The organism is Streptomyces sp. NPDC046831, assembly GCF_040645305.1.
In the GTDB taxonomy this organism is placed as follows: Bacteria; Actinomycetota; Actinomycetes; order Streptomycetales; family Streptomycetaceae; genus Streptomyces.
This window is the reverse complement of record NZ_JBEYXZ010000002.1, coordinates 183,317-226,567: the sequence shown is the minus strand read 5'-3', so window position 1 is coordinate 226,567 and position 43,251 is coordinate 183,317. Positions and strand designations below refer to the sequence as shown.

The 43,251-nt window shown below is 75.5% G+C and carries 35 protein-coding genes and 3 pseudogenes (1 of these 38 running past the window's edge); 18 read left to right on the top strand and 20 right to left on the bottom strand.

Features of this window, described 5'->3' with window-relative positions:
* A partial coding sequence (locus ABZ920_RS02935; protein WP_361498113.1) for a ricin-type beta-trefoil lectin domain protein occupies nt 1–1,129 on the top strand: 1,129 nt, incomplete at its 5' end.
* A gap of 267 nt (nt 1,130–1,396) precedes the next feature.
* Here ABZ920_RS02935 and ABZ920_RS02930 read toward each other — a convergent pair.
* The 4 genes from ABZ920_RS02930 to ABZ920_RS02915 all read right to left on the bottom strand — a co-directional run bounded on the left by ABZ920_RS02930 (nt 1,397) and on the right by ABZ920_RS02915 (nt 4,232).
* Nucleotides 1,397–1,891 carry a universal stress protein gene (locus ABZ920_RS02930; protein WP_361498112.1) on the bottom strand — a complete coding sequence of 165 codons (495 nt, stop codon included), beginning with the start codon at nt 1,889–1,891 and terminating at the stop codon, nt 1,397–1,399.
* 20 nt (nt 1,892–1,911) lie between these two features.
* Nucleotides 1,912–3,162, bottom strand: a complete 1,251-nt coding sequence (locus tag ABZ920_RS02925) for an SLC13 family permease (protein ID WP_361498366.1) — start codon at nt 3,160–3,162, stop codon at nt 1,912–1,914.
* An 81-nt stretch (nt 3,163–3,243) separates the two neighbouring features.
* Nucleotides 3,244–3,939 (bottom strand): DUF4232 domain-containing protein, encoded by a 696-nt coding sequence (locus tag ABZ920_RS02920; RefSeq protein WP_361498110.1) that lies wholly within the window; start codon nt 3,937–3,939, stop codon nt 3,244–3,246.
* Between the two features lie 137 nt (nt 3,940–4,076).
* On the bottom strand, nt 4,077–4,232 hold the full coding sequence (locus ABZ920_RS02915; RefSeq protein WP_361498379.1) for a hypothetical protein: 156 nt from the start codon (nt 4,230–4,232) through the stop codon (nt 4,077–4,079).
* A gap of 490 nt (nt 4,233–4,722) precedes the next feature.
* On the opposite strand from ABZ920_RS02915, the gene ABZ920_RS02910 reads away from it, so the two are divergent.
* The 5 genes from ABZ920_RS02910 (at nt 4,723) to ABZ920_RS02890 (ending at nt 11,932) form a co-directional block, all read left to right on the top strand.
* A complete protein-coding gene (locus ABZ920_RS02910) occupies nt 4,723–7,824 on the top strand; it encodes a glycoside hydrolase family 2 TIM barrel-domain containing protein (protein WP_361498108.1) in 3,102 nt (1,033 codons plus the stop codon).
* 197 nt (nt 7,825–8,021) lie between these two features.
* Nucleotides 8,022–8,822: an aminoglycoside phosphotransferase gene (locus tag ABZ920_RS02905; protein WP_361498106.1), complete on the top strand. Its 801-nt coding sequence runs from the start codon at nt 8,022–8,024 to the stop codon at nt 8,820–8,822.
* 307 nt (nt 8,823–9,129) lie between these two features.
* Complete coding sequence (locus ABZ920_RS02900) at nt 9,130–9,375, top strand: hypothetical protein (protein WP_361498104.1); 246 nt, start codon at nt 9,130–9,132, stop codon at nt 9,373–9,375.
* A 3-nt stretch (nt 9,376–9,378) separates the two neighbouring features.
* Nucleotides 9,379–9,756, top strand: coding sequence for a toxin Doc (locus ABZ920_RS02895; protein WP_361498102.1), 378 nt, complete (start codon nt 9,379–9,381; stop codon nt 9,754–9,756).
* A 529-nt stretch (nt 9,757–10,285) separates the two neighbouring features.
* Nucleotides 10,286–11,932, top strand: coding sequence for an RICIN domain-containing protein (locus ABZ920_RS02890; protein ID WP_361498100.1), 1,647 nt, complete (start codon nt 10,286–10,288; stop codon nt 11,930–11,932).
* A gap of 1,328 nt (nt 11,933–13,260) precedes the next feature.
* Here the strand turns inward: ABZ920_RS02890 and ABZ920_RS02885 are convergent.
* Complete coding sequence (locus tag ABZ920_RS02885) at nt 13,261–14,430, bottom strand: lactate 2-monooxygenase (RefSeq protein WP_361498098.1); 1,170 nt, start codon at nt 14,428–14,430, stop codon at nt 13,261–13,263.
* Between the two features lie 544 nt (nt 14,431–14,974).
* Between ABZ920_RS02885 and ABZ920_RS02880 the strand changes: the two genes are divergently transcribed.
* Nucleotides 14,975–15,409 (top strand): protease inhibitor, encoded by a 435-nt coding sequence (locus tag ABZ920_RS02880; protein WP_361498097.1) that lies wholly within the window; start codon nt 14,975–14,977, stop codon nt 15,407–15,409.
* Nucleotides 15,410–15,560: 151 nt separating this feature from the next.
* On the opposite strand, the gene ABZ920_RS02875 is transcribed toward ABZ920_RS02880, so the two are convergent.
* The 10 genes from ABZ920_RS02875 to ABZ920_RS02830 form a co-directional block, all read right to left on the bottom strand.
* Nucleotides 15,561–15,719, bottom strand: coding sequence for a CDGSH iron-sulfur domain-containing protein (locus ABZ920_RS02875; RefSeq protein WP_361498364.1), 159 nt, complete (start codon nt 15,717–15,719; stop codon nt 15,561–15,563).
* 55 nt (nt 15,720–15,774) lie between these two features.
* Nucleotides 15,775–16,428 carry a HemK2/MTQ2 family protein methyltransferase gene (locus tag ABZ920_RS02870; RefSeq protein WP_361498095.1) on the bottom strand — a complete coding sequence of 218 codons (654 nt, stop codon included), beginning with the start codon at nt 16,426–16,428 and terminating at the stop codon, nt 15,775–15,777.
* A 21-nt stretch (nt 16,429–16,449) separates the two neighbouring features.
* A complete protein-coding gene (locus ABZ920_RS02865) occupies nt 16,450–17,463 on the bottom strand; it encodes an iron-containing redox enzyme family protein (RefSeq protein WP_361498093.1) in 1,014 nt (337 codons plus the stop codon).
* Between the two features lie 97 nt (nt 17,464–17,560).
* Complete coding sequence (locus ABZ920_RS02860; RefSeq protein WP_361498091.1) at nt 17,561–17,740, bottom strand: hypothetical protein; 180 nt, start codon at nt 17,738–17,740, stop codon at nt 17,561–17,563.
* Nucleotides 17,741–17,808: 68 nt separating this feature from the next.
* Nucleotides 17,809–18,843 carry a Ppx/GppA family phosphatase gene (locus ABZ920_RS02855; protein ID WP_361498089.1) on the bottom strand — a complete coding sequence of 345 codons (1,035 nt, stop codon included), beginning with the start codon at nt 18,841–18,843 and terminating at the stop codon, nt 17,809–17,811.
* 408 nt (nt 18,844–19,251) lie between these two features.
* Nucleotides 19,252–22,119 carry an NHLP bacteriocin export ABC transporter permease/ATPase subunit gene (locus ABZ920_RS02850; protein WP_361498087.1) on the bottom strand — a complete coding sequence of 956 codons (2,868 nt, stop codon included), beginning with the start codon at nt 22,117–22,119 and terminating at the stop codon, nt 19,252–19,254.
* A 2-nt stretch (nt 22,120–22,121) separates the two neighbouring features.
* Nucleotides 22,122–24,347 (bottom strand): NHLP family bacteriocin export ABC transporter peptidase/permease/ATPase subunit, encoded by a 2,226-nt coding sequence (locus ABZ920_RS02845; RefSeq protein WP_361498085.1) that lies wholly within the window; start codon nt 24,345–24,347, stop codon nt 22,122–22,124.
* Nucleotides 24,344–25,150, bottom strand: a complete 807-nt coding sequence (locus ABZ920_RS02840) for an HlyD family efflux transporter periplasmic adaptor subunit (protein ID WP_361498083.1) — start codon at nt 25,148–25,150, stop codon at nt 24,344–24,346. The genes ABZ920_RS02845 and ABZ920_RS02840 overlap by 4 nt, the downstream gene beginning before the upstream one ends.
* 104 nt (nt 25,151–25,254) lie before the next feature.
* Nucleotides 25,255–25,470, bottom strand: a complete 216-nt coding sequence (locus tag ABZ920_RS02835; RefSeq protein ID WP_361498081.1) for a type A2 lantipeptide — start codon at nt 25,468–25,470, stop codon at nt 25,255–25,257.
* A 456-nt stretch (nt 25,471–25,926) separates the two neighbouring features.
* On the bottom strand, nt 25,927–26,340 hold the full coding sequence (locus ABZ920_RS02830; RefSeq protein ID WP_361498079.1) for a PaaI family thioesterase: 414 nt from the start codon (nt 26,338–26,340) through the stop codon (nt 25,927–25,929).
* 184 nt (nt 26,341–26,524) lie between these two features.
* Here ABZ920_RS02830 and ABZ920_RS02825 point away from each other — a divergent pair, with 184 nt between their 5' ends.
* Complete coding sequence (locus tag ABZ920_RS02825) at nt 26,525–27,925, top strand: S1 family peptidase (RefSeq protein ID WP_361498077.1); 1,401 nt, start codon at nt 26,525–26,527, stop codon at nt 27,923–27,925.
* A 604-nt stretch (nt 27,926–28,529) separates the two neighbouring features.
* Here ABZ920_RS02825 and ABZ920_RS02820 read toward each other — a convergent pair.
* Nucleotides 28,530–30,661 (bottom strand): annotated as a pseudogene (locus ABZ920_RS02820) (SpoIIE family protein phosphatase).
* Nucleotides 30,662–31,021: 360 nt separating this feature from the next.
* Here ABZ920_RS02820 and ABZ920_RS02815 point away from each other — a divergent pair.
* The 4 genes from ABZ920_RS02815 to ABZ920_RS02800 all read left to right on the top strand — a co-directional run bounded on the left by ABZ920_RS02815 (nt 31,022) and on the right by ABZ920_RS02800 (nt 34,924).
* Nucleotides 31,022–33,472 (top strand): SpoIIE family protein phosphatase, encoded by a 2,451-nt coding sequence (locus tag ABZ920_RS02815; protein ID WP_361498075.1) that lies wholly within the window; start codon nt 31,022–31,024, stop codon nt 33,470–33,472.
* A gap of 109 nt (nt 33,473–33,581) precedes the next feature.
* Nucleotides 33,582–33,875 (top strand): hypothetical protein, encoded by a 294-nt coding sequence (locus tag ABZ920_RS02810; protein WP_361498073.1) that lies wholly within the window; start codon nt 33,582–33,584, stop codon nt 33,873–33,875.
* A 44-nt stretch (nt 33,876–33,919) separates the two neighbouring features.
* On the top strand, nt 33,920–34,273 hold the full coding sequence (locus tag ABZ920_RS02805; protein ID WP_361498071.1) for a DUF6479 family protein: 354 nt from the start codon (nt 33,920–33,922) through the stop codon (nt 34,271–34,273).
* A gap of 150 nt (nt 34,274–34,423) precedes the next feature.
* Nucleotides 34,424–34,924 carry a metallophosphoesterase gene (locus ABZ920_RS02800; RefSeq protein ID WP_361498069.1) on the top strand — a complete coding sequence of 167 codons (501 nt, stop codon included), beginning with the start codon at nt 34,424–34,426 and terminating at the stop codon, nt 34,922–34,924.
* A gap of 383 nt (nt 34,925–35,307) precedes the next feature.
* Here ABZ920_RS02800 and ABZ920_RS02795 read toward each other — a convergent pair whose 3' ends face one another.
* Complete coding sequence (locus tag ABZ920_RS02795; protein ID WP_361498067.1) at nt 35,308–35,460, bottom strand: hypothetical protein; 153 nt, start codon at nt 35,458–35,460, stop codon at nt 35,308–35,310.
* A 565-nt stretch (nt 35,461–36,025) separates the two neighbouring features.
* Nucleotides 36,026–36,191 (bottom strand): annotated as a pseudogene (locus ABZ920_RS02790) (nuclear transport factor 2 family protein); the annotation flags it as partial.
* Nucleotides 36,192–36,494: 303 nt separating this feature from the next.
* Between ABZ920_RS02790 and ABZ920_RS02785 the strand changes: the two are divergent.
* The 6 genes and pseudogenes from ABZ920_RS02785 to ABZ920_RS02760 all read left to right on the top strand — a co-directional run bounded on the left by ABZ920_RS02785 (nt 36,495) and on the right by ABZ920_RS02760 (nt 41,330).
* On the top strand, nt 36,495–37,580 hold the full coding sequence (locus tag ABZ920_RS02785; RefSeq protein ID WP_361498065.1) for an S-(hydroxymethyl)mycothiol dehydrogenase: 1,086 nt from the start codon (nt 36,495–36,497) through the stop codon (nt 37,578–37,580).
* Nucleotides 37,580–38,209 (top strand): MBL fold metallo-hydrolase, encoded by a 630-nt coding sequence (locus ABZ920_RS02780; RefSeq protein WP_361498063.1) that lies wholly within the window; start codon nt 37,580–37,582, stop codon nt 38,207–38,209. Before ABZ920_RS02785 ends, ABZ920_RS02780 begins: the two co-directional genes overlap by 1 nt.
* A gap of 216 nt (nt 38,210–38,425) precedes the next feature.
* A complete protein-coding gene (locus ABZ920_RS02775; RefSeq protein WP_361498061.1) occupies nt 38,426–39,340 on the top strand; it encodes an SDR family oxidoreductase in 915 nt (304 codons plus the stop codon).
* A 361-nt stretch (nt 39,341–39,701) separates the two neighbouring features.
* Nucleotides 39,702–40,011 (top strand): annotated as a pseudogene (locus ABZ920_RS02770) (SDR family oxidoreductase); the annotation flags it as partial.
* A 151-nt stretch (nt 40,012–40,162) separates the two neighbouring features.
* Nucleotides 40,163–40,858, top strand: a complete 696-nt coding sequence (locus ABZ920_RS02765) for a L,D-transpeptidase family protein (protein WP_361498059.1) — start codon at nt 40,163–40,165, stop codon at nt 40,856–40,858.
* Between the two features lie 286 nt (nt 40,859–41,144).
* A complete protein-coding gene (locus tag ABZ920_RS02760; RefSeq protein WP_361498362.1) occupies nt 41,145–41,330 on the top strand; it encodes a hypothetical protein in 186 nt (61 codons plus the stop codon).
* 359 nt (nt 41,331–41,689) lie between these two features.
* On the opposite strand, the gene ABZ920_RS02755 is transcribed toward ABZ920_RS02760, so the two are convergent.
* Complete coding sequence (locus ABZ920_RS02755; RefSeq protein WP_361498057.1) at nt 41,690–43,069, bottom strand: S1 family peptidase; 1,380 nt, start codon at nt 43,067–43,069, stop codon at nt 41,690–41,692.
* A gap of 130 nt (nt 43,070–43,199) precedes the next feature.
* Nucleotides 43,200–43,251, bottom strand: partial view of a hypothetical protein gene (locus ABZ920_RS02750; RefSeq protein WP_361498055.1) — the 3' portion only. Its footprint extends 959 nt past the window's final position; 52 of the gene's 1,011 nt are visible here — the last part of the coding sequence; its start codon lies off the right edge, out of view — the gene reads right to left on this strand; its stop codon occupies nt 43,200–43,202.

Sequence of the window (43,251 nt, the reverse complement as noted above, 5' to 3'; positions counted from 1 at the left end):
CGTGCCGCCGGTGGGTGGCGAAGCCTTCGGGACCCCGCCGGGCGTGCCGCCGGTGGGTGGCGAACCCTTCGCGTCCTCGCCGGCCCGTCCCGCCGGCACGGGGGAGTCCTTCCCGCAGCCGCCGGCCGACCGGCCCGGCCGCCGTGAGCCGGCCGACCGGTCCGCGCCCGTTCCCGCCCGCGGCGGGCGCGGACGCCCCGCGCCCGCCGGGACCGGCGCCCGTACCGCCTCCCGGAGGTCGGCGCACCGGGCCCGCCGCGCCGCGCGCCGCCGCAACATCGCCGTGGCCGTGGCGGTCGTCAGCGGGCTGGTCGTCCTGCCCCTCGTCCTGTGGTACGCCCTCGGTCCGGGCGACGGCACCACCACCGACGCCGACGGGCAGGCGTCCGAGACGCCCGGCTCCACGGCCGGCGCCCCGGCCCCCGGGCCGTCCCGGGCCGGGTCCGGCTCGCCGGCCCAGGACACCCTGCGCGGACGCCTGCGGAACGCGGCGTCCCGGCTGTGCGTCGGCGTCGTAGGCGGAAAGGCCGCCCTCGGCGCGGAGACCGAGCTGACGACCTGCTCGCAGGAGCCGAGCCAGCAGTGGGCGTACGAGACCGACGGGCTGCTGCGCAACGGCGCCGACCCCGCCCTGTGCCTGGACTCCCACCTCGGCTACTCCGTCCGGCTGTCCTCGTGCCCGCACGTGTCCGAGCCGGGCGGCCGGGACGTCCGCTACGACCTCACCGCGCAGGGCGCCTTCGTGCCGCGCTTCGACCAGGACCTCGCGCTCACCCCCGCGGCCACCGACGGCGCGGGCTCGCTCGTCCTCAAGACCCGCGCGAACACCGCCACCCAGCGCTGGGCGATCGACCGCTCCCAGCCCGGCCTGCGGCTGGAACGGGTCGACTGGGGCGGGAACGGCGCCCTTCCGACAGCCCCGCCCACCCCGGCCGCACCCCCGCCGGCGACCCCGAGGACGACACCGTCCGCACCCACCTCACCGTCCCCGCGGCCGACGCCCACGGAGTCGTACCCGCCCGATGCCTGCTCGCCCTACGGCTACCCCTGCCAGGACGGCGGACAGCACCGCCGGGACGGCTGGCCCGGTCGCGGCTCCGGCTACGGGGACGGCTACGGCGGCCGTTAGGAGGCCCGTCCGGAAGCGAGCCCGCCGGGCGGCGCCCGGCACGCCGACCCGGCCCCCGAGGAGAGGGCGCCCCCACTCGCCGCACCGCCCGAAAACCCCAGTACGCCCGGTGCGTAACCCGTCGCAGGGACGCTCCCGCGGTCTCGGCCGGGCGACTCCCCGGGCACGCGCCGGGGAGCCCCGCGGCCGCCGTTCGCCCGACGAGAACGACCCGGCGCAGAGACCCCTTCGGCAACAGCCCCGGCTGCCTCGGCCGACCCCGCGGCCTCAGGGGCTCGGCAGGGGCGGAGGCGGGGGCAGGGTCGACAGGCCGGGGGCCCGCTCCGGCCACACGAGCAGCACCGGGCAGGGCGCGTGGTCGACGGCGAACCGCGCCGCGGGCCCGAGGCTGTGCGGGCCGAGCCGGGCCCGGTCGCCGTCGCGGGCGACCACCAGCAGGTCGGCGCCCTCGGCGGCCGCCACCACCGCCCGCTCGACCCGCCCGGTCCGCTCCAGCCGCTCGCACGGCCGTCCCAGCCGTGCGGCGGCCGCGTCGAGCAGTTCGGCGGCCGAGGTGTCCCCGAGGGCCGCGAGGCGGTCTCCCGGATCGCGCTCGGGACGGCCGCGGCCCAGCAGCCCGGCGAACGCGCCGTGCGCCACGCCGGGCACCTCGGCGCCGCTGACGTGCAGCAGGACCACCTCGCGCGCGTGGGGCGCGTGTGTGCGCACCGCGTCCACGCAGGCGGGCCAGGTCCCCTCGACGAGCCAGGCGATCACACGCATCCGGTCGGCCTCCCTCGGTGTCACAGCACCTTCAGCGACACCCACAGTGCCACCACGGCCGGGACGAGGGCGGACGGCACGGCGAGCAACCCGAGCCGGGTGAACTCCCTGAGATCCACGCCGTGTTCGTGCTGGTGCACGATGCGCCGCCACAGCAGCGTCGCCAGCGACCCGGCGTACGTCAGGTTGGGCCCGATGTTGACCCCGAGCAGCACCGCCAGCAGGGCCCCGGGGCCGGCCGGGGCGGTCAGCGGCAGCAGCACCAGCACCGCGGGCAGGTTGTTGATCAGGTTCGCCAGGACGGCGGCGAGCGCGGCCACGCCGAGCAGCGCGGGCAGTCCCGTGCCGCCGGGCACGAGGTGGCCGAGCGCGCCGGCGAGCCCGTTGTCGACCACCGCGCGGACCACGATGCCGAGGGCGAAAACGAACGCGAGGAACGACGGAGCCGCTGCCCGCACCACCGTCAGCGGGGTGGCCCGCCGCCGCACCAGCGCCCGCCCGGCCAGCACGAGGGCACCGGCCAGCGCCGCCCAGGCCGGTTCGATGCCGAGCGTGGACGCCACCACGAAGCCCGTCAGCGTGCCGGCGACCGTGACCAGGGCGAACACGGGTGTCTCCGGCGGTCCGGCGGCGGGGGAGGCGGGCGCCGCGGCCGCCAGGTCCCGGGCGAAGAAGCGGCGGAACACCAGGTACTCGGCGCCGATCGCGACCAGCCAGGGCAGCGCCATCAGCCCCGCGAAACGGGTGAAGCTCAGCCCGCTCGCCGCGAACGCCAGCAGGTTGGTGAGGTTGGAGACCGGCAGCAGCAGCGACGCCGTGTTCGACAGATGGGTGCAGGCGTACACGTGCGGTCTGGGCCGCACGCCCGTCCGGGCGGCGGTGGCGAAGACGACCGGGGTCAGCAGCACGACGGTGGCGTCCAGGCCGAGGACGGCCGTGATCGCGGACGCCAGCGCGAACACCGCGGTCAGCAGCCGCGCCGGCCGGCTCCGCGACCAGCGCGCCATCCACGCCCCGCACGCCTGGGAGAGCCCTTCGACGTCGCAGAAGTGGGCGAGGACCAGTACGGCGGCCAGGAAAGCGACGACAGGTCCCAGCCGTTCCGCCTCCGCCCGGGCGTGGTCGAGGGAGATCGCGCCGGTGGCGACGGCGATCCCGGCCGCCGGGACCGCCATGACGGCCTCCGGCCAGCCGAACGGGCGGGCGACGGCCCAGGCGAGGACCGCGACGAGCAGGACGGCGGACAGGGCCTCGGCGAGCGGGGTGTTCAGGACTCGGTCCTCCGGGACACATCAGGGGGTGCCCGGCCATGCAAGCAAACCGGGGCGGCAGGCGCGCCGCCGGCCACCGCCTCAGGTGCCGGTGCCCGGCTGGAGCACCGTGAGGCGTACGGAGGACGCGTTGCCGCTCACGGGTACCTCGCCGGCCGTCCATGTCACGGTGAGAGGGTCCCGCTCGTCCGGCGGGGTCAGCAGCAGTGCGGCGGGTGTCGCCGTCCTCGCCCCGCTGACCTCGGGGTTGGCGAACGTCAGGCCCGCCCAGGCGCTGCCGCCCGGCTTCAGGGTGACGGTCGTGGGCGTGCCCGCGGAGCGCCGGGGATCCGGCCCGAGCTGCTTGCCCGAGCCGTCCACGAAGGCCGCGCCGGGGAATCCGCGCACGGTGCAGGTGCGGCCGGAGGCGTTGGTGAGGACGAGCGGGAAGTTCTCCTGACCGGCGCCCGCGTCCTCCCGGCCCACCGACGCCCTCAGCTCGGAGGTGTGGCAGCGCGTGCCGGCGGCGGCGCGGCTGCTCGCGGCGGCCGTGGCGGAGCCCGCGCCCGTGGTGCCCGGCGCGCCGGAGCCGCTCTGCGCGGCGGTTCCGGTGGGCGCCGCGCTGCTCGCCGGACGCGCTGTCGCCGACGCGGCCGTGTCCGGCGGGGTGCCGCCGGACGTGCCCGCCGTGTCGCCGCCGTCGCAGCCGGCGGTCAGACCCAGTACGGCGGCCGCGCCCGCGAGCAGGACCGCCCGGGACGGGCGCGGGGACCGTAAGGACGAGGACGTGTGTGCCATGTTCACCACTCCCGGGATGCACCGCACGCGGTCGGCGTGACGTCACGTACTGCTCTGGTGACCCGGACCGTGCGGAGTATGCGGCCGGCACCGGGCCACCGCGGCGGCGGTGCCACGAGGATGCCGCCGTGCCCGGCTCACTCCTCGTCGAGCAGGCCCAGCTCCGCCCAGACCCTCTTGCCCTCGTGCCTGTGCAGGCTGCCCCGTCGCCGGGTGAGCTGCGCGACCGGCAGCAGACCGCGGCCGCCCTCGTCCCACGTCTTGACGCGCCGCAGGTGCGGTGCCGTGGACACACCACTGCCGCGCGTCGCCTCCGCGGCCCGCCGGGAACGGCAGGCGACGCGTCCGCGGGGGCCGGGCGAAGGGGCGCCCGGCCGGGGACGCGGCGGGCCACCGCGGGCCGACCGGCGGCCACCGCAACGACGCCGCGGCCTCCCCGGCCGGCGTCGGCGGACCGTCCCGTACCGGGGCCGGCGTCCCGCACGCCGCAGGAGCCGTTGGACCCCGGGCCGGGCCGGCCGCGCCGTCCGCGCGCCGCGGCCACGCACTACGCCGAATGCGAGGTGGCGCACCGGTGGGGTGGTGAGCGAATTGGTCACCAACGCGATCCGTTACGGCACCCCGCCCATCCGGCTGCGGCTGATCCACGACGAGTCCCACCTGATCTGCGAGGTCTCCGACACCAGCCACCGGCTCTTGACGATCGGGTGCCTCACACCGTCAGAATCTGTTCGTTCGCGATCAGTTGTGAGTGGTTCTGGGTTGTGGTGAGGGAGAGTCGTCGTGTCGGTCACGCGTAGATCGGTATTGATCGCAGGTACGGCCGCCCCCGCGGCCGGCGCACTGCTGAGCGGCCCGGCCGCCGGAATCGCCGGCGCGGCGGAGGCCGCCCGCGTGCCCGGCCGCCGCACCGTCCCGCTGCGCGACGGCTGGCGCTTCGCGCTGGTCGATCCCGGCGGCCTCGCCGACCCCGCCGGCGTCTACGCCGACGCCGCCGAGCCGGGCCACGACGACTCGGCCTGGCGCCGGGTGGCGGTCCCGCACGACTGGAGCATCGAGCAGACCCCCACCACCGAGCACGGCACCACCAGCGGCACCGGCTTCCTGCCGGGCGGCCTCGGCTGGTACCGCCTCGCCTTCACCCTGCCGCCCGCCAGCGCGGGCAAGCGGATCTCGGTCGAGTTCGACGGCGTCTACATGGACTCCCACGTCTACTGCAACGGCACCGAGGCCGGCCGCCACCCCTACGGCTACACCGGCTTCGCCTTCGACCTCACCGACCTGGTGCACACCGACGGCACCACCGAGAACGTCCTCGCGGTCAAGGTGCAGAACCAGCTCCCCAGCAGCCGCTGGTACTCCGGCAGCGGCATCTACCGCGAGGCCCGCCTGGTGATCACCGAGCCGGTGCACGTGGAGCGCTGGGGCACCCGGGTGACCACGCCCGAGGTCACCGCCGAGCGGGCCCGGGTGCGGGTGCGGACCGCGGTGCTGAACGAGTCGGGGGCCGCCGCCGAGGTCGAGATCAGGTCGGCGGTCGCCGGCCCCGACGGCCGGACGGTGGCCCGGACGACGTCCACGGTCACCGTCGACGGCCGGCGGGAGGAGACGCACGAACTGGCCGTCACCGGTCCCCTCAGGTGGGACTTCGCCGCCCCGCACCGCTACACGCTCACCACCGAACTGCGCGTGGCCGGCCGCACCGTCGACACGTACACCACCCGCTTCGGCATCCGCACCTTCGGTTTCGACCCCGACGAGGGATTCCACCTCAACGGCGTCCGCACCAAGATCAAGGGCGTCGACCTGCACCACGACCAGGGCGCGCTCGGCGCCGCCGTCAGCATCGACGCCGTGCGCCGGCAGATGACCCTGATGAAGTCGATGGGCGTCAACGCCTTCCGCACCTCGCACAACCCGCCCTCCCCGCAGATGATCGAGGTCTGCGAGGAGCTCGGCATCGTGATGATGGTGGAGGCCTTCGACTGCTGGCGCACCGGCAAGAACCGCTACGACTACGGCCGGTTCTTCGACGAGTGGTGCGAGAAGGACGCCACGGAGATGGTGCTCGCCGCCCGCAACTCGCCCGCCGTCGTGCTGTGGTCCATCGGCAACGAGATCCCCGACTCCACCTCCGCCGCCGGCCTCGCCATGGCCGACCGCGTCATCGCCGCCATCAGGGCGGCGGACGACACCCGACCGCTCGTCATCGGCTCGGACAAGTACCGCAGCCTGCCGCAGAAGGGCTCGCCGGCCGACCTGATGCTGGCGAAGCTGGACGGTCTCGGACTCAACTACAACAGCGCCAAGTCGGTGGACGCGCTGCACGCCGCCTACCCGCACCTCTTCCTCTTCGAGTCGGAGTCCTCGTCGGAGACCTCCGCGCGCGGCGCCTACCAGGAACCGGAACACCTCAACACGGGCGAGAACCACACGCCGGGCCGGCGCGCCACCTCCTCGTACGACAACAACCTCGCCTCCTGGACGATGAGCGGGGAGTACGGCCTGAAGAAGGACCGCGACCGCCCGTGGTTCGCGGGGCAGTTCCTGTGGTCGGGCGTCGACTACATCGGGGAGCCCACGCCGTACGACGTCTTCCCGGTGAAGGCGTCCTTCTTCGGCGCCGTCGACACCGCCGGCTTCCCCAAGGACATGTACCACCTGTTCCGGAGCCAGTGGACGGCCGAGCCCATGGTCCACCTGCTGCCCATGACGTGGAACCACGAGCCCGGCGACACGGTGGAGGTCTGGGCGTACTCCAACGTGGAGTCCGTCGAGCTGTTCCTCGACGGCAGGTCCCTGGGCACGCGCCGTTTCGACACGAAGAGGACCACCGACGGCCGCACCTACCTGGAGACCACCGGGGCCACCGGCGACGACAAGACCTTCACCGACGGGCCCTACCCGGGCAGTTACACGAGCCCCAACGGCAGCGCGGGCGCACTGCACCTGACGTGGAAGGTGCCCTTCGCCCCGGGCGAGCTGAAGGCGGTGGCCCGCCGCGGCGGCAGGGTCGTGGCCACCGACGTCCTGCGCACCGCGGGGCAGCCGCACGCCGTGCGCCTCACACCGGACCGCACGTCCCTCGCGGCCGACGGCCGCTCGCTGGCCTTCCTGACCGCGGAGGTCGTCGACGCGCACGGAGTGGTCGTGCCCGACGCCGAGCACCTGATCTCCTTCGACGTGTCGGGAGGCTCCCTGGCCGGCGTCGACAACGGCCGCCAGGAGAGCGCCGAGCGCTACCAGGCCGCGACCCGCACCGCCTTCCACGGCAAGGCGCTCGCCATCGTGCGCTCCGGCGCGAAGCCGGGCACGCTGCGGGTCACCGCACGGGTGGCCGGCCTGCGCACGGGCACCGCGACGTTGCAGACCACACCCGCCCGGTCGCCCGCGACCACCCCGGCGGCCCGCTTCGCTCCGGACCACCCGGCACCCGTCGAGCACCCGCACGCGGACGCCAGTTACTCGGGCCGGCCCGACACCCTGCCCGCCGCCATGCTCGACGGCGATCCGGCCACCGGCTGGTCCAACGGCTTCCGCAAGGCGGCCACCGCGCTGCTGCCCGCCTTCGACGGCGCCCGCCCCGAGGACTGGGTCTCCCTCGACTGGGGCCGGCCCCGGACGATGGACCGGGTGGAGGTCTCCTTCACCGTCGACACCACCCACAGCCTGCCCGCCGCGGTGGAGGTCGCCGTCTGGAACGGGCGTGCGTACGCGCCCGTGCGGGGCGCGCGCACCGTCTGGGCCGGCGGCTCCGACGAGCCCACCGTCGTCACCTTCGACGCCGTGCGCGGCTCCCGGGTGCGGCTCACCCTGACGAGCCGTCACCCCGGTGAGGCGCGGGGCGCGGTGCGGATCAGCAGGCTGGAGGTGCCGGCCGGCTGAGGGCAGGCCCGCGCCGCGGCGGGAGACCAGGCAGGAGTGCGCACGGCACCCGTCCGATTTCGGTCACCTTGCGGTCGCAACGGTGCCTACCGGGCGGTATCCCTGCCGCGCGCGCCGCCCCGGCCGTACGCTGACCGGGGCGGTGCCGCCCCTGCCGTCACGAAATGAGGAAACCGCACCCCGTGTCCCTGCCGCGCGTGTCTTTCGACGACCTGCCCGACGCCGCCCGCCGGGCCGTCACGAGCCGGGCCGGTACCGTTCGGGCCGCCCGAGCGGCCGGAGGCGGCGCCGACACGGGCGTGGCCGCCCTGCTGGACACCGGCGCGGGGCGGGTCTACGTCGAGGGTGTCCCCGCCGACCATCCGCACGTCGTCGAGCGGCGCCGCGAGATCGCGCTGAACCCGCACCTGCCGGACACCTGCCCGCGCCTGCTGTGGCACGTCGAGGCCGGCGGCTGGGTGCTCCTCGGTCACGAGGCCGTCGAGGGGCGCCCCGCCGACTACACCCGCCCGGACGACGTGGTCCTGGTGCTGGCCGCGCTGAAGGAACTCCAGCGGGTCGGCGCGCCCTGCGGCGTCGAGGTGGACACGGCGCCGGAGCGGTGGGGCAAGTACGCCGACGACGGCGAGGGCGGCGCCTTCGACGGCGACACGCTGCTGCAGGCGGACTGGGCGCCGGCCGACGTGCTGATCGGCGCGGGACGGGCCCGGATCGTCGACTGGGCACGGCCCACGCGGGGCGCCGCCTGGATCGACCCGTTCCTGCTGGCGCTGCGCCTGACGGCGGCCGGGCACAGCGCCGCCGTCGCGGTCAGCTGGGTCCAGCGGGTGGCGTCCTGGCGGGCGGCCGAGCCGGAGACCCTGCACGCCTTCGCGGTGGCGGTGGCGCGCCTGTGGGCCGACATCGCCGCGGAGGATCCCGTCCCGCCGAAGGTTGCCCTGGCCGAGAGTGCCGAGCGGCTGAGGGCCTGGCTCGGCGTGCGATGGGCCGCGCTCTGACGGGCCCGCCGGGGCGGACCGCGTGCCGGGGCAGCCGGCCGCGGGGTGCGGTGACCGGGGTGTGACGCCGGCTCAACCCGCTCCGGCCGGCCGTGGTGCGGGGTTCGAGGCCGGTTCGGCCCGGCCCGGTCGCCCGGCGGGCCGTGGCCCGGGGTCCGGCGCCCGGTCACCGGCCGGCCGGCGGGCGGGGTGTCCGGCCGTCGCGGACGGCTCCCGGGTGGTGTCCGGGCTGCCCGGCGGTACCCGTGGGCCGCCGGGGTGACCTGGCCGGATTTACGGGAAAACACCCGGGCGGTACCGTGAGGACATGCCAGCTCTCAACGTGGAGTTCAGTGACCGCGAGCTAGAGGACCTGCGGCAGATCGCCAAGGAGCGCGGAACGTCGATGAAGGCGCTCGTGCGCGAGGCGGCAGCGGCCGACATAGCCCGGCACCGTGCCCTGCAGGAGGGCGCCGAGGCCTTCCGCCGGTTCTTCTCGGCCCACGCCGACGAGTTCGCGGCCGCGTTCCCCGAGGACGAAGCACCCACGAAGGGCGAGGGGCGGGCCGCCTGAACGATGACCCCCGTCATCCACATCGATGTGCCCTGGTTGCTCCAGCGCCACGAGGAAGTGCTGCCGGACCAGCCCACCATCAACGACTTCTCGGCACTGGTGGCCGCCGTCGCCCGCCACCGTGTCGACCCGCCGCGCCTCGGCGCCGACTCCGACCCGGCGTGGCGGGCCGCCGCACTGCTGCACACCCTCGCGGTGCTCAGGCCGCTGCCCTCCGCCAACGCCCGCTTCGCCTGTGCCACGGCCGTGGCGTACATGTTCGTCAGCGGGGTCGGGATCGACCCGCCCTACGGGGCCCTCGTCGACCTCGCGCGCGATCTGATGGACGGCAAGACGGACGTCTACGGCGCCGCCGACCGCCTGCGCGGCTGGCAGATCTGACCTGACGACGGCTCACCGGCCTCCGCGGACGCCGGTGAGCCGGGCGGCTGCCGAGCACACCGCCCGCCGGTCGCGGAACGATCACCCTTCCCGGCGTGAACGGGCCCCGGGCCGCCGGTCCCGGGCGGGGGACGGGGCCGGCGGCCGTCACGCGCGGGAGGACCGCCGTCCTGCGCGGGGCCCGAACCGGGGGCCGACCCCAGCCGACCACCCCGGGCCGTGCGCCGGAAGGGTGTGCGGGGGGCCGGCCCGTGCGCACGCCGCGCACGGGGCGCGCTTCTGTCGAAAGGGCGTGCGAGCCACATCGGGCGCGCCGCGTCCGGGGGCCGGGCCGAAGACGGCCGATGTGCTTCGGTCGCCTTGTTGCCCCTGGCCGGGGTGTGTCAGGGTGAACCACTGTGCGCGGTGAGTAACGGCCTTGTGTCCAGGGCGAGTTGGTGACCCCTGCCGGTTTCGCCGGACGTCCGGTGGCCGGATGCGCCGCGCCCTCACGCACGACGACCAGGTACGCACCGAAGGAATCCGCTCCGTGCCCACCCCCCACGCCCCTCGTCCCCACCACCCCCCGCCCGCCGGCGTGCCCGTGGAGTCCGACGACTCCCTCGCCGCCCGCCTCAGAGGCAGTACGGACGGCGAGGCCGCCCACTCCGTCGCCCTGCTGATCGCCCGCCACTGGCAGCCGGCCCACGACTACGCGGCCATCTGCCTCGCCTCCGCGGCGCCGATCGCCGGGATGGTCACCACGGCGGCCGTCCACCAGGTCCTCGACCGCCTGACCCTGGGCGAGGAAGGAACGGCCCTGCGCCCCCGGCTGCTGGTGGCCGTGCGCGACACCGTCCGGCACTGGGCCGCCGAGGACCGGATGTCCGGCGTGCTTCCTCAGTGGCGCGGACCCACCGGGGGACGGGGCCTGCGGGCCCCCGTCCCGCCGGCCCCGGAGCACGGACGGCTCGCCCGGCGGGCCTTCGAGCTCCTGCCCGCGGACGCCCGCTGCCTGCTGTGGCACACCCAGGTCGAGGCCGAGCCCGTCACCGTCCCGGCCGGGCTGCTGGGCGTGGACGTCGAGACCGCCTCGGCCCTGTGCCGGCAGGCGCGGGAGAGCTTCCACGAGGGCTGCGTCCGGGCCCACCGCGAGTTCGCCCCCAGCGACGACTGCCGCTTTCACAACCGCCTGCTCGACGTACCGATCCGCCGCGGCGGCACCCTGCTGCCGGACGTGCGGCGGCACCTGGCCGACTGCCGCTACTGCCGCGAGGCGGCGGAAGAACTCGGCCGGATCGAGCGGGACATGGACGCCCTGCTCGCCGAGGCCGTGCTCGGCTGGGGCGCCCGCCGCTACCTCGACTCACGGCCGGGGCGTACGCAGCCGGGGCCGACGGGAGAGAGTGCCGCCCGGCACGGCGGCGGGCGGCGCTCCGGCGGTGGCCGCCGCCGGCTGCTGTCGCCGGCGCCGTCGCCCGGCCGCCGGATTCCCGGTGGGCTCCGGACGCCCTGGACCCTGAGCGCGGGCTTCGGGCTCGTCTCGGCGGGGCTCCTCGCGACCGTACTCGGGGTCGGCGGGTGGCCGCCCGGCGGCACCGCCCCCGCCGCGCCGGCCGGTGTCACCGGCGCGGCAGGCACGGCACCCGGCGGAGAGCTCCCGGCCCCGCCCACCGGGCGGACCGTGCCGCCCGGCGCGGTCGGCACGCCCACGGCCGCGGAGCCGGCCCGGCTGCGCAACGTCGGCGCCGGCCTGTGCCTCGGCGTCCGCGGCGAGCCGCGGCCGGGCGCGGCCGCCACGCTCGCGGTGTGCTCCTCCGCCTGGACCCAGCGGTGGTGGCTGGAGAAGGACGGGCTGCTGCGCAGCGCGGCCGACCCCGGACTGTGCCTGGACGCGTACGCGGACGCCGGGGTGGTCGTCCTCGGCGGTTGCGCGGACGCGGAGGCGCCGCGGAGCCGTGACGTGCGCTACGACCTGACGACGCGAGGGGAGGTGCTCTCGCGCCGGTACCAGGGACTCGCCCTCGCCTCCACCGCACCTGGCCCGGACGCCGACGTCGTCGTCACGGCCCGCGACGGCTCCGCCGCCCAGCGGTGGGTGACCGACCCGGTCCCGGCCGCTCCGGAAGCGCTCTCGAGCGCCGGCACGCCCGCCCCGCGCGCCCGTCCGGTCGACCTGCCGGAGCGAACCGCCTGAGGGGCCGCGCCCGCCCCCCGGCCCGCGACCGCTCCGCCGCCGACCGGTGGGTGATCGACCCGTTCCCGGTCGCTGCGGAAGCGCTCTCGTGCGCCGGCACGTACGCGCTGCGCGCCCGCCGGGTGGACCTGTCGGAGCGAAGTGCCCGGCCGCCCTGGGCGACCTGAGCGGGCGTACCACGCCGGCCGTGACGGCGCGCGGGGAGGCGTGAGCGAACCGCCTGAGCGGCCGCGCCCGCCCCCCGGCCCGCGACCGCTCCGCCGCCGAGCGGTGGGTGATCGACCCGTTCCCGGTCGCTGCGGAAGCGTTTTCGTGCGCCGGCACGTACGCGCTGCGCGCCCGCCGGGTCGACCTGTCGGAGCGAAGTGCCCGGCCGCCCTGGGCGACCTGAGCGGGCGTCCCACGCCGGCCGTGACGGCGCGCGGGAAGGCCTGAGCGGACCGCCTGAGCGGACCGTCTGAGCGGCCGCGCCCGCCCCGGGCCCGCGACGGCTCCGCCGACCGGTGGGTGATCGACCCGTTCCCGGTCGCTGCGGAAGCGCTCTCGGGCGCTGGCACGTACGCGCTGCGCGCCCGCCGGGTGGACCTGTCGGAGCGATGTGCCCGGCCGCTCTCGGCGACCTGAGCGGGCGTACCACGCCGGCCGTGACGGCGCGTGGGGAGGCGCGAGCGGACCGTCTGAGCGGCCGCGCCCGCCTCCCGGCCCGCGACCGCTCCGCCGCCCGGTCCGGCGTTCTCCCCCGCCTTCGCGGCGTGCGCCTGAGGTCCGGGCCCGGCGGCTTCGACCGCCGTTCGGATCGTCCGGGCGCGACCGGCCGGCCCCGCGTCCTCCGTCCGGGAGCTGCCCGGTGGGGAGAGCCCGAGGGGCCTCGGAGCGCCAGTGGGGAGAGCCGGGGAGCGCCGGTGGGGGAGAGCCGGGGAGCGCCGGTGGGGGAGAGCCGGGGAGTGCCGCGCTCTTCCTCCCCTGGGGGTCGCGGCGAGGGTACGGACGGGCGGCCCGGCGGGCGTTCGGACCCCGGGGCGGGGGTCCGTGCCCCCTTCGCTCCGCAGGGGCGCCCGGCCGGGAGGCAAGTCCAGTGGGATGCTGAGCGGGCTCCGGGACAGAGCCGTGAAGGGCCGGACGGCCTCGCGGCCTCGGCGCCCGGGAGCCGTTCCCTGTGGGAAGGCGGCAGGCTGCGCGGCGCCGGCGGCGTTTCCGCGCAGCGGACGGGCAGGCGGGCCCTGGGCGTGCGTGCCGGGCCGATTCGGGGAGGCCGCGGCAGGGCGGGGCAAGAGCCCCGTGGGCGCCGCCACCGCGGGGGCCCGTCCGGGCGGGCCCCCCGCGGTCGGTCAGGCCGGGTGCTCGACGAGGTCGGCGGGGCCGACCGTCGCCGGGGTGGCGTGGCCGCTGAGGGCGAGGGTGAGGTCGAACTCCGCGAGCAGGCAGCGGATCACGTGCTCGACGCCGGCCTGCCCGTCGAGGCCCAGCCCGTAGACGTACGGGCGCCCCAGCAGCACCGCCCGGGCGCCGAGCGCGAGGGCCTTGAACACGTCGTCGCCGGTGCGCACGCCGCTGTCGAACAGGACGCTCAGCCGGTCGCCCACCGCCTCGACCACCCCGGGCAGCGCGTCGGCCGCCGCGATCGAGCCGGCCACCTGGCGGCCGCCGTGGTTGGACACGACCACCCCGTCCATCCCCGCGTCGGCGGCGAGGCGGGCGTCGTCGGGGTGCAGCACGCCCTTCAGGACGATCGGGCCGTCCCAGTGCTCGCGCAGGAAGGCCAGGTCCGGCCAGGTCTTGCCGGGGTCGGCGAACATGCCGACGAAGCGCATCACCGCCGCGTTCGGGTCCTCGTGCACCGGCTTGGCCAGCCCGGCCCGGAACGCCGGGTCGGTGAAGTAGTTGGCGGTGCCCACCCCGTGCAGGAACGGCAGGTAGGCCTGGTCCAGGTCGCGCGGGCGCCAGGCGAGCAGCGGCGTGTCCAGCGTGACGACCAGGACGCTGAACCCTGACGCCTCCGCCCGCCGCAGGAAGCTCCGCGTCACCTCACGGTCCTTGGCCCAGTACAGCTGGAACCAGCGCTCGGCGTCCCCCATCGCCTTCGCGACCTCCTCCATGGGCGTGCTGGAGGCCGACGACAGGACGTACGGCACGCCCTGCGCGGCGGCCGCGCGCGCGGCCGCGCACTCGGCGTCCGGATGCATGATCGACAGCACGCCGACCGGTGCCAGCGCCAGGGGAGCCGGCAGGTCGCGGCCGAGCAGGCGCACGGACAGGTCCCGTTCCGCCACGTCCCGCAGCATCCGTGGCACGATCCGGCGCCGCTGAAGGGCCGCCCGGTTCGCGCGCGCCGTGCTGCCGTCGCCCGCGCTGCCCGCCACGTAGCCCACCGGGCCGGGGCCGAGCCGCTGCTCGGTCAGCTCCTCGAGGCGGGTCAGATCGGTGGGCAGCCGGGGCACGGCACCCGTCATCCCGTGCAGATAGATCTCGTACTGGAAGTCCGCCCAGTGCTGCGCCATCCGTCCGCCCCGCCTTCCGTCACCGATCACGCGTGAGCCCCCGACCATACTGGCCGGTACGGGCGTGGGGACCCGCCGGGGCCGGACCGCCACCGCGCCCCCGGGGCCGCGCCGTCCGAGCGGGCCGGCGCGCAGTCCGGCTCAAGGCCGGCGCCCGATCCGGCTCACGGACGGCGCGCGATCCGGCTCAGGGACGGCGCGCGGGCTCAGAGGCGGCGACGACGGCCCCGAGATGAACAGGAACGCTCGCCCAGGGGGCCGGGAGGGGCGGATCGGCGCCGGAAGCGGAATGTTTCCGGACGATTAACGAAGGCAGGGATTCAGGCCATCCGGCCGGATCCGGTGATCTGCAACCGTACGGATGCGGGGTCGGAACGTTCGAATTCCGTGACTTCTCGCCACTGATTCAATACGCAAGGTTACCGAAACCCGAGGGTTCGATGTGAGTTTCGGCAGCGGACTCGGCAGACTCCCGCTCGCCGGTCCGGCACCGATCGCGTCGGTTCCGGCGTCTCTCATCGAATCGAGCGGAAGGAAGCACACAATGCGGAACACCGCGCGCTGGGCAGCGGCCCTCGGACTGACGGCCACCGCCGTCTGCGGACCCCTCACCGGGGCCGCGCTCGCCGCACCGTCCGGCGCCACCGCCTCGCTCTACGCCCCCTCGGCCCTGGTGCTGACGGTGGGCCACGGCGACAGCGCGGCCGTCGCCACCCCCGAGCGCGCCGTCACCCTGACGTGCGCCCCGTCGGCTTCCGGCACCCATCCGGCCGCGCCCCTGGCCTGCGCCGAACTGCGCGGCACCGGCGGTGACTTCAACGCCCTGACGGCCCGGGACGACGTCCTGTGCACCAAGGAGTACCGCCCCGTGGTGGTCACGGCCGCCGGCGTCTGGCAGGGCAAGCGGGTCTCCTACGAGCGCACCTTCGCCAACGAGTGCGTGAAGAACGCTGCCGCGACGAGCGTCTTCGCGTTCTGAAAAGACCGGGATCGCACGAACGCCGTGCACCATGGAGGGGTCCCGCAGCTGGGGAGTGCGAGCCCCCGCACGGTGGTCCTGCGATCCCGCAACAGGGGCCGGCGGGCGGAGTGGGGCCGCCCGCCGGCCCCTGGTACCACCTCCCGTGCCGTCAGGCCCTCTTGCGGTGACTGGTGTCGCACCACGGGTACCGGCGGCTGCGGCGGCAGGTGCACAGGGCGACCCGGAAGCGGTCCGAGGTGACCGTGCTGCCGTCTTCCAGCTCCACCTCGACCGGCCCCTCCACCAGGATGGGACCGCGCCGCTGCATCGTGACCCGGCGCGGCGGCTGCGGACGGTCGGCGCCGGCGGCGGGGCGGGAGCCGTCAGAGGGGTCGTTCGGCACGGATGATCACCAGCTCTTCCTTCTCGTCGGCCGGGGACAGCAGACCGCACTCGCGCAGCCACCCCTGCCTCGCCCGCATGACGGGGCCGAACGCGATCCAACGGCGGCGCGCCACCTCGGCCTTCAGGCCCGCCGCGCGCAGATCGGCCACCGTGCGCTCCGGGTCGCTCAGCGCCGAGTGCACGATCAGCAGCACACCGCCGCGCCGCAGCAGCGGGGGAGCGTCCCGGCAGATCCGGTCCAGTACGAGGCGCCCGTCGCCGCCGGCGTCCCACGCGCGGGACCTGCCGCGCGGCGTGCGTCCGGCCTCGGGGGCCGGCACGTAGGGCGGATTGGCCAGGATCATGTCGAACGACCGGTCGCGGACCGGGCCGAAGAGGTTGCCGCGCCGGATGTGGATCCGCAGCCGGGCCATGCGCGCGTTGAGCCGGGCGGTCCACACCGCCCGGCGGGACACGTCCACCGCCGTGACGTGCGCGCCTCGCCGGGCGGCCTCCAGCGCCAGCGCACCGCTGCCGGTGCCCACGTCGAGGACCCGGGCGTCCGGCGCGAGGGGCTCCTCGGCCAGGGCTTCGGCCAGAAACGCTGTGTCGTCCTGAGGGGCGTACACGCCCGGGAGTACCAGTGCATTCACGGCGCTCGTGTACCCCGGACCTCAGCAGGTATGAGCCGTCCCGGCAGGCAACGGAAGGCGCAGCGAGGTGCGTCCGGCACGCCAGTCGCCGAGCAGCCGCGCGGCCAGACGGCCCTCCAGGTACTCGGTCGCGTCGATGCCGAAGGCGATGTCCGCGGCCAGGTGCGGCTCCTCGGCCAGCAGGCCGCCGATCACCTCGTGGCGCACGACCTGCTCGTGCACCGCGTCCGCCTCGACGTGCTCGTCATAGAAGAACTCGGCGGCCGGTCCGGCGCCCGTGCGGCGCATCGCCTCCGCCAGCCGCCGCGAACCGGGGGAGGAGGTGATCTCGACGGAGGCGAAGTGGCCGACCAGGGCGCCGCGCAGCTCGCGGTGCAGGCCGAACAGGGACATGAGGTTCACCGTGGCCAGCACCTCCGGCGAGGCGGCGTCCAGGTAGCGGCCGTACGCCGTGTCCAGACCGAGGTCGGTCATCAGGTCGGCGAACAGCCGGGCGTGGACGCGGTCGGCCCGGCCGCCGCCCCACTCGTCGAACTCGACCGCGGCCATCGCCGCCTTCGCCGTGCCCCACAGGCGGGGCAGCACCCAGGCGTGCGGGTCGGCCTCCTTGAGGTGGTACAGGGAGCGCTGGGCCGCGTACTCGCGCAGCTGCCACAGCTCGCCCTCGTCCCGCAGGAAGTGGCTGACGCCGGTGCCGTCCACGGGCTCGACGAGGAGGGCGGCGAGGGCGTCGTCGAGGCTGTCGTGCACCGGCGTGTCCGCGCGCAGGGCGGACAGGAAGCGCCGCTCCAGTGCCGCCCGCACGCGCAGCAGGTCCGGGTCCCACTCGCGCTCCGGCGAGACGTCCGCGAAGCCGCGGTAGTGGAGCTCGTAGCACAGGTAGAGAGCGAGCTGGAGGTCGTCCCCGTACGGGTCCGCGCCGTCGGCCTCCTCGGGCCGCGGCAGGGCGCCGGCGCCACGCAGGTACTCCGTCACGGCTGCGGAGATCGGCCCCCGGGCAGGGGGCAGCTCGGGTCCTCGGCGATCGTGGTTCATGGGACCCTCGTACCCAGAAGGCGCCAGGTCACCCGCCGCCCCGGACGCACCGTCCGGTCGGCCGGGACGGTCGGGCGGCGGGGCCGGTCCCCGTCCCTCACTCGCCCTGGGACTCCTCCTGCGCGCGCGTGTTCGTCGTGATGGCCTCCCCGTCCTCGCCCGCGTGGCGGGGGTCCTCGGAGTCGTCGACGTGCTTCTTCTCGGCCTCCTCGACCTCGCGCAGGACCTCCTCGATCGCGGTCTCGGGGCGGTCTTCGTGCTGATTGTCGGCGGGCACGGTGGTCTCCTCTCCTGTGATGATGCCGGTGTGGGTCCGTGTGCTGGTGGGGTGCGGCGCCGCCGCGCTCAGCTCCTGGTGGTGGCCAGGCGCAGCGGCACCGGCGCGGGGTGCGCCGTCTCCTCGCTCAGCCGGGACATCTCCGCCCACCAGGACGCGCCGTCCTCGATGTGCCGGAGCATGATGCCCTCGCGGATCGCCCAGGGGCAGACGGTCACTTCCTTCAGGCCGGTCAGCTTCATCGCCGTGTGCCCGACCACCGCGCCCGCCAGGCTCTGCGCGGCGCGCGGGGCCGAGATCCCGGGCAGCCGCGCGCGTTCGGCCGCGGGCAGGGCGGCCAGCCGGCCGACGGCCCCGCGCAGGTCGGACCGGCGCAGCCGGCGCTCCACGAAGGGGCCGTGGCGTCCGGGGGCGGCTCCGCACAGCCGGCCCAGCTGCTGGAAGGTGCGCGAGGCCGCCACCGCGGTGCGCGGCCCCTCCCAGCGGATGCGCGCGGCCACGTCCCGCAGCTCGTGCCGGACCCTGCGCCGCATCGCCCTGAGCTGGTCCGGGGAGGTGAGGTCGCCGCCGTCCAGGAACTCGTGGGTCAGCCGGCCGGCACCGAGCGGCAGCGACGCCACGAAGTCCGGCAGGCGGCCCCGGCCGAACGCCACCTCGAACGAACCGCCGCCGATGTCCAGCAGCGCCAGCGGTCCGGACCGCCAGCCCATCCAGCGCCGCGCCGCGAGGAACGTCAGCTCCGCCTCGACCTCGCCGGGCAGCGTGCACAGCGCGATGCCGGTTCGCTCGCGGACCGTGCGCAGCACGTCCAGACGGTTCGGGGCGTTGCGCACGACGGCGGTGGCGAAGGCCAGCGGCCCGGCCGCGCCCCACCGGGCCGCGGTCCGGGCCGCCTCGCCGACCGCGTCGGCGAGCCGGTCCACCGCCTCCTCGGGCAGGCGCTCCCCGGGTCTGGCCAGTTCGGACAGTCTCAGGCGCCACTTGGCGGTGTGCACCGGCAGTGGCACCCCACCGGCTCCCACGGCCCCATCGGCGCCACCCTCGACGTCCGCCACCACGAGCCGGACCGTGTTCGATCCCGCGTCCACCACGCTGATTCGCATGCGCCCGTGGGTACCCCCTCCCGCCCGTCCCTACGCCGCCCGTCCGGGCGAACCGTGCCCCGTCCAGGCGCCTTTCGGACAGCCACCGGGCCGGGACGGCCGCCGCCGGAGGAGCCCACGCGGTGGTCCGAGCCGCCGCGGTACCGCCGGCGCCGGCCGCCCGCCGCGGTACCGCTGGTGGGCGCGGTCGCGATCGGTGGCCGGGCGGGCCGCCGCAGTACCGGCCCCTGGCTCCCGCCGGACCGGCCGGTGCCGAACCCGTCGCGGGCCGGCCTGGCGCGGTCACGACGTGTCTCCCGCCCCCGGCGGCGCGTACGGCCGGCCGGCAGTTCGGCCGGGGCGGGCCCAGGTGAGTGACCTTGCCGCCGTCCGTCCCGGGGACCGGCCGGTGCCGTCGCGGCTCGTGGGTCACGCCAGTTGCCGGCGAACCAGTTCGTGCAGCCGGCCGCCCGTGTCGGCGAGCAGCTCGGCCGGCGGCCCCTGCTGGGTGACCTTGCCGTCCTCCATGACGACGACCCTGTCGGCGTCCAGCACCGTCGACAGGCGGTGCGCGATGACGACACGCGTCGCGTTCAGCTTGCGGGTGCTCTCGATGACCGTGCGCTGGGTCTCGTTGTCGAGGGCGCTGGTCGCCTCGTCGAAGAAGAGGATCCGCGGCCTGCGCACCAGCGCCTGGGCGATCATCAGGCGCTGGCGCTGCCCGCCGGAGACCGAGCCGCTGCCGGAGACGATCGTGTGCAGGCCCATCGGCATCCGCTTGATGTCCTCGGCCAGCCCCGCCATCTCCGCCGCCGCCATCGCCTCCTCGGGCGTGCACGGCTCCGTCCCGCGGATCACGTCCAGGATCGAGCCGGTGAACGGCTGCGCGTGCTGCAGCACCACCCCGCACTGCCGGCGCACGGCCGACTGGTCGAGGGCCGCGAGGTCCTGGCCGTCGTAGAGCACGCTCCCGGACAGCGGCCGGTCGAAACCGATCAGCAGTCGCAGCAGCGTGGACTTGCCGCAGCCGCTCGGGCCGACGATCGCCACGAACTCGCCCGGCCGCACCGCGAACGACACGTCGTCCAGGACGAGCGGGCCGTCGTCGGTGTAGCGGAACGACAGCCGGCGCGCCTCGATCGCGCCGGACAGCGGGCCCGGGCGCGTGCTCGCCGCGCGCACCTCCGGGGACGCCTCCAGCACCGGCTTGATCTCCTCGTACAGCGGCAGCGCGCCCACCGCCGAGACGAAGGCGCCGGTCAGCTGGGTCACCGCCGTCAGCAGCATGGTCACGGACGTGTTGAACGTCAGGAACGCCGCCGCCGACATCGAGCCCCGCGCCGGGCCGGCCAGCAGCATGAACATCACCAGCGTGCACACCGGCAGGTACACCGCGCCCATCACCGTGGTGAGGTTCTTGATCCGGCCCACCCTCTGCTGCAGTTCCCGGCTGCGCGCGAACTCGGCGGCCCAGGCGGCGTAGGCGTAGTTCTCCGCGGCCGCCACCCGCAGCTTGGGCAGTCCGCGCAGGGTCTGGAAGGCCTGGTTGTTCAGCTTGTTGGTGAGCCGGACCAGCCGCCGCTGCCAGCGCACCTGCCACAGGCCGAGGCCGAGGAAGAGCGCCGCGATGACGACCAGCATCCCGATCGCCGCCATGGCCATGGAGGCGCTGTACCAGAACAGGAGCGCGAGGTTCATCGCGCCCACGGTCACCGACTGGGCGACGACGGGGCCGACGCCCGCCAGCAGTCTGCGGATCGCGCTGACGCCCATGGCGGCGCTCGCCAGCTCGCCGGTGGAGCGCTGGGTGAAGAACGCCGTCGGCAGCCGCAGCAGGCGATCCCAGACGGCGGGCTGGAGGGTCGCCTCGATCCGGCCCTCCAGCCGCAGCATGGTCAGGTTCTGCAGCAGCATGAAGGCCGCCGCCACCACGCCGCTGATCATCACGGCCAGGCACACCTGCGTGATGAGTCCCTGCCGGGCCTGGGGAACGTACTGGCCGAGCACCCGGCCGGTGGCGACGGGCACCAGCGCGCCGAGGGCCACCGTGACCAGGCCGCCGGCCAGGAGGCTGAGCAGGTCCCCGCCGGTGCCGCCCAGGGTGAACCGCAGCAGGCCGAGCGGGCCGAGGCGGCGGTCGGGCAGCGGACGGTAGAACATCACCGCGCGGGGCTCGAACTCCTCCGCGTTCGCCTTCTCCACCGGTGTCTCCCGGCCGGTCGCCGGGTGCACCGCGACATACCCGCCTCGCTGCCACAGCAGCGCGACCGGCGCCCCCGACAGGGCCCGGTGGCCCACGAGCGGCCCGATGTTCTCCCGCCACCAGCGGCCCTCCAGGCGCACGCCCCGGGTGCGCACGCGGGAGGCGAGGGCGATCTGCTCCACCGGGTCCAGCCGGTCGCCGCCGGTGCCGTTCTGGGCGGGGGCCGCCAGCGCGATCCCGGCGGCGCGCGCGACCAGCCGGCACGCCGCGTAGGTGGCGTCGGCGTCGGCGGCCGTGGCGCGCCGGCCGGAGGACCGCCCGATCGACGCGAGCAGCGTCCGGTCCGCCTGGGCGCGCACCGCCTCACCGGCCTTGATGCCGGCCGCGGTACGGGTCTCGTGGGTGCGCTCCAGCTCCTCGATCCACCGGTCCAGCGCGGTCAGCAGCCGGTACTGCTGGTCGACCATGCTCTGCCAGACGGCCGGGTCCATCAGCAGGTCGGCCGCCGCCTCGGCGCCGTACAGCGCTCCGTACTGGACGCTGCCGGGCGGCACCTGCATCCAGAAGACGTCGTCGTCCCCGACGCCCCCGTCCGCCCGCGCGGGGCCGCCCGCGGCCGGCGCGGCCCGGTCGCCGGCCATCGGCGCCTGGAAGAGGACGGACAGGCTGCGGCCGACGCCGAGGGCGAGGGCGTACTCCAGCGGGCTGGACGTCGGCGGCACGTACTGGGGGTTGCCGTACTCGTCGTAGGACCAGGTCTGGGTGCTCGCCGGCTGGTACAGCTCGCGCAGTCCGACGCGGTGCACCACGCAGTCCCGCAGGGGCCGGGCGACCAGGGTGTGCTGGGGGCCGGCCACCGGGCCGAGCAGCAGCGACCCCGCCTCGAGGCGGCCCAGGTGGTGCCAGTGGCCCTGCTGCGCGGCGTCGACCGCGAACAGGTCCACGGCGCCGGCCGCGACCAGCCACAGCACCTGCGGGCCCTCCAGGTCGAGCCGGGTCAGCCCGGCGCAGTCGATCCGCGTGCCGAGGGAGCCGAGCGCTCCCAGGACGAGGTCGCCGCCGCGCTCCTCGGTTCCGCCGAGTGGGGACGTCATTGTCATCGCTCCCTGACCAGCGCGGCGTAGGCACCGCCGCGTGCCACCAGCTCGTCGTGCCGCCCGCGCTCCACGACCGTGCCGTGCTGGAGCACGACGATCTCGTCGCTGTCGCGCACGGTGCTGAGGCGGTGCGCGATCACCACGCAGGCGCAGCCCCGCCTGCGCAGGTTGTCCATGACGACCAGTTCGGTCTCCGCGTCCAGCGCGCTCGTCACCTCGTCGAGCACGAGGACGCTCGGCCGGCGCACCAGCGCCCGCGCGATCTCCAGGCGCTGGCGCTGCCCGCCGGAGAAGTTGCGGCCGTCCTGCTCGACCCTGCTGTGGATGCCGCCGGGACGGCGCACCACGACGTCGTACAGGGCCGCGTCCCGCAGCGCCTCGACGACGGCGTCGTCCGGCACCGACGGGTCCCACAGCGCCACGTTGTCGCGGACGGTGCCCTCGAAGAGGAACACCTCCTGGTCGACGAAGGACACCGACGCCGCGAGCGCGCCGCGCGGGATGTCCTCCAGACGCTGCCCGTCGATGCGGATCGCGCCCTCCCACGGCGTGTACAGGCCGGAGATCAGGCGGGAGACGGTCGACTTGCCGCTGCCGGAGCCGCCGACCAGCGCGACCTGCTGCCCCGGCCCGACGGTCAGGTCGAAGCCGGCGAGCAGTGGCTTGTCCAGGGGGCTGTAGCCGAAGGTGACGTTCTCCAGCTCGACGTGGCCGCGCAGGCGGCGGGTGGAGTCCCCGGCGCCGGGGCGGGCGTAGAGGGGGTCGGCCTGGAAGGACTCGACGTCCTTGAGCCGGGCCACGTCCGCCGCGAAGTCCTGGATGCGGCCCGCGACGCCGTTCAGCCGGGTCAGCGGGGCGGTGAACCGGGTCACCAGCGCCTGGAACGCCACCAGCAGGCCGACCGAGATGTGGCCCTCGACGGCCCGCAGGCCGCCGATCCACAGGATGAGCGCGCTGTTGAGGGTCGCGAGCGTCGGCGCGACCACGCCCAGCCAGGCACTCGGCACGCCGAGGCGCTGCTGTTCGTCCAGCGTGGTGGCGTGCTGCCCGGCCCACTTGCGGAAGTATCCGTCCTCGCCGCCGGTCGCCTTCATCGTCTCGATCAGCTGCAGCCCGGTGTAGGCCGTGTTGGTGAGCCGGGCGGTGTCCGCGCGCAGCTTCGCCGTCCGGGTCGCCCGCAGCCGCACGACGACCCGCATCGCCACGATGTTGAGCAGGGCCACGCCGATGCCTACGAACGTCAGCTGGGGGTCGTAGGTGTACAGCAGCACCGCGTACAGCACGACCACGACCGCGTCGACGCCCGCCGCCGCCAGGTCGCGGGCCAGGGTCTCGGCCACCGCGTCGTTGGACTGCAGCCGCTGGACCAGGTCGGCCGGGCTGCGCTGGGCGAAGAACGTGACCGGCAGCCGCAGCAGGTGGCGCAGGAAGCGGGCGCTGGAGAGCGTGGAGGAGATGATGCGGCCGTGCAGGAGGTTGGCCTGCTGCAGCCAGGTCAGCACGACGGTGAGCAGCACACACGCGGCCATCGACGTGAACAGCACGCCGAGCAGCGACGTCTGGCCGCCGATCAGGAACATGTCGATGAAGGTCCGGCTCAGCGCGGGCACCGCCGCGCCGACGGCCACCAGCAGCAGGCTCGCCAGCACCGCCGCCGGCAGGGTGCCCGCGGTGCCGCGCAGCCGGGCCGGCAGGGCGCCGAAGACGCCGGGCCGGCTGCCGCCGCGCTCGAAGTCCGCTCCGGGCTCCAGCACGAGCACGACGCCGGTGAAGCTGGTGTCGAACTCCTCCATGGGCACGAAACGGCGGCCCTTGCCGGGGTCGTTGATGTACACCCCGCGCCGGCCGAAGCGGCGTCCCATGCCGTCGTAGACGACGTAGTGGTTGAACTCCCAGAACAGGATCGCGGGCGCCTGCACGCCGGCCAGGGCCGCGGTGTCCATCTGCATGCCCTTGGCCGTCAGGCCGTAACTGCGGGCCGCCTTCAGCAGGTTGCTGGCGCGCGAGCCGTCCCGGGAGACGCCGCAGGCGATGCGCAGCTCCTCCAGCGGGACGTGCCGGCCGTAGTGGCCGAGCACCATGGCGAGCGAGGCGGCGCCGCACTCGACGGCCTCCATCTGCAGCACGGTGGGCGTGCGGACGGGCTTGCGCCGCCGGGTGGGCACCGGGCGGCGTGGGGGCGGTGCGGCGCGCCGGCGGCCGCGGGTCTCCTGGGCGGTGGTCACGGCAGCAGCCAATCGACGGGGCGCTGGTCGGCCAGGCGGATCGAGGCGCCGGCCAGGGTCATGGAGTCGAGCCGGAACGGCGGCCCGTCCGCGGAGGACCACCGGTAGCCGCTCTTCGTGGTGGCGGACCTGTCGAGCCGGACCTTCACGGCCACCGGCCGCCCGTCCTTCGTGAACTGCCGGCCGAGCTGGCCGTCACCGAGGAAGCCGGCGATCTGCTGGGCCGACTGGGCGGAGCGGTCCACCGACACCACATGGCCGCGCAGCACGCCGTACTGCTGGGTCGGCACGGAGGCGACGGTCAGGTCGACGGGGGCGTCGGCGGGAAGGGCGGCGGCGTTCTCGGCGGGGACGTACACGGTCGCGTACAGCGGGTCGGAGGCGTGGGCGACCTTCTCGACGGCGGCCACGTCGGCGCCGGTCCGCACGATCTGCCCGATGGTGGCGGCGAGCGCGGTGACACGGCCCGCGGCGACGGTGCGGACGACCGTGTCGCCGTCGCCCGTGCGCACCTTCAGCACGGGCGCGTTCTTGGGCAGCCGCTCGCCCTCCTTGGCGAACACCGCGGTGACCTGCCCGGAGACCGGGCTCTGCAGGAGGTAACTGCCCTGCCCGTGCGTGAGGATGGCCTGCGCGTCGACGGTGGCCGCGACGGAACCCGTCACCGCCCAGACGGACGCGGCGGCCATGGCGACCAGCGTGACGGACAGCACGAGCCAGCCCTGGGGCCGGGCCAGCCGCACCGGGAGGTCGAGCTCCTCGGGCGACTGGAGCTTGGCGAGGGCCTGTTGGCGGAACTGCACGGGACTTCCCTCACCTGTGCGGACGTGCGGGGGAACTGTCTGAGGGCATCCGTGAGTCCCGGAGCCGGCCTGCGGCTCCGGGACTCAGCGGCAACGTGGTGCGATCAGAGACCGGCGACCAGGTTGGTGACCGGGGCGACGTTCAGGCCGGTCACACCCTCGACGGTGCCGACGGCCGTGTCGACCAGGCCGGTCACCGGGGCGACGCCGTCCACCAGGCCGGTGACGGTGCCGAGAGCGTTCACCGACAGACCGCCGGAGACGTTGTCGAGCTCGGCGTCGGAGATCTCGACGGTCTCAACCTGGGGGGTGGAGTTCATGATGGAACTTCCCTTCGTATGGATGTCTCAAGGGGGAGAGCGGCCCCCTCTGGGGACAGACGGACGGCCGCGTCCGCGAGCGCCGCAGGCCCGGTTTTTCTCCGGAGCCCGGCGGCTGCCGCGGTGCGATGGATCAAAGCACGGCGCGGTGTGCGGCTTCCACTCAACCAACGCCCCCACCAGGGCAATTGGTCCTCGGCGGCCGGCCATCCGTGCAGGCGTGCGCACGTCTTTCCGGCGACTTCTTCACATGCGGCGCCGCGTCGGCGCACGCCGGCGCCCGCGAGTGGGGCGGCGAATCCGGCACTCCTCGCCAAAGGCGTGCCGGGGGGGCGCGCGGATGTGCAGATCCGTCGTGCGCCGTGGCCTCGTTGAGCAGCCGGTGTGCAGATTCACTGAAGCCGGGATTCCGGTAAGTGGCCGTCACGGACCGTGTGCGATCGATCGCCGACGGTTTCAGCCCAGGAGGGCGCAGACGGTGCTCGCGCGGGCCGCGAGCCGGCCCGACACCTCGTCGGTCAGGGTGATGTCGGCGAACGCCATCCGCCGGCCCAGCTTGGTCAGGACCGCCTCGACCAGGACGTCCGACCCGGTCACCGCCCGCTGGAAGGACGTCGACTGCTGCACCGTCGTCATCGGCCCGTAGCCGCCCCGGGCGGCCGAGACGGCGATCACGGCCGCCGTGTCGGCGGCGGCCAGCAGCGCCTGCCCCGACAGCGCCCCGCCCTCCCTGGCCAGCCGGTTCGACCAGGGCAGTCGCAGGGTCGCCCGGTCCGGGCCCAACGCCTCGGTGCTCAGGCCCAGTTCGAGCACCCACGGGGCGAAGTTGTCGGCGAGGATCTTGTCGGCTTCAGCGGTGGTCATCGTCATATGGGCGATTGTTCCCGCCCCGGCCCGCCCGGTCACCGGTGCCGGCCGATTCGGCCCGCTCCGGCGGAAGTTGGCGAACGGGATTGAACGCCTCCCTCCCCTCCTGCGTACCAACAGCCAGCCAGGCGTCCCCAACCGGCTGCCGAACGGCGGCACAGACCCCGTAACCGGGAGGTCGAGAAGTTTGAGTCACAAGCGAATTCCGAAGCGCAAGGCCGCGATCGCGGCGGGCAGCGTGGTGGCGCTCGGAGCGGCGGCCCTGCTGCTCCCCAACGCCAACGCCTCCCAGGACGGCGCGGCGGACGACGCCACCCCCAGAACGCTGAAGGCGGCGGACGCCTCGGACCTCGCTGCGCAGCTCGCCGGCGCGCTCGGTGACGCCTTCGCCGGCTCCTACTACGACAGCGCCAAGCAGCAGCTCGTCGTCAACGTGGTGGGCGGCGACAACAACACCGTGGTCGTCCAGGCCAAGAAGGCGGGCGCGGCCGTCCGGCAGGTCGACAACAGCACGGCGGAACTGAAGTCCGCGGCGCGGACGTTGAAGACGCGGGCCACCATTCCCGGCACGTCCTGGGCCGTCGACCCGCGGACCAACAAGATCGTGGTCACCGCCGACAGCACCGTCACCGGCGCCAGGTGGAACCGGCTGGAGTCGACCGTCGACAGCCTCGGCTCGGGCATGGCGACCCTCAAGAAGTCCGCGGGCACCTTCAGGACGTTCGTCTCGGGCGGCGACGCGATCTTCGGCGGCGGCGCGCGCTGCTCGCTCGGCTTCAACGTCACCGCGGGCGACGGCAGTCCCGCCTTCCTGACGGCCGGGCACTGCGGTGTCGCGGCCGAGCAGTGGTCCGACGCGCAGAACGGCGGGCCGATCGCCACGGTGGACCAGGCCGTCTTCCCCGGCGCGGGCGACTTCGCCCTCGTCAAGTACGACGACCCGGCCACGCAGGCGCCCAGCGAGGTGAACGCCGGCAACGGGCAGATCGTCCCGATCGCGCAGGCCGCCGACGCCGCCGTCGGGCAGCAGGTGTTCCGCATGGGCAGCACGACCGGCCTGCGCGACGGCACGGTCACCGGCCTGGACGCCACCGTCAACTACCCGGAGGGCACGGTCACCGGTCTCATACAGACCGACGTCTGCGCGGAACCCGGCGACAGCGGTGGCTCGCTGTTCACCCAGGACGGCAGCGCGGTCGGCCTGACCTCGGGCGGCAGCGGCGACTGCACCTCCGGCGGCGAGACGTTCTTCCAGCCCGTCACCACCGCCCTGCAGGCGACCGGCGCGACGCTGGGCGCCGGGGGCGCGGGCGGCGGTGCGGGCGCGGGCGACCAGGCCGGGGGTGGCGAGCAGGCCGGCGGCGACCAGGCAGGCGGTGACGGTCAGCAGGCCGGCGGCGACCAGGTGGGCGGCGGAGCCGGTGCGGGCGACCAGTCCGGCGCGGGCGAGCAGCCGGGTGCCGGAGAGCAGTCCGGGAACGGTGACGAGTCCGGCAGCGGTGACCAGTCCGGCGCCGGAGCCGGCGCCCCCGGTGACGGGTCCGGTCACGGGGCGGCCGACTCCTCCGGGCTGACCGAGTCCCGCTGACCCCGTCCCCACGAGCCCCCGACCCGGCTCGAGCCCGGCACTGGGCTCTCCCCGAGCCGGGACGGGGTTCCCGGAGCCGGTGGGCGGCCGGCCCGCGGGGCCGGCGGGTCCTCCCCTGACCGCCGGCCGGCCGTGTCCGGCCGCCGACCGGCTCGTCCCCAAGCACTGCCGGCCCTCACCCGCGGTTCCGGCCGGCAGTGAATGGTCCGGCCCTCCGGCGGGAGGGCCGGACCGCATTCGTTCTCCGGCGGACTCCGCACGCCGTGGACGCCGCGTGGTGGGCGGCCCGGGTCGACGGCGCGACGGTCGGGCTGCTGCCGGTCCGCGGTCCGCAGCCGGCCGCCCGCAGTCCGCAGGAGGCCGCTCGCGGTCCGGAACCCGTCGGGCGCAGTCCTTCAGCACGCAGCAATAGAACGTCGGCCGGTGGGCGACCACGACCGAACGGTCGGCAGCGGGCAGCCGGCAGCCGACCGCCCGCATCCGGAGTTCTCCAGCCCGCAGCCACAAGGCATCGAGGTGCGCCCGCGGCCGAACGGTCGTCGGCCGGCGAGCAGCGGAAACCGCCCGCCGCCCGGCAGGCACGGTGAGCCGTCCGTCCCCGCCGTCAGGCGTCCGTCCGTGCCCGCAGCAGCAGCAGCGCCACGTCGTCGAGCCGCTCCCGCGCGGCCGCGCTGTGTTCCAGGAGGTGGTCGGCCACCTCCTCCAGGGGGGCGTCCCCCGCCCCGGCGAGCCGCTGCCCCAGCTCCGCGAGCGCGTCGTCGATGTCGACGCCGGGGGCCTCCACGAGCCCGTCGGTGTAGAGGACCAGCACCGAACGCGGGGGCAGGGCGACCTCCGTCACCGGATACGTCGCCGACGCGTCGATGCCCAGCAGCGGGCCCCCGGCCAGTTCGAGCACCCGCACCCCTCCGTCCGGCCGCCTCAGCAGGGGCGGCGGATGCCCGGCGCGGGACATCGCCGCGCAGCCGCGCCCCGGGTCCAGCCGCAGGTACACGCAGCTGGCGAACAGGTCGGAGCCGAGTTCGATCAGCAGCCGGTTGGTGCTCCGCATGACCTCCTGCGGCGGCTGGCCGACGGTCGTGTACGCGCGTACGGCTGCCCCATCAGCCCGGCCGCGGTCACGTTGTGCCCCTGCACGTCCCCGATCACGGCCGCCGCGGCCGGGCGCGTGGGCACCAGGTCGTAGAAGTCGCCGCCGATGTCCATGCCCTGTGTGGCGGGCAGATAGCGGGCGGCCGCGTCGACGCCCGGCAGCCGCGGCAGGGAGTGCGGCAGCAGCGCCTGCTGAAGACCGTGCGCCAGCCGGTGCTTGGTGTCGTACAGCCGGGCCCGCTCCAGCGCCTGCGCGATCAGCCCGCCGAGGCTCGTCAGCACGGCCCGCTCCTCCGCCGGGAAGGGGTGCGGCTCGGCGTAGGCGAGGACGCACGTGCCCACCGGGCGGCCGGAGGTGATGAGGGGCAGATAGGCCCAGGCCGCGAACCCGTCGGGCGTCCCCTGCCGCACCGGGTACAGCCGCTCCAGCTGGTGTTGCGAGTCCAGGAAGGCCGGCACGCCGGAGGCCAGCACGTGCGCCCCCGGTGTCTGCGTGGTCAGCGGCATCCCGTGGAACCGCTCGACGAGGCGCGGGTCGTGGTACCCGCGATGCCCCAGCACGTGCAGCCGCCCCGCGTGGGAGCCGAGCATCAGCAGCGCCTGGCTGCCGACGGCCGGGACGATCTCGTCCGCGACCAGCTGCACCACGTCCTGCACGCCGACCGCCTCGGTCAGGGCGCCCGCCAGGCTCAGCACCTGGGAGATGGTCACCAGGCTGGCGGGGCGGCCGCCGGGATCGGGCCCGTGCCGCCGCCTCTCCGCGACCGCGCGCGCCCGGCTGATCCGGACACTCAGCCCGGTGGTGCTCGGGTACAGGTGGAACGACAGCCAGTCGCCGGAGGGACGCGGCGCCAGGAACGACGTGGTCTGCTGGCTCATCAGCGCCGCCCGGTAGCGGTCCTCGTACACCGGGTCGTGCAGCCACGGCACCGATGTCCACAGCAGGGCGCCGAGCAGCTCGCCGACGGACCGGCCGAGCAGGTCGGCGGCGGCGGTGTTGGCGAAGGAAACGCGCCCTTGCAGATCGAGCGAGGCGAGCCCGAACGGCAGCCGCGCCAGCAGGCGTGCCGCCTCCACCGCGCCGGGCGTCCCGGCCACGCCGCCGGCGGGCGGGGTGGCCAGCAGGTCGGGCTCCCGCGGCAGCGGACGGTGTTCGGCGGCGGCCCGCTCCAGTCGGTCCGCGAGCCGCGCGCAGGCCTCGGTGAGGTTCTGCCGCTCCCAGTCGGCGAGCACCGGGGCGTGCGACGCGGGCCAGATGACGAAGACGGCGCCGTGGACGGTGCCGACGCTCACCAGGGGCAGGGCGGCCAGCGTGAACGGGTAGGGCAGCACGACCGCGAGCCGCGGGAAGCGGCGTGCCATCTCCTCCTCGCCGCCGACCCAGACCAGCCGCCGCTGTCGCACCGCCTCGGCCACCGGGACCGGCGCGCTCAGGCCCACCCGCTCCCACGGCGCGGCGAACGCGCGGGGCATCCCCGCCATGACCGCCATCTCCAGCACCGGCTGACCGGGCAGCTTCAGGTACACGGCGCCGGCGTGCGCGTGGACCCGCTCCATCATCGACGTCAGCGCCAGGGAGAGCAGCGGGCGGCCGGCCGGTCCGCCGGCGCCCGCCGGCGGCTGCCCGTCTGCCACACCGACCACCTCCTCGTCCGGCCGCGCGACGAGTTCCCCGGGGTCCAGGCTGCCCCTTGGCGGCGCCCACCGCACGGCGAGTCGCGCGGCGCCGGACGAGCGGCGGGGAGCGCGCCCCTCCGAGTGGCTCCGGGCCCGCCGGCGGAGCCGTTCCGGGCGAGAGCCGGCGTCGGGCCCGGGCGCGGGGGGCCACGGCCCCGGGTGCCGCCCCGCGGACCGGGCCGGTCCCGGCGGCCGGCCTTCCCGTCCTCGGCGGGCGCACCGCACGGAACGCGCGCGGGACCTGGCCAGCGTCTTCGGGTCCCGGAGGGGGCCGCGCGTTCGCGGACCCCGTCGCAGGGGCTGCGCGCGCGGCTCGTACGCGCTGTAATGGCCAACGTGGTCGGAGAGGGCGCAACGGTACGGGAAACCAGAACCGCGCGTGCCGAACGAGCCCTGACGTCCGTCGCCGGCGAGCCCGCCGCACGCGACCGGCTCCGCCGCGTCCTGGAACTGGCCCTCGTCTTCGGCGGCGCCGCGTTCGCCGGCGTCTACACGCCCGACGAGCGGACCGGTGCGCTCTGCCTGGCCGAGGCCGCCGGTGTGCCGAGGACGCTGTACGGGCTGCGGGACGCCTACCCCCGGACCGGACGCTTCCCCGTGACCGAGGCGCACCGCACCGGGCGGGCCGTGTGGCTGCGGCCCGAGGAACTGGGCGGGTACGCCGAGTCCCGGCGGATGCCCGCGGCGGACGTCTCCCTGGCCGCTCTGCCGCTGCGCGGTGAGGCGGGCGGCTGCCTGCTCGCGCTGACGGAGGCACCCGGCGGGTTCGGGGCCGAGGACCGCGCGTGCCTCGAACTGATCGCCGGTGCCGTCACCTGCCCGGTCCCCGCCGCGGCCGTCCCCGCCGGCCGGCCGGCGGCCGGCGCCTTCAGCCTCGCCATGGACAGCGGGCGGGTGGAGGCCGGCGACGGGCTCCTCGGCCTGTTCGGCCTCACCCGCGCCGACTTCGACGGCAGGGTCGAGACGCTGCTCGCCCTGACCGTGCCCGAGGACCTGCCGTCGCTGATGTCCGTGGTCGAGGCCGACCACATGTCCATCGGGGAGCGGGAGCTGGAGTTCCGCGTCCTGCAGGCCACCGGGCCGCCGAAGTGGCTGCGGCTGCGCGGACGGCTGCTGCCCGGCGGGGAGGGCCGGCCGGCGCGTCTGGTCGGCACCGTGGCCGACGCCTCCACCCTGCGCTCCGGCGTCACCGACGCCGCCCGGGTCCAGCGCCTCGCCGCGGCCCTCGCGACCGCGGTCACCGTCCGGGACGTCGGCCGTGCCGTCGTCACCGCCCTGCGCGAGCCGCTCCGGGCCGACCGCATCGCCCTCGCCGAACTGGAGAACGACCGCCTGGTCGTCACCGTCCTCGACCCGCCGGAGCCGGAGGCCTGGCCCGAGGTGTGGCGCCTGGAGTGGCGCACCGAGTGGCCCGACGCGCCGGTGCGGTCGATGCCCACCCTGGCCGCCGTGCTGCGCGAGGGCCGGGCCGGGATCTGGTCCTCGGCGACCGGCCTGGAACCTGCCCTCGCGGACGTGGGCCGCGGCGGTCTCGCCGCGCTGCCGCTGGCCGCCGGCGGCCGGGTGACCGGTGCCTGCCTGATCGGCTGGGACGCCCCGCACGACTTCAGTCCCGACGAGCGCGCCCTGCTCACCGCCTCCGCGGGCCTGGCCGGCCAGGCCCTGATGCGTGCCCGGGCCTTCGACGCCGAGCACGAACTCGTCGGCATGCTCCAGCGCACCCTGCTGCCCCGGCGGCTGCCGAAGCTGCCCGGCGCGGAGGCGGTCGCCCGCTACCTGCCCGCCACGGCCGGCCTGGAGCTCGGCGGCGACTGGTACGACCTGATCCCGCTGCCCGACCACCACGTCGCCCTCGTCATCGGCGACGTCCAGGGCCACAGCGCGGGCGCCGCGACGCTGATGGGACAGATGCGCACCGCGCTGCGCGCCTACGCCACCGAGGGACATCCCCCGGACGTCGTGGTCTCGCACGCCAACCGCCTCCTGCTCGACATGGAGACGGACCTCTTCGCCACCTGCTGCTACGTCGACGTCGACATGGAGGCCGGGTCCGCCTGGTGCGTCCGCGCCGGACACCTGCCGCCCCTGCTGCGTCACCCGGACGGCCGCGTCGAGACCGCCGAGGCGGACGGCGGGCCGCCGCTGGGCGTTCAGACGCGGTCCGACTTCCCGATGACCCCGCTGCGGCTCCGGCCCGGCACCGTGCTCGCCCTGACCACCGACGGCCTCGTGGAGTCCGCCGGCACCGACATCGACGAGGGCATCAGCCGGTTCGCCCACGGTCTGGCCGCCGCCGACCCCGCCCACCTCGGGCTGGTCGCCGACGCCCTGCTCGGCGACGCCGGACGCAGCGACGACATCGCGCTGCTGCTGGTGCGCTACGACGGCATGGCCGTGCGCCCGCTCCGGGAGAGCTGGACGGTGTGGCGGGTGCCGGAGGCGGCCCGGCACGCCCGTCGCTTCACCCGGCGCACCCTGCGCTCCTGGGGGGTGACCAAGGAGGCCGACGCCGTCCTGCTCGTCGTCTCGGAGCTCGTCACCAACGCCCTGGTGCACACCGGCGGGCCGGTCCGCCTGGACCTCTCCCTCGTCGGCGACCGGCTGCGCGTCACCGTCGCCGACTCCTCGCCGCGCACCCCCGTCAAACCGACGGGCATCGGCTGGGAGGCGACCGGCGGACGCGGGATCCTGCTGGTCGAGGCGGTGTCGGCGGCCTGGGGGACGCTGCCCGCCGGCGGGGGGAAGCAGGTGTGGAGCGAGCTGGTGCTCGGGCGGTGAGACCGGCACCGGCCGCGACGCGCCCGCCACCCGCCACACGGGTGCGGCGGGTGCCGCCCCGGCAGGTCGGGGCGGCGCGGCGGCGCCGCCGTGCGTAGGGTTTTCCCCTGTGTCACACACCTTCGAAGAGCTGGTGGCGAAGCAGCGCGCGGCGGACGAGGCGCTCGCCCGGGTCGAGCAGATGCGGGCGAAGTACGGACCGCCCGCGCAGGAGCGGTGGACCGGGGTGCAGACCCAGACGTACGAGACGGCGCTGCGGGCCTGGCGCGACCTGGCGCGCGACCTGCAGGCCGCCGTGAACGAGTACGCGAGCGACGAGGGCCGGCCGCGCACGGAGGTCGAGGCGGACGTCGAACGGGCGGCACGCGACGGCGGCGGCAGCGGCCCCGAGCCGTCGGCCTGACCTGTGGGCCACGTATTCAGGGGGATGCCGGGTAGCCGTGGTGCATGGACACAACCCGGTACGAAGCAGCCGCGTCCGGCCCGGCCCTCGGCGTGGTCATCGCCGTCGTCGGCGGTCTGGTCCTCGCCGGAGCCCTGGTGTGGGCGGTCCGGCTCGGCATCAAGGTGAAACAGCGCGAACCCCGCGCGCCGCGGGGCGGTGAGCATCCGACGCTGCCCGACTCCGGGCCGGCCCACGAGACGCGCCAGCGCCGCGAGCCGGACGAGGTCCCCTCCGCGGAGGAGACCGGCCGCCGGCTGAACCCGCACGAACTCGGCGCCTCCGGCAGCCGGCGCAGCGACGACCAGTCACGGCCGCGCTGGGAGGACGGCTCCAGCGGCTCGTTCGGCAGCGGCTGACCGGCCGGACCCGCCGGCCGGGCACGCGCGGTCGCGCCCGGCCGGCGGCCGCGGCTCTGGCTGACAGCCGCGCCCGGCCGCCGGCCGCGGCTGTCAGCCGTGCTCCGCCGTGGGCGCCCGCGGCCCGGTACTCGGCAGTACGCTGAGCAGGTGCGCCTGCTCCTGATGTCCGACACCCATCTCCCCAAGCGCGCCAAGGAACTGCCCGGCCGGCTGCTGGCCGAGCTTCCGCGGGCCGACGTGGTGTTCCACGCGGGGGACTGGGTCGACATCGCCACCCTCGACCTGCTGGAGCAGCGCAGCCGCCGGCTGATCGGCGTGTACGGCAACAACGACGGACCCGAGCTGCGCGCCCGGCTGCCCGAGGTGGCCCGCGCCGAGCTGGGCGGGCTGCGCTTCGGCGCCGTCCACGAGACCGGATCCGCCCAGGGCCGCGAGGCCCGCTGCGCCGCCCGCTTCCCGGACCTCGACGTGCTGGTCTTCGGCCACAGCCACATCCCGTGGGACACCACGGCACCGTCGGGCCTGCGCCTGCTCAACCCGGGCTCGCCGACCGACCGCCGCCGTCAGCCGCACTGCACGTACATGACGGTGGAGGTCGCCGACGGCCGGCTCACGGACGTCGCACTCCACCGGCTGCCGCGCCGCTGAGACCTGCGGCCCCGCCCTCCGGAGGCGGCGGCCCCGCGGTGTCCGGACCGCCGGGCCGGCAGCGGACACGTCCGGGCGTGCGCGGCGGACACGGAAGAGGGGCGACCCCCGGTCCGGGGGCCGCCCCGAGGTCGTTCATGCCTTTCTCGGGAGGGGTCGGGCCACTTCGCGCATGGAAGCGGCCCGAGCGTTGCGAGTGTGCGCTCTCACGGACCTCCTTCCCACGTACTGTGTGCTGCACATGTGCTGCAGAGGCCATGCACGCCTCATCCGTAGTGCGGCGACTACCCCTTCATTCCAACCCCACACCGCCGAATCCGGAAAATCGCCGGAAAAGTGCCGGACCGGCGAATTCCGGGGGTCCACCGCCCGGAGCCACCGGGTCAGGAGTGCCGCGGCCTGCGCACGCGGACGACGACGAGCACGACGACGGCCGCACCGGCACCCACGACGGCGGCCCGCCGGGCCGGCGGCACCCCCGCGGTGCGCAGCACGTTGATCGGCTCGGGTTCCGTGGTCCTCTGCGCCGGCCGCACGGACGCCTGTGCCTAGGCCTCCGCCACGTGGCCGACGCACTCCTGCCCGGCCTCGTCGAGCGCCTGCGGCGCCGTCCCGGTGAGACCAAGGTGGCGTAGGTGACTGGGGAGGGACCGTGGCGGGCAGGCTCAGGGCGCCGACCGGCCGGTACGGCGGCAAGTCCGCCGCGGAGCGGCAGGCCCCGACCGCCCGGCATCCGGACACGGCAGCCGAGGACCGGTCCCCCTCGCACCGGCCGGCTCCAGGACCCGGCGGAATCAGCGGCCGAGCCGCCGGTCACGCCGGTCCAGGCGGGCGAGCAGTGCGCGTGGCCGCACGGGGCGTGCGGAATCAGCGGCCGAGCCGCCGGTGCCGCCGGGCGAGCGGCGGGCGTGGGCGTACGGGGCGGCGGGGCAGGGGCGGCCGTGGCGTCCGCAGTGCCCGGCGGAGCAGTGCGACGGACACACGCCGCCGCGCCGGCCGGCCGGCGCCGCAGCAGCAGGGAGCGCGACCGCCCCAGCCCGGCGCGAGTCGAGAACGTCCAGGTCATACGGGACCTGACCTGGAACCTGGCCCGGCGCCTGCCTACTCGACCCACGCCTGGACCATGACCTGCTTGCTCACTGATCCTGCCGTCGCGCAGCGACAGCACCGACTCCGCCAGGACGCCGCCCCCGTCCGCGTACTCGCAGGACTGGACGAAGGCGGCCTGGTCGCCCTGCACGACGCAGCGCTCCAGCCGGTGCGTCATGACCGCCTCGGCTTCCCCGACGCCACGGTGTTCACCCGCTTCTTCCGGCGCCGGGCCGGCGAGACCCCGGCCGCGTTCCGGGCCCGGGCCCGGGGGACCGGCCGGTGACGCCCGCGGCGGCGGACGCCTGCTCGCCGAGGGCCCGCCGCATCACGCAACAGCCCTGGTCGGGGCCGTGTTCCGGTGGGTCCGCGGACGACGACACGGCGGCCGGCGTCCCGGGCGGGCGAACCGTGCGGTCACCGATCGGATGCGCGTAGGGTCGACGACGAAGGCCACCGGACGACGGAAGGAAGCACCACCATGGCGCAGGAAGTGCGCGGCGTGATCGCACCGGGGAAGAACGAGCCCGTACGCGTCGAAACGATCGTCGTCCCGGACCCCGGACCGGGAGAGGCCGTCGTGGCCGTCCAGGCCTGCGGTGTCTGCCACACCGACCTGCACTACAAGCAGGGCGGCATCACCGACGAGTTCCCCTTCCTCCTCGGCCACGAGGCCGCCGGCGTCGTGGAGTCGGTCGGCGACGGCGTCACCGACGTCGCGCCCGGCGACTTCGTGATCCTCAACTGGCGTGCCGTGTGCGGGAAGTGCCGCGCCTGTCTGCGCGGCCGCCCCTGGTACTGCTTCGACACGCACAACGCCGAGCAGAGGATGACCCTCACCGACGGCACCGAGCTCTCGCCGGCCCTCGGCATCGGCGCCTTCGCCGAGAAGACTTTGGTCGCGGCCGGTCAGTGCACGAAGGTAAACCCGGCCGTCTCCCCGGCGGCGGCCGGCCTGCTGGGCTGCGGGGTCATGGCCGGCATCGGCGCCGCCATCAACACCGGCAACGTCGGCCGCGGCGACTCCGTCGCCGTGATCGGCTGCGGCGGCGTCGGCGACGCAGCGGTCGTGGGCGCCTACCTGGCCGGCGCGGTGAAGATCATCGCCGTCGACATCGACGACCGCAAGCTGGAGACCGCCCGCACCATGGGCGCCACCCACACCGTCAACTCCCGGGAGACGGACCCGGTCGAGGCGATCCGCGAGCTGACCGGCGGTTTCGGCGCCGACGTCGTCATCGAGGCCGTCGGCCGCCCGGAGACGTACAAGCAGGCCTTCTACGCCCGCGACCTGGCCGGCACGGTCGTCCTCGTCGGCGTGCCCACCCCGGAGATGCAGCTCGAACTGCCGCTGCTGGACGTCTTCGGACGCGGCGGCTCGCTGAAGTCCTCCTGGTACGGCGACTGCCTGCCCACCCGCGACTTCCCGATGCTCGTCGACCTGCACCTTCAGGGCCGCCTGCCGCTGGACAAGTTCGTGACCGAGACCATCCAGCTCGACGAGGTGGAGAAGGCGTTCGAGCGGATGCACCGGGGCGACGTCCTGCGCTCGGTGGTGGTGCTCTGATGGCCGTCCGGATCGAACGCCTCGTCACCTCCGGGCAGTTCACGCTCGACGGCGGCACCTGGGACGTGGAGAACAACGTCTGGATCGTCGGCGACGACCACGAGGCGGTCGTCATCGACGCCGCCCACGACGCCCGGGCCATCGCCGAAGCCGTCGGCGACCGCCGGCTCACCGCCATCCTGTGCACCCACGGCCACAACGACCACGTCAACGCCGCGCCCGCGCTGGCCGACCTCACCGGCGCGGTCATCTGGCTGCACCCCGACGACCTGCCGCTGTGGAAGCAGACGCACCCCGACCGGGACCCCGACGAGCACCTGGTCGACGGGCAGGTGATCGAGGCGGCAGGCGCCGACCTGACGGTCCTGCACACCCCGGGCCACGCGCCCGGCGCGGTCTGCCTGCACGATCCGGGGCTCGCCACCGTGTTCACCGGCGACACCCTGTTCCAGGGCGGGCCGGGCGCGACGGGCCGCTCGTTCAGCCACTTCCCGACCATCATCACGTCGATCCGCGAGCGCCTCCTCACGCTGCCGGGCGAGACCAGGGTCCTCACCGGCCACGGCGACTCCACCACCATCGGCGCGGAGGCTCCGCACCTGGAGGAGTGGATCGCCCGCGGGCACTGACCCGCACCGCCCGTCGCCGGTGCCGGACCGTGTGCGGCACCGGCCGGAGGAACGGGTGGCGCCGCACGCCGTCCGGCGCCGGCGCGCTGCCGTCGTGCCGGTTCGGGCGCGCCGAAAAAGGCGACACAAGGTGTCGTGTATGCACGGCACCCTCGGTCACGACCGACAGGACGACGCCGGCGGACGGCGTCGGCGGGCGAGGAGGGGAGGCCGGACATGCCGGGGCCACTGCAGGGCAGGGTCGCGCTGGTGGCGGGTGCGACACGGGGAGCGGGCCGGGGGATCGCGGTGGAGCTCGGCGCGGCCGGCGCCACCGTCTACGTCACCGGACGCACCACCCGCGCCCGGCGCTCGGAGTACGACCGCCCCGAGACCGTGGAGGACACCGCCGACCTGGTGACCGAGGCCGGCGGCCACAGCATCGCCGTCCCCACCGATCACCTGGAACCGGACCAGGTGCGCGCCCTCGTCGACCGCGTCGCCGGTGAACAGGGCCGCCTCGACGTCCTGGTGAACGACGTCTGGGGCGGCGAGAACCTCTTCGCTTGGGACACCCCGGTGTGGGAGCACGACCTCGACGACGGCCTGCGGCTGCTGCGGCTTGCGGTGGAGACGCACGCGGTCACCAGCCACCACGCCCTGCCCCTGCTGCTGCGCCGGCCCGGCGGCCTGGTGGTGGAGATGACGGACGGCACCGCCGAGTACAACCGGGACACCTACCGCGTCAACTTCTTCTACGACCTCGCCAAGGCGTCCGTGCTGCGCATGGCCTTCGCGCTCGGCCACGAACTCGGCCCCCGCGGAGCCACCGCCGTCGCGCTGACCCCCGGCTGGCTGCGCTCGGAGATGATGCTGGACCACTTCGGCGTGCGCGAGGACAACTGGCGCGAAGCCGTGGAGCGGGTCCCCCACTTCGCCATCTCCGAGACCCCGCGCTACGTCGGCCGTGCCGTGGCCGCCCTCGCCGCCGACCCGCACGTGGCGCGCTTCAACGGCCGTTCCCTGTCCAGCGGCGGGCTGGCCCGCGAGTACGGCTTCACCGACCTGGACGGCAGCCGTCCCGACGCCTGGCGCTACCTGGTCGAGGTCCAGGACGCGGGAAGGCCGGCGGACACGACCGGCTACCGCTGACCACCCGCGGCCGCGCGGCGTCGCCGGCCATGGCGGAGCGCCGCTGGGCCCGGTGCGAAAGCCGCCGTCCACGCCGGCACCACCGGCGGTCGCCTCGGCCGGGGCGCCGAGGGACCAGGCGTGGAGCCGCTCGTCCGGGCAAGTGCCGCCGGTGGCCGCCTCGTCCGGGGCGCCGAAAGGCCGGGCGCGGACCCGTCGTCCACGCCGGCACCGCCCCTGGCCGCCCTGTCGGCGGCGCCGAGGGCCCGGCGCGGACCCGGTCGCCCCGCGCGGACGCCGGGCACGAGCCGCGCCGGGGCCGCCGCCGTTCACGGGGACGCGGCGGAAGGGGAGTTGGCGTACGGGACGGTGAGTGGGCGTGAGGAGTGGGGAGACGGCCCTGACCCGCACCCTCGCCGGGCACGCCGCCGCCCGCGGTGTCCGCGCCCACCTCGTCCTGCCGGGCACGGTCCGCACCTCGGCGTGGGAGGGCGGGACGCCGAACTCGACGCGGTCCGCGGGCTGTACCCCTCGGCCGCGTGGGCGAGCCCGAGGACGTCGCCGCGGCCGTCGCCTTCCTCGCCTCCCGCGACGCGGCCTGGATCACCGGCACCACTCTCGTCGTCGACGGCGGCCTCACCGCGGTCAACTCCGCTTTCCTCCGCGCCGTCCGCACCGGCGGCGAACGCTGAGCCGCGACGGTCCGACGGCTACCCGGCGGGCCGTCGCGCGGGTCCGCGTGTCACCGTTTCGTCTCAGCACGGGCGGTTGTACAACCGGCGGTCCCCGGCGGAGGTCTAGTGGTCAGAGTCCGCACGACCGTACGAAGGGGGAAGGCCGGACATGAGGGACTTGGGGAGACGAGGTGCCGTGGCGCTCGGCGTCACGGGGCTGGTGGCACCGCTCACGCTGGCACTCGGCGCCGCGCCGGCGCAGGCCGCGAGCTGCACGACACAGACCGGTCCGTACCAGAGGCAGGTGGAGAAGTTCCTCGGCCGCCCGGTGGACGGCCGCCAGTCCGCCGCCGACTGCACGGCCGTGCGGGCCTTCCGGAACCGGCACGGCATCACGCCGAACATCGGCTACGCGGGCCCCGTCACCTGGGGCGTGATGAACCTGATGAACAAGCAGAAGGCCGTCGGGAACAAGCCCAACAAGGACGGCAGGTGCCCGGTCGACAAGGGCCGCATCGCCTGTGTGAACCTCACGCTCCAGCTCAGCTGGATCCAGGACGGCAGCCGGCTCGTCTACGGGCCCGTGCCGGTGCGCACCGGCCGCAACGGTTACGAGACCCGCACCGGCCTGAAGAAGGTCTACTGGCGGCACATCGACCACGTGTCGAGCATCTACCACGTGCCCATGCCCTACAGCCAGTTCTTCGACGGCGGCCAGGCCTTCCACTCGGTCGGCGTCAGCATGTGGAACCCGCCGGGGTCGCACGGCTGCGTGAACATGACGAGCAAGGACGCGAAGAAGTACTGGTCGCTGCTGAAGAAGGGCGACGACGTCTACGTCTACGGCCGCAAGCCGGGCACCTGAGCCGGCCGGGCGGGTGGCGGCCGGGGCCGCGGTCCCCTCGTCGTGCGCGCCGGGCCGGCGGCCGCCCGCCGCGCCGGCCGGGACGCCCCCGCCTGGTGCGCGCCGCCACCCGGCAGGGTGCCGGGCGCACGGGGCGGCACCGGGCCGGCGGCGAGCGGGCGGGGCCCGGCCGGCGGCCCGCACATCGAACTCGCCGCTGTCGCTTGGCACATGACGTGAGCAGTAACACGTCCAAAAGGTCCGCTTTGCTTGTGATACCTGACATCGCCTTCACGCGGTGAGCCGTATGCTTCACACCATGTCCACCACTCCTGAGCCTGTCTCCGGGCGATCGGCGGACGAGGTCAACGAGGAGATCCGGGCCCTGTGGCTCCGGTCGGGCGGGACACTGAGCGTGGAACAGCGCGAGGAGTACCGGCGGCTCGTACTGGAATGGGCCGCGGCAGCTCCCCAGCGCGTCAGCGCGGCCTGAGCCCGCCTCGCCGCGCCGGCCACGGCCGTTCGCGGCGCCGCTCACCCGGTCCCGTCCCGCACCGGCCCACCGTCCCGGGGCACTCCGAGCGCGAGGGGTGCCCTCCTCGCCCGGACCCAACGATCGCCACGGCCCTCGGCGCCCTCGCCGGCGGGCCGTGTCTCCGCCGTACGCACTCGCCGCGGCCGCCCGTCACCCGCCTCGGCCGGGCGACCTCGTCGCCGTCGCTGCGGACATCCGTCACCTGGCAAACGCAGCGCGCGGTGGGCGGCGCCCGCGTCGGCCGCCGCGCGTACGGCGGGCGGCACCCACCTCGGCCACCGTACGCGCGGCCGGACCAGAGCCGTCCCGGGCCGGGCTCAGCCCCAGCTGGCGGAGTAGTGGCGGCGGTAGGCCTTGCGGTCCTGCTCCGCCCGGAGCCACCGGCTCGCCACGAGCGCGATCAGACTGCCGGCGATCACCAGCAGGCCCGGTCCGGCGTTGCGGGGATCCCTCAGCCGCGAGAGCAGGGTGGTTCCGTCGGCGCCGCCCGCCGCCGGAGCCGAGGAGCCGGGCGAGGCGGCACCGGGTGCGCCGGCGCCCTGCGTGGCCGAGCCGGACGGGGCGGCGGAGGACCCGGCGGCCCCGCCGGGCGTCCCGCCCGCCGCCACGATCAGCTTCATGCCCGTCGTCGCCAGCGCCTTCGTCACCGGCTGGAAGAACGTCGTGCCGCCGGTCGCGCAGTCGCCGCTGCCGCCCGAGGTCACGCCGAGGGCGATCCCCTCGGAGAACAGCGGGCCGCCGCTGTCACCCGGTTCGGCACACACCGTCGTCTGGATCAGGCCGGAGACGGTGCCCTCCGGATAGTTCACGGTCGCGTTCAGCGCCGTGACCTGGCCGTCGTGGAGCCCGCTCGTGCTGCCGCTGCGGAAGACCCGCTGACCGACGGCCGGATCGGCCACCCCGGTGATCCGCACGCCCTTCCCGCCGCCGATCGCCACGACGCCCGCGCCGTCGCCCGCACGGCCCGAGTCGTACCGCACCAGGGAGAAGTCGTCACCGGGGAAGCTGCCGGCGACCGTCCGGCCGATCTGCCGCGCGGCCCGGCCGTCCGCGAACCAGACGGAGCCGGTGGGACCGCAGTGCCCCGCGGTGAGGATGAAGTCGTTGCGTCCGTCGGTCACGTTGAACCCCGCCGAGCACCGGCCGCCGGTCGACAGGATCGGCTGCGCGCCGTTGAGGCGGGTGGTGAACGTGCCCCTGGTGCGCTCCATGCGCACGAAGTCGCCGACGCCCTCGGCGACCCGTGTCAGCCGGGACCAGTTCGCGGCGGAGACCGTGCTGTCGCCCTGCACCACGACCTGGTTCGTCCGGTAGTCGACCGCCCACGCGGTACCCGCCACCCGGGGCGCCGCGCGCAGGGCACCGGTCGCCGACTGCAGCTCGTCCATGCTGTGCCGCACGACCTTCGCCTCGGCGCCCGCGCGCCGCACCTCGGCCGCCGCCCCGGCGTCGGTCACCGCGACGACGGGACGCCCGTCGGAGCCGATCCAGCTGCCGGCCGTGCGGGAGGCGCCGAGCCGTGTCACCAGATCGGCTCCGGGGCCGGCGAGCGTGCGCGCCGAGGCGGGCGGCACGGCGGACGGGCCGGCCGTCTCGCTCGCCATGGCCTGCGTGACCATGGCTCCGCCCAGGACCAGTCCGCCGACGGCCGCCAGCCGTGTCAGTCGCCGGACGACCCGTCGTCGTGCGTGCCTCATGCATGGCTCCCGAACCCCGAGGACGCGGCCGCAACACCGCGGGGCGCTCCGGTCGTCGAGCGCCCGTCCTCCATACGTGGCGCACGCCGCCGGTGTTCACCGCGGCGGTGCCGTCCTGGGACGGTGCCGGTCAACAGGGGGTGGGGGAGGCCGCGCCCGGCCGCGCGGCAGGGCCGGGCCCG

Excerpts from the sequence above, each read along its gene's own strand:
- ABZ920_RS02875 (WP_361498364.1), bottom strand. The coding sequence starts at position 15,719 with ATGCAGCGGCGCGGTCCCATCCTGGTGGAGGGGCCGGTCGAGGTGGAG.
- ABZ920_RS02880 (WP_361498097.1), top strand. The coding sequence starts at position 14,975 with ATGCGGAACACCGCGCGCTGGGCAGCGGCCCTCGGACTGACGGCCACC.
- ABZ920_RS02780 (WP_361498063.1), top strand. The coding sequence starts at position 37,580 with ATGGCCGTCCGGATCGAACGCCTCGTCACCTCCGGGCAGTTCACGCTC.
- ABZ920_RS02865 (WP_361498093.1), bottom strand. The coding sequence starts at position 17,463 with ATGAACCACGATCGCCGAGGACCCGAGCTGCCCCCTGCCCGGGGGCCG.
- ABZ920_RS02855 (WP_361498089.1), bottom strand. The coding sequence starts at position 18,843 with ATGCGAATCAGCGTGGTGGACGCGGGATCGAACACGGTCCGGCTCGTG.
- ABZ920_RS02760 (WP_361498362.1), top strand. The coding sequence starts at position 41,145 with ATGCTTCACACCATGTCCACCACTCCTGAGCCTGTCTCCGGGCGATCG.
- ABZ920_RS02775 (WP_361498061.1), top strand. The coding sequence starts at position 38,426 with ATGCCGGGGCCACTGCAGGGCAGGGTCGCGCTGGTGGCGGGTGCGACA.
- ABZ920_RS02835 (WP_361498081.1), bottom strand. The coding sequence starts at position 25,470 with ATGAACTCCACCCCCCAGGTTGAGACCGTCGAGATCTCCGACGCCGAG.
- ABZ920_RS02830 (WP_361498079.1), bottom strand. The coding sequence starts at position 26,340 with ATGACGATGACCACCGCTGAAGCCGACAAGATCCTCGCCGACAACTTC.
- ABZ920_RS02785 (WP_361498065.1), top strand. The coding sequence starts at position 36,495 with ATGGCGCAGGAAGTGCGCGGCGTGATCGCACCGGGGAAGAACGAGCCC.
- ABZ920_RS02850 (WP_361498087.1), bottom strand. The coding sequence starts at position 22,119 with ATGACGTCCCCACTCGGCGGAACCGAGGAGCGCGGCGGCGACCTCGTC.
- ABZ920_RS02920 (WP_361498110.1), bottom strand. The coding sequence starts at position 3,939 with ATGGCACACACGTCCTCGTCCTTACGGTCCCCGCGCCCGTCCCGGGCG.
- ABZ920_RS02765 (WP_361498059.1), top strand. The coding sequence starts at position 40,163 with ATGAGGGACTTGGGGAGACGAGGTGCCGTGGCGCTCGGCGTCACGGGG.
- ABZ920_RS02895 (WP_361498102.1), top strand. The coding sequence starts at position 9,379 with ATGACCCCCGTCATCCACATCGATGTGCCCTGGTTGCTCCAGCGCCAC.
- ABZ920_RS02930 (WP_361498112.1), bottom strand. The coding sequence starts at position 1,891 with ATGCGTGTGATCGCCTGGCTCGTCGAGGGGACCTGGCCCGCCTGCGTG.
- ABZ920_RS02815 (WP_361498075.1), top strand. The coding sequence starts at position 31,022 with ATGGCCAACGTGGTCGGAGAGGGCGCAACGGTACGGGAAACCAGAACC.
- ABZ920_RS02755 (WP_361498057.1), bottom strand. The coding sequence starts at position 43,069 with ATGAGGCACGCACGACGACGGGTCGTCCGGCGACTGACACGGCTGGCG.
- ABZ920_RS02885 (WP_361498098.1), bottom strand. The coding sequence starts at position 14,430 with ATGGCGCAGCACTGGGCGGACTTCCAGTACGAGATCTATCTGCACGGG.
- ABZ920_RS02805 (WP_361498071.1), top strand. The coding sequence starts at position 33,920 with ATGGACACAACCCGGTACGAAGCAGCCGCGTCCGGCCCGGCCCTCGGC.
- ABZ920_RS02900 (WP_361498104.1), top strand. The coding sequence starts at position 9,130 with ATGCCAGCTCTCAACGTGGAGTTCAGTGACCGCGAGCTAGAGGACCTG.